At 63.0% G+C, this 41,823-nt stretch carries 38 protein-coding genes (1 of these 38 only partly in view); 21 read left to right on the forward strand and 17 right to left on the reverse strand.

All coding sequences use genetic code 11. The features are described 5' to 3' along the window. Positions 1–683 carry the 5' portion of an SOS response-associated peptidase gene (locus RA20_RS15135; protein WP_039130397.1) on the reverse strand. It extends 7 nt beyond the left edge of the window, so the window shows 683 of its 690 coding nt (coding positions 1–683); the start codon lies at positions 681–683; the stop codon falls past the left edge of the window. A gap of 64 nt (positions 684–747) precedes the next feature. Between RA20_RS15135 and RA20_RS15140 the strand changes: the two genes are divergently transcribed. Further along, a complete protein-coding gene (locus RA20_RS15140; RefSeq protein WP_039130399.1) occupies positions 748–2,481 on the forward strand; it encodes a tetratricopeptide repeat-containing sulfotransferase family protein in 1,734 nt (577 codons plus the stop codon). Positions 2,482–2,582: 101 nt separating this feature from the next. Beyond that, entirely contained in the window at positions 2,583–4,331 is a 1,749-nt protein-coding gene (locus RA20_RS15145) for a tetratricopeptide repeat-containing sulfotransferase family protein (protein ID WP_039130401.1), read from the forward strand. A gap of 6 nt (positions 4,332–4,337) precedes the next feature. Here the strand turns inward: RA20_RS15145 and RA20_RS15150 are convergent, their stop codons facing one another. The 3 genes from RA20_RS15150 to RA20_RS15160 form a co-directional block, all read right to left on the reverse strand. After that, complete coding sequence (locus RA20_RS15150; protein ID WP_039130404.1) at positions 4,338–4,646, reverse strand: DnaJ family domain-containing protein; 309 nt, start codon at positions 4,644–4,646, stop codon at positions 4,338–4,340. A gap of 109 nt (positions 4,647–4,755) precedes the next feature. Further along, entirely contained in the window at positions 4,756–5,364 is a 609-nt protein-coding gene (locus RA20_RS15155) for a glutathione S-transferase family protein (protein ID WP_039130407.1), read from the reverse strand. A 204-nt stretch (positions 5,365–5,568) separates the two neighbouring features. Beyond that, positions 5,569–7,149, reverse strand: coding sequence for a bifunctional metallophosphatase/5'-nucleotidase (locus RA20_RS15160; RefSeq protein WP_039130410.1), 1,581 nt, complete (start codon positions 7,147–7,149; stop codon positions 5,569–5,571). 178 nt (positions 7,150–7,327) lie between these two features. On the opposite strand from RA20_RS15160, the gene RA20_RS15165 reads away from it, so the two are divergent. The 3 genes from RA20_RS15165 to arsC are packed head-to-tail and all read left to right on the forward strand — an operon-like array spanning position 7,328 to position 9,059. After that, positions 7,328–7,666, forward strand: a complete 339-nt coding sequence (locus RA20_RS15165; RefSeq protein ID WP_039130411.1) for a DUF952 domain-containing protein — start codon at positions 7,328–7,330, stop codon at positions 7,664–7,666. After that, on the forward strand, positions 7,663–8,721 hold the full coding sequence (locus tag RA20_RS15170; RefSeq protein WP_039130413.1) for a quinone-dependent dihydroorotate dehydrogenase: 1,059 nt from the start codon (positions 7,663–7,665) through the stop codon (positions 8,719–8,721). Before RA20_RS15165 ends, RA20_RS15170 begins: the two co-directional genes overlap by 4 nt. Beyond that, positions 8,718–9,059, forward strand: coding sequence for an arsenate reductase (glutaredoxin) (arsC, locus tag RA20_RS15175; RefSeq protein ID WP_039130542.1), 342 nt, complete (start codon positions 8,718–8,720; stop codon positions 9,057–9,059). The genes RA20_RS15170 and arsC overlap by 4 nt, the downstream gene beginning before the upstream one ends. A 36-nt stretch (positions 9,060–9,095) precedes the next feature. Here the strand turns inward: arsC and RA20_RS15180 are convergent, their stop codons facing one another. From RA20_RS15180 to RA20_RS15190, 3 genes are read right to left on the reverse strand one after another with little or no spacing between them, the layout of a single operon-like run. Beyond that, the gene (locus RA20_RS15180; RefSeq protein ID WP_039130416.1) at positions 9,096–10,415 is read right to left on the reverse strand and encodes an MATE family efflux transporter; all 1,320 of its coding nucleotides are present in this window, start codon (positions 10,413–10,415) and stop codon (positions 9,096–9,098) included. A 4-nt stretch (positions 10,416–10,419) separates the two neighbouring features. Then, positions 10,420–10,938, reverse strand: a complete 519-nt coding sequence (locus RA20_RS15185) for a PaaI family thioesterase (RefSeq protein ID WP_039130418.1) — start codon at positions 10,936–10,938, stop codon at positions 10,420–10,422. Beyond that, positions 10,935–11,357: a PaaI family thioesterase gene (locus RA20_RS15190; protein WP_039130421.1), complete on the reverse strand. Its 423-nt coding sequence runs from the start codon at positions 11,355–11,357 to the stop codon at positions 10,935–10,937. The genes RA20_RS15185 and RA20_RS15190 overlap by 4 nt, the downstream gene beginning before the upstream one ends. A 125-nt stretch (positions 11,358–11,482) precedes the next feature. On the opposite strand from RA20_RS15190, the gene RA20_RS15195 reads away from it, so the two are divergent. From RA20_RS15195 to RA20_RS15240, 10 genes are all read left to right on the forward strand, one after another. After that, complete coding sequence (locus RA20_RS15195; protein ID WP_039130423.1) at positions 11,483–11,851, forward strand: MerR family transcriptional regulator; 369 nt, start codon at positions 11,483–11,485, stop codon at positions 11,849–11,851. Positions 11,852–12,136: 285 nt separating this feature from the next. Continuing rightward, on the forward strand, positions 12,137–12,538 hold the full coding sequence (locus RA20_RS15200; RefSeq protein ID WP_039130426.1) for a MerR family transcriptional regulator: 402 nt from the start codon (positions 12,137–12,139) through the stop codon (positions 12,536–12,538). Between the two features lie 52 nt (positions 12,539–12,590). Next, complete coding sequence (locus RA20_RS15205) at positions 12,591–14,372, forward strand: acyl-CoA dehydrogenase C-terminal domain-containing protein (RefSeq protein WP_039130428.1); 1,782 nt, start codon at positions 12,591–12,593, stop codon at positions 14,370–14,372. 73 nt (positions 14,373–14,445) lie between these two features. Next, the gene (locus RA20_RS15210; RefSeq protein ID WP_039130431.1) at positions 14,446–14,658 is read left to right on the forward strand and encodes a hypothetical protein; all 213 of its coding nucleotides are present in this window, start codon (positions 14,446–14,448) and stop codon (positions 14,656–14,658) included. Between the two features lie 26 nt (positions 14,659–14,684). Continuing rightward, positions 14,685–15,833 carry an acyl-CoA dehydrogenase family protein gene (locus RA20_RS15215; RefSeq protein ID WP_039130434.1) on the forward strand — a complete coding sequence of 383 codons (1,149 nt, stop codon included), beginning with the start codon at positions 14,685–14,687 and terminating at the stop codon, positions 15,831–15,833. A gap of 283 nt (positions 15,834–16,116) precedes the next feature. Then, a complete protein-coding gene (locus tag RA20_RS15220; RefSeq protein ID WP_039130436.1) occupies positions 16,117–16,749 on the forward strand; it encodes a glutathione S-transferase family protein in 633 nt (210 codons plus the stop codon). An 18-nt stretch (positions 16,750–16,767) separates the two neighbouring features. Beyond that, positions 16,768–17,994 carry a hypothetical protein gene (locus RA20_RS15225; RefSeq protein ID WP_039130438.1) on the forward strand — a complete coding sequence of 409 codons (1,227 nt, stop codon included), beginning with the start codon at positions 16,768–16,770 and terminating at the stop codon, positions 17,992–17,994. Continuing rightward, positions 17,991–19,202 (forward strand): acetyl-CoA C-acetyltransferase, encoded by a 1,212-nt coding sequence (locus RA20_RS15230; protein WP_039130440.1) that lies wholly within the window; start codon positions 17,991–17,993, stop codon positions 19,200–19,202. The genes RA20_RS15225 and RA20_RS15230 overlap by 4 nt, the downstream gene beginning before the upstream one ends. Beyond that, a complete protein-coding gene (locus tag RA20_RS15235) occupies positions 19,202–19,687 on the forward strand; it encodes a cupin domain-containing protein (RefSeq protein WP_039130443.1) in 486 nt (161 codons plus the stop codon). The genes RA20_RS15230 and RA20_RS15235 overlap by 1 nt, the downstream gene beginning before the upstream one ends. After that, positions 19,684–21,885 carry a 3-hydroxyacyl-CoA dehydrogenase NAD-binding domain-containing protein gene (locus RA20_RS15240; RefSeq protein ID WP_039130445.1) on the forward strand — a complete coding sequence of 734 codons (2,202 nt, stop codon included), beginning with the start codon at positions 19,684–19,686 and terminating at the stop codon, positions 21,883–21,885. Before RA20_RS15235 ends, RA20_RS15240 begins: the two co-directional genes overlap by 4 nt. Before the next feature lie 81 nt (positions 21,886–21,966). Here RA20_RS15240 and RA20_RS15245 read toward each other — a convergent pair whose 3' ends face one another. The 3 genes from RA20_RS15245 to RA20_RS15255 all read right to left on the reverse strand — a co-directional run bounded on the left by RA20_RS15245 (position 21,967) and on the right by RA20_RS15255 (position 24,595). After that, positions 21,967–22,644 carry a Hint domain-containing protein gene (locus RA20_RS15245; protein WP_039130449.1) on the reverse strand — a complete coding sequence of 226 codons (678 nt, stop codon included), beginning with the start codon at positions 22,642–22,644 and terminating at the stop codon, positions 21,967–21,969. A 182-nt stretch (positions 22,645–22,826) separates the two neighbouring features. Then, on the reverse strand, positions 22,827–23,492 hold the full coding sequence (locus RA20_RS15250) for a sulfotransferase family 2 domain-containing protein (RefSeq protein WP_039130451.1): 666 nt from the start codon (positions 23,490–23,492) through the stop codon (positions 22,827–22,829). Positions 23,493–23,671: 179 nt separating this feature from the next. After that, positions 23,672–24,595 (reverse strand): DMT family transporter, encoded by a 924-nt coding sequence (locus RA20_RS15255; protein WP_039130453.1) that lies wholly within the window; start codon positions 24,593–24,595, stop codon positions 23,672–23,674. Positions 24,596–24,672: 77 nt separating this feature from the next. On the opposite strand from RA20_RS15255, the gene RA20_RS15260 reads away from it, so the two are divergent. Beyond that, the gene (locus RA20_RS15260) at positions 24,673–26,301 is read left to right on the forward strand and encodes an AMP-binding protein (RefSeq protein WP_039130456.1); all 1,629 of its coding nucleotides are present in this window, start codon (positions 24,673–24,675) and stop codon (positions 26,299–26,301) included. Between the two features lie 104 nt (positions 26,302–26,405). Beyond that, complete coding sequence (locus tag RA20_RS15265; RefSeq protein WP_039130459.1) at positions 26,406–27,416, forward strand: hypothetical protein; 1,011 nt, start codon at positions 26,406–26,408, stop codon at positions 27,414–27,416. Positions 27,417–27,492: 76 nt separating this feature from the next. Here the strand turns inward: RA20_RS15265 and RA20_RS15270 are convergent, their stop codons facing one another. The 6 genes from RA20_RS15270 to RA20_RS15295 all read right to left on the reverse strand — a co-directional run bounded on the left by RA20_RS15270 (position 27,493) and on the right by RA20_RS15295 (position 33,871). Next, positions 27,493–28,851: an SPOR domain-containing protein gene (locus tag RA20_RS15270; RefSeq protein ID WP_039130461.1), complete on the reverse strand. Its 1,359-nt coding sequence runs from the start codon at positions 28,849–28,851 to the stop codon at positions 27,493–27,495. Between the two features lie 172 nt (positions 28,852–29,023). Continuing rightward, a complete protein-coding gene (gene upp, locus RA20_RS15275; RefSeq protein ID WP_039130463.1) occupies positions 29,024–29,656 on the reverse strand; it encodes a uracil phosphoribosyltransferase in 633 nt (210 codons plus the stop codon). Between the two features lie 77 nt (positions 29,657–29,733). Further along, positions 29,734–30,945: a phosphopentomutase gene (locus tag RA20_RS15280; protein ID WP_039130466.1), complete on the reverse strand. Its 1,212-nt coding sequence runs from the start codon at positions 30,943–30,945 to the stop codon at positions 29,734–29,736. Next, the gene (locus tag RA20_RS15285) at positions 30,945–32,249 is read right to left on the reverse strand and encodes a thymidine phosphorylase (RefSeq protein WP_039130469.1); all 1,305 of its coding nucleotides are present in this window, start codon (positions 32,247–32,249) and stop codon (positions 30,945–30,947) included. Before RA20_RS15285 ends, RA20_RS15280 begins: the two co-directional genes overlap by 1 nt. Beyond that, entirely contained in the window at positions 32,249–32,641 is a 393-nt protein-coding gene (locus RA20_RS15290; protein ID WP_039130471.1) for a cytidine deaminase, read from the reverse strand. Before RA20_RS15290 ends, RA20_RS15285 begins: the two co-directional genes overlap by 1 nt. Before the next feature lie 144 nt (positions 32,642–32,785). After that, positions 32,786–33,871: a cupin domain-containing protein gene (locus tag RA20_RS15295; RefSeq protein ID WP_039130473.1), complete on the reverse strand. Its 1,086-nt coding sequence runs from the start codon at positions 33,869–33,871 to the stop codon at positions 32,786–32,788. 163 nt (positions 33,872–34,034) lie between these two features. On the opposite strand from RA20_RS15295, the gene RA20_RS15300 reads away from it, so the two are divergent. The 4 genes from RA20_RS15300 (at position 34,035) to RA20_RS15315 (ending at position 40,458) form a co-directional block, all read left to right on the forward strand. Then, on the forward strand, positions 34,035–36,308 hold the full coding sequence (locus RA20_RS15300; RefSeq protein WP_039130475.1) for an NADP-dependent malic enzyme: 2,274 nt from the start codon (positions 34,035–34,037) through the stop codon (positions 36,306–36,308). A 44-nt stretch (positions 36,309–36,352) separates the two neighbouring features. After that, positions 36,353–36,745, forward strand: coding sequence for a GFA family protein (locus tag RA20_RS15305; protein ID WP_039130479.1), 393 nt, complete (start codon positions 36,353–36,355; stop codon positions 36,743–36,745). Between the two features lie 264 nt (positions 36,746–37,009). Continuing rightward, complete coding sequence (gene prpE, locus RA20_RS15310) at positions 37,010–38,902, forward strand: propionate-CoA ligase PrpE (protein ID WP_039130544.1); 1,893 nt, start codon at positions 37,010–37,012, stop codon at positions 38,900–38,902. Positions 38,903–39,006: 104 nt separating this feature from the next. After that, positions 39,007–40,458 carry an amidase family protein gene (locus tag RA20_RS15315; RefSeq protein ID WP_039130481.1) on the forward strand — a complete coding sequence of 484 codons (1,452 nt, stop codon included), beginning with the start codon at positions 39,007–39,009 and terminating at the stop codon, positions 40,456–40,458. A gap of 388 nt (positions 40,459–40,846) precedes the next feature. Here the strand turns inward: RA20_RS15315 and RA20_RS15320 are convergent, their stop codons facing one another. Beyond that, positions 40,847–41,608 carry an NAD kinase gene (locus RA20_RS15320; RefSeq protein WP_039130484.1) on the reverse strand — a complete coding sequence of 254 codons (762 nt, stop codon included), beginning with the start codon at positions 41,606–41,608 and terminating at the stop codon, positions 40,847–40,849. Between the last annotated feature and the right edge of the window lie 215 nt (positions 41,609–41,823).

Below are 41,823 nucleotides of genomic sequence, written 5' to 3' on the forward strand. Positions count from 1 at the left end.
AGCTGGCCGCGCGGGATATCCCCCTCCTCAAAAGGTTCGATCAGTTCAGGCCCCTCGGCGCGGTTGGAGTTCACCGCCGGATCCACCCGGTGATAGGCCAGCACACCCTCTGCCCCCGGCTGCATCAGCGCGGCGGCGCCGTGACCTTCTTCGCCCAGCCATTTGCCCCAGTCCTGCGGCTCCAGGATCAAGGGCATCCGGTGATGGATCGAGGAAAGCCCCTCGTTGGCGGCAGTTGTGACGATGGCGCAGGTTTTGACCGGGTCCGCTGCCCCCCAGTTCTGCCAGACAGCGGCAAACGCCAGAGGGGCGCCATCGCTGCGGTGGATGTACCAGGGCAGCCGGGCGCCCTCTTCCGTCTTGGTCCACTCGTAAAAGCCGGTAGCTGGTATCAGGCAGCGGCGGTTGCGGCAGGCATCTGAAAAGGCGGGTTTTTTCGCAATCGTTTCAGCGCGTGCATTGATCAGAAGCGGCCCGGCTGTTTCGCTCGCATACCAATGCGGCAGAAACCCCCAGCGCATCTGCACAAGCTGCCGCCCGGCCTCTCCTGCCTGCACCGCATGCACCGCGCTGGTCGGGCAGACATTGTAGTCGGGCACCTGCGGCAGGTCGTTTGCAGGCTGCGCCGCAAACAGCTGCGCCATAGCATCGTTTGGCAGGGTTATTGCAAATCGTCCGCACATTCCGCACTACTGGCCCGCAAATTCACATGGACGCCCCGCGGGCGCCCGCAAAAGGCTATACCGGATGCAGAAAAGCGAACAGGACCTTCTGGCAAAAATCTCTGCTCAGCTGAACGCGGGCCAGTTCGCCTCTGCGGCCAAGACAGCGCGCAGCGGAACCCAGAAATTCCCCCGCAATCCGGCTTTTGCCAATTTTGCCGGCCTCGCCCAGGCCCAGGCGGGCAAGCACCGTGACGCTGCGGTGTTTTTTGCCAAGGCCATGAAGCTGGCGCCGCGCCATGAGGAAATTGAGACCAACCTGATCCAGGCTCTGGTTTTTTCGGACCAGCAAGACAAGGCGCAAGAGCTGATCGCCCGCTGCCCCCCGCGCCCCCGCAACCCCGCCGGTCTGCACTATCTGAACGCCCAGTCCCTGAGCCGCGCCGGAGACCAAGAGGCTGCACTGGCAGCCGCAAGCGCGGCCAAGGAGGCCGGACCGGACAATCCGCGAGCCTATTACCTGCGCGCCTCGATCCTCACCGCCCTGGGCCGGCCGGGTGATGCGCTGGTAGAGTATCGGGCCCTTGCGATGCTCACTCCCCAGGACCCGCAGCCGCTTTTGGAAAGTGCCAATGCGCTGATCCGGCTGTCCCGGCTGGAAGAGGCGCGCGAGGTCTTGACCGCCGCCTTGAAGCTGGCTCCGGATGCAGTCCAGGCCCATGCGCAGCTTGGAATGCTGTCCGCCATGCTTGGAGAAAATGAAGCTGCGTCAGGTCATTACAGGGATGTTCTGAAGCGTGCCCCGGCCCATGGCAGCGCCTATTTGCAACTGGCCAAACTGCAGGAGCCAGAGGCCAATCAGGCAATGTTGCCTCAGCTTGAGGCCGCCAAGGCGCAAGCAGGCAGCAAGAGCCACGACTACGCGCTGATGTGCTTTGCCCAGGCAGCGATCTGCAAACAGGCAGGCAAAGCGGAGGACGAGGCAAGCCTGCTGAAAGCCGCGAACAGGATCGAAGCGGAGCGCCGCCCCTATGATGCGGCAGCCGCCACCCGGCAATTCCAGACGCTGACCGGCGCCATCGCGCCGGCCGCCGCAGAAGCCGAGGCCCCAGAACCCATCTTTATCCTGGGCCTGCCGCGCTCGGGCACCTCGCTGCTGGAGCATGTACTGTCGGCCTCGGGCGCGGTCTTCGGCTGCGGGGAACTGCCCGGCGGCGATGCCATCGCGGCGGCAGCCGCCGCAGATGGCGATGCAGCAGACACGGCCAAACTGGCCCGCGGCTACCGCGCCGCCCTGCCTGAGTTCCCTTCGGGCACCAGCCATTTCATCGACAAGCTGCCCGCGAATTACAAGATCATCGGCCCGCTGAAGGCTGTCTTCCCGAACGCCCGCTTCCTGCACCTGCAACGCGACCCGCGCGACGTGGCACTGTCCATGTGGCGCGCCTATTTTGCCCAGGGCGGGTTGAATTTCACCTTTGATCAGAAGGCGATGGCGCATGAGGTTAACCTGTACCGCCAGTACATGGACCACTGGCGCGGGGCCTATGCCGAAAGCATTCTGGATGTGCCCTACACCGCTCTGACCAGCGATCTTGAAACGACTGGCAAACAGGTGGCAGAATTCTGCGGCCTTTCCTGGCAGCCCGCCATGGCGCACCCGGAGAAGAACGCCGCCTCGGTCCGCACAGCCAGCGCCCAGCAGGTGCGCGAAAAGGTTCACAGCCGCTCAGTCGGCGGCTGGAAACAGCAGGAGGCCGCGCTGAAGGTCTTCCTGCGCGGCCTCAAGCCCGCCCTGTGGCCGGAACTGGATCTCTAGCACTCCTGCCTGCCATTGCATCCCCATGGCGGGATATGGCACATCCCTTACATATGCCGGACAGCTCCGCGCCGGTGCGGGTTTGCAGACAGATAGGTCTCATGACACTGAACAACGATCTCCAGGCCGCTCACGGCTTTCTGAACCAAGGCAAATTCAAACTGGCGCTGAAGCAGTCCAAGGGCGGCATGAAGCGCCACAAGAGCCACCCGGATTTCCCCAATATCGCCGGCATCTGCCTGTCAGGCCTTGGCAAGCACCGCGACGCCGTCCCCTATTTCAAAAAGGCGCTGGCCCTGGCGCCGGGCTTTCACGACGCCCGCAAGAACCTGGCACAGACGCTGCTGTTCCTGCAGCAGGGCGAAAGCGCGATGAAGCTGCTGGACCGGGTGCTGGGCGATCTGCCCGGTGATCAGGCAGCGCTCTATCTGAAAGCGCAGGCGCAGCTGGTGCTGAATGACCCCGAAGCTGCCATTGAAACCGCCAGCGGCGCTTTGGCCAAGGATGCGCGCCAGCCGCGGATGCTGCGTCTGCGGGCGATGGCCTGGAAGACGCTGGGAGACGAAAAGGCAGCGCTGGAGGATTATCAGGCCACGCTGCGGCTCAACCCCAATGACGTGGACGCGTTGGTCAACATCAGCCTGCCGCTGGCCCGCATCATGCGCCAGGACGACGCCACCGCTGCCGCGCAAAAGGCCGTGGCCCTGGACCCCGGCAACCTGGAGGCCCGCCGCCGCCTGGCAAGCCAGCTGATCTCCAACGGCGAATCCGAGGCCGCGCGCGAGCAATGCCTCGCCATCATGAAACTGGATCCCAAGGACACCCAGGTGCTGGAGATGCTGGCCCGCCTCAACAGTCGCGAACAGAATGCCGAGCTGATGCCTGTTGCCCAAAAGGCGCTGAAAGCCGCCCCGGCACGCTCGCAGGACCGCGCCAATGCGGCCTTTGCCCTGGCCCGGATCACCGATCAGGCTGGCGACAAAGACGCCTTTGCCGCCCATAACGACGAGGCCAACGCCTGTATGGCCGCGCAAAGCCCCTATGATTACGAGGGCAGCGAGCGCCAGTTCAGCCGCATCATGGCCGCCTTCCCGGACGTGATTGCCCCGGCTGAGACCGCACAGGACGGCCCCCGCCCGATCTATGTTGTGGGGATGCCGCGCTCGGGCACAACGCTGACCGAAACCGTGATCGGCTCGCACCCGCAGGTGTTTCCGCTGGGGGAGCGTGGCGTGCCCAGCTTCCTGCTGCACCCGTTTGTGGACAATGAGCAGGCGTTCACGCCCGAGGCGGCCCAGACCTTTGTCTCTGAAGACATCAGCCGCCTGCCAGACATGCCCGGCGGCACCACGGCCTATGTCGACAAAATGCCGGACAACTACCGCCTGCTGGGCCATCTGCTGACCGCCTACCCGGAGGCACGCTTTGTCCATCTTTGCCGTGATCCGCGGGACGTGGCGATGTCGATCTGGCGCGGCTATTTCTCCGGCAGCTCGCTCACCTATGCCTATGACCTCAAGGCTATGGCGCACCGGTTCAACCTCTACGGCCGGCTGATGCAGCACTGGCGCCAGGTGATGCCGGGGCGGCTCTATGATCTGCGCTACGAGGATTTGGTCGGCGATATCGAAAGCGAAAGCCGCAAGCTGGCCGAATTCTGCGGGCTGGACTGGGTCGAGGATATGGCCCACCCAGAACGCCACGAGGGCCAGGTGCTGACGCTGTCAAACACCCAGCTGCGCCAGACGGTGCACACCCGTTCGGTTGGCAAGTGGGAGAAATACGCCGATGTGCTGGCCCCCTTCATCGACGGGCTGGATCCGGAAATCTGGCCGGAAATCAAGGCCTAGGCCGGGCTACTTGGAGTAAGCCTTGCGCGCCAGCTCGATGCGGGCATCCATCATCGACATTTCTTTCAGGATCTCCTGCCGGCGGCTGCGGTCGCCGGTCTCGCGCAGCTCGGCCCGCAGCCGCTGCAATTCGCGCGAAAGGTTCACGAATTCAGGCACTCCGCCGCTTTCACGCACCAGGCGGTTGACCAGTTCGTTCTCCGGGTCATCGCATTTCGGCAGCGGCTTGCCTGCGCCTTCGAGGTTGTCAAAGGCGCCGTCCTTCTCGGCGGCTTCGATACGGGCGTTGATGAGGTCGATCAGCGGATGGTCCATGGCCGGCATTTTGCCACGGCTGCGCGGCAGGTAAAACCCTCGGCTGCAACTGCTCCGCTGGCGCGCCAGCCCAGCGGGACGGAAACTGCAGGGTGGAACCTGCCCCCTCCTACTCAGCCGCCTGCGGGGCCGGGTTGGCAATCTGCCAGGCCTCCAGCGCCTCGATCTGTGCAATCCAGCGGTTGATATTGCTGTAGCCCTGAACCGGGTACTGGCAGGGCTCGCGGTAGCACAGGATTGCCCCGACCGAGACATCGGCTGTGGTCATCTGATCTCCCACCAGCCAATCGCGCCCTTGCAAATGCCCGTCCAGCACTTTGGCGTATTTATGGAAGCCTTCAGCCGCGGCTTCCATGTCAATGTCCTCGCGGCCGAAGAAATGGCGCGAGATGAACTTGCTGCAGGCCGGGGTCCAGTGGCATCCCTCCCAGAACTGCCAGCGCATGATGTCGTAGCGCGCGTTCGAACGGGGCCACAATGGCGTATCATGGTCCGTGCACAGCCGGTTGATAATCGCATTGGATTCCCACAGCGAGCTGCCGTCGTCCTCCTCCAGCACCGGCACCTTGGCATTGGGGTTGAGGGTCAGAAGCTCCTCCTTGAACTGATCCCCGGCCTGCAGGTCAACGATGGTCTGGGGCAGATCCAGCCCCAGGAGACTATTGACCACCAGCAGTTTGCGGGAATTCGGAGAGGGTGGAAAAACATGCAGTTTCATCAAAGGCCTCCCTGGCACCATTATTTAACACAATTGTTAAATAGCAAGCCGGCCGCCTCCCGTCAACCGGTTGCCCGGACGCGTTCCAGCGATGGCTCCCCACTTTAAGAAACCCACAACAAAGCTTTCTAAAATATAAACAAATTACGTCAGCCAATATGCCCCAATGTTTCGCGCGCGAAACATTGAGGCAGCAAGTGCGACCTATTCAGACCGGCTGATCCGCCCGTCGGTGTATGGCGCATAAGCCCCTTGTTCAGCGAGGTATTCGGCCAGGACATCCGCCACATCCGGCCCGAAGTCATAGGCGTTTTTGTCATCGCCTTCGAACATCGCATAGCCATCGCCGCCGTTGCGCACATAGTCGTTTGTAACCACCAGATAGGTCTTCTGCGGATCAATCGGAACAAAGCCCCCCCCGTCGGCCACCATCACCTCGCGCACCCGTCCGGCATTGGGTGCGACCGAGGCATCCCAAGTGAACTTCATCCCCGCAACCTGCGGAAAACGCCCCTTGATATCCTCCACTTGGCTGACGCCATTCTCCAGCGCTTCAACCAGCACCTCCCCGGTGATCTCAAAGGTCGAGAGCGTGTTCTGGAACGGCAGGATGGTCAGAACCTCGCCCATGGTCACCTCGCCTGCATCCAGGCTGGCGCGGATACCGCCGGAATTGGCGATGGCAATGGTCACGCCCTGATCCTTCACCCGGTCCAGCATCGCGTCCGCCACCAGGTTGCCCATCTCGCATTCCTGAACCCGGCAAACCGAACGGTCGCCTTCGATGGGAGCCGCGGTCTCGGCCACCACCTTGTTGCGGATCTGGTCCAGCGGCTGCGCCAGTTCGGCAATCCGGTCCAGGGTGCCCGCATCCTCGGAGACGGCTGCATCCATGATCAGCGGCTCGCCCGTGGCGCTGATGACGTTGCCCGCGCCATCAAACATCACGTTCAGCTCGCCCAGGAACTTGCCATAGGCATAGGCCTGCACGATCTGCACCCCGTTCACCTCGGTGGGATACGGACCTGCAGCCTTGTCCGAGACATTGGACAGATAGGTATTGGTATGGCCGCCGACGATCACATCAACCCCGGTGGTTTCCGCTGCCACCTTCTGGTCCACGCCATAGCCCGAGTGGCTGAGCACGATGATCTTGTTAACCCCATCCGCCGTCAGCCGGTCGACTTCAGCCTGCACCGCTGCCACCGGATCGGAAAAGGTGACGTGCTCGCCCGGGCTGGCAAGCTCATGCGTGTCCTCGGGTGTCAGGCCAATGAGACCGATCCGCTCGCCGCCGCGGGTGATCACCGTGGATTTCTTCAGCACACCGGCCAAAGCAGGTTCCGCTGAAACATCCGCGTTGGACATCAGCACCGGAAAGCCCACCGCATCCATGAATCCGCGCAGCACTTCGGGGCCGTCATCAAACTCGTGGTTGCCCACGGTCATCCCGTCATAGCCCAGCTTGTTCATGAACTCGGCCGCCATCCGGCCCTTGTAATAGGTGTAAAACAGCGAGCCCTGGAACTGGTCGCCGCCATCCACCAGGATCGAATTTCCGGCCCGCGCCCGCGCCTCGGCAATGGCCGTCACCAGCCGTGCAGTGCCGCCAAAGCATTTGCCTTCGGCCTGATCTTCCGCATCGCAGGCGCTGTCGTATTTGTTGATCGGCTCGAACCGGGAATGAAAGTCGTTGGTGTGCAGGATAGTGAGTTTGTACTCCGCCGCAGCCATGCCCGACGAAAGGGCCAGCACTGCAACCGATGAAAGAATCCGCGCGATCATGAGATTTGCTCCCGTTGTTTTGGCCTGATGGTGCGCGCAATGGCCCTGCCCGTCAAAGGGGAAAAGCGGGTCTGCTGCCTCTCGCTGCGTCAACGGGCCTGCCCCGGTTCGCCTGCCAGATCCCCGGCACCGGCCAATCCCCCTTGATTCATCAGCAAACGCAGGGCATCAGGCCCTCATGCTGATTTACAAGATTTTCCGGGCGGACGAATGGGCCGCTTTGCAAGCGGCGGGCGAAACCCAGGGCGCGCCGGTTGATGTCGCTGATGGCTTTGTCCATTTCTCCACTGCAACACAGGCGGCGGAAACCGCGGCCAAGCATTTTGCCGGTGCCGAGGGGCTCACCCTCCTGGCCTGCGATGCCGGGGCGATGGGGGAAGACCTGAAGTGGGAGGTCTCCCGCGGCGGTGCCGAGTTCCCGCATCTCTACCGCAACATCCGTCTGTCGGATGTGGTCTGGTCCAAACCGCTGCCGCTGGTGGGCGGCGCACACCAGTTCCCGGAGGAGATGGTATGAAACTGACCGAGAAGCTGGCGCTGGCCGCCCTGCACAAGGTGGACCCTGAGGCTGCGCACGGGCTGTCTGTCAAGGCGTTGACCATGGGGCTGACGCCAACGCCCGGCCCGGTGACCTCCGCGCGGCTGAAAACCTCGCTGGCAGGGATTGAGCTGCCGAATCCGGTGGGTTTGGCCGCAGGCTTTGACAAGAACGCCGAGGCGCTGGCGCCGCTGTCAAAATCCGGTTTCGGCTTCATCGAGGTCGGCGCTGCAACGCCCCGCGCCCAGCCCGGCAACCCCAAGCCGCGCCTGTTCCGGCTGACCGAGGACAAGGCGGCGATCAACCGCTTCGGCTTTAACAACGAGGGCATGGAAGCCATCGGCGCCCGGCTGGCACAGCGCCCGCGCGATGCGGTGATCGGCCTGAACCTTGGCGCCAACAAGGACAGCGAGGACCGCGCTGCGGATTTTGCCAAAGTGCTGGCGCACTGCGGCGCGCATCTGGATTTTGCCACTGTCAACGTGTCGTCGCCCAACACCGAAAAACTGCGCGACCTGCAGGGCAAGGCGGCGCTGTCGGCGCTGCTGGCGGGCGTCATTGAGACCCGCGGGGGCCTCAGCCGCCGGGTGCCGGTGTTCCTGAAGATCGCCCCGGATCTGGACCGCGAGGGGATTGAGGACATTGCCGCTGTCGCCGTGGAAACCGGCATCGACGCGGTGATTGCCACCAACACCACGCTTTCGCGCGACGGGTTGCGCAGCGCCCACAAGGGCGAGGCCGGCGGGCTGTCCGGCGCGCCGCTGTTTGAGAAATCCACCCGCGTTCTGGCGCAACTGTCGGAACTGCTGGACGGCAAGGTGCCGCTGGTCGGCGTCGGCGGCATCAGCACGGCGGAACAGGCCTATGCCAAGATCTGCGCCGGTGCCTCGGCCGTACAGTTCTACACTGCCATGGTCTATGGCGGGCTGTCGCTGGCCGGAGACATCGCCCGCGGACTGGATGCGTTGCTGGCAAAGGACGGGTTTGACAACGTCGCGCAAGCGGTTGGAACAAAACGGAAGGATTGGCTGTGATCACCTATTGGCACTACCCGAAATGCTCAAAATCCCGCGCGGGCCTGGCGCTGATCGAAGAACGCGGCGCAGAGGTTCAGACCCGCGCTTATCTGGAAGACGCACCCTCGGTTGAAGAGCTGAAGGCGGTGCAGGCCGCGCTTGGTGTGTCCGCGGTGGAAATGATGCGGACCGGCGAGAAGGTCTTCAAGGAGCTGGGGCTGAGCAAAGACAGCGCCGAGGAAGATCTGCTGGCGGCAATGGCCGCGCATCCGATCCTGATCGAGCGCCCGATTGCGATCAAGGACGGCAAGGCGGTGATCGGCCGCCCGACCGAAGCGATTGAATCCCTGCTGTAAGATACGGCGGCGGGCCTATTGGCCCGCCCCGACAACTCAGGCGCCGACCTGCGCCTCCAGCCGCGGGTAGCGCAGGCCCAGGGTCACACCGCGGGCCAGATTCAGCACCATCAGCGCAGCCCAGAGCCCGTGGTTGCCAAAGGCCGGGACCAGCACCAGCAGCGCAACCACATAGGCCGCCACGGACTGGATCATCGCCCACCGCATGTCGCGGGTCCAGGTGGCGCCGATGTAGATGCCGTCGAACATGTAGCTGGCCACGCTGAGCGCGGGCATCACAACCGCCCAGATCAGGAATACACGGCCCGCTTCGCGCACGTCAGGCGAAGTGGACATCAGGTCGATCAGCCAGGGGCCGCCAGCGGCAAAAGCAATCCCCAGCAGCACCGATCCGCCCACGCCCCATTGCGCGGTGATCACCGACGCCCGGCGCACTTTTTCACGGGCCTTGGCACCAACCGCGCTGCCGACCAGCGCCTCGGCTGAGAAAGCAAACCCGTCCAACGCAAAGGCGGTGATCTCGACAAACTGCAGCAGGATCTGGTTGGCGGCGAGGTTCACGTCCCCCACTCCGGAGCCGATGAAGAGGAAGGTGGTAAAGGAGCCGGTGAGCAAGACAGACCGCACCATGATGTCGCCATTCACCTGCATCATCCGCTTGAGCCGGGCGCGGTCGAACACCCGGCCCCAATCGCGCCATTGATCGCCTGCAAAGGCGTCCCTGCAAAGATACAGGCCAAAGGCCAGCCCGGTCCATTCGGCGATCAGAGTGGCAGTGGCAACACCCTCGACGCCCCAGCCGAGGCCCAGCACAAACCACAGGTCGAGGGCGATATTCAGCCCGTTCATCCAGATTTGCAGCAGAAACACACCGCGGGTGCGCTCGACCGCGATCAGCCAGCCGGTGACAGCATAAAGCCCGATGGTGGCAGGCGCCCCCCAGATGCGGATCTCCAGGTAATCGCGGGCCAGCCCTTCGACTTCGGCACTGGCGGGCGCCAGCGCAAAGGCGCCCCAGAACACGGCCCCTTGGGCGATGATGAAGACCGCTCCGGCGGCAAAGGCCAGCAGCAGGCCGCGCATCAAAAGGGCGCCGGTTTCGGCCCAATCCCCTGCCCCGCGAGCCTGGGCCGCCAATCCGGTGGTGCCCATCCGCAGGAAGCCGAAGATCCAGTAGATCGTCGCCAGGATCACCGCGCCGATGCCAACGGCGCCGATCGGGGCGGCCTCGCCCATCTGGCCGACAACCCCGGTGTCGACGGCGCCCAGAATGGGCACCGTGGCATTCGACAGCACAATCGGCAAAGCAATCTTGAGCACCCGCTTGTGGGTGATATCCGTGTTCGCGCTGGTCATGTTTTCAGCCTTCGCCGTTCTGGTCCTGCGGCATCAGGAAATGACCGGTGGCCTGGGCAAAGAGTTTGTCCTTGTGATCCTGCCAGGCCTCCACATGAACCGAGGCATAGCGCCGCCCTGAGCGGTTCACCCGCGCCCGCGCATAAGCGTCGCGCGGCAGGCCCGAGCGCAGGTAATCCACGGTGAAGTCGATGGTCTTGGGCTGGCGCGGCAGGTTGCCCTTGGCCATTTCCGCTGGATCAAGCTCGCCGGATTCGATGCGCGGCCACAGATGCGACCAGTTGAGGGTGATCATCGCGGTGATTTCCAGGAAGGCGGCAGTCACCCCGCCGTGGATTGCAGGCAGGAAAGGATTGCCGATCAGCTTGTCGTCGAAGTTCAGCTGCGCCGTCAGCTCATCGCCGCGGCGGTCGAAGGTCACATTCAGGAAGCGGATATATGGCACCGAGTCGACCAGTGCCGACAGGGCGGCATCGCGGCGCTGCTTGACCACCTGAATGGGTTCGGGACGGGGGCGGCTCAAAACTTGCTCTCCACGGTAAAGGCGCCGGCTGCTGTGGCGACGGGGCGGTCTTCGTCCTCGTCCATGGCCACGGCGCGGACAAAGGCAACGGTGCGGGTGATCTGGTGGCAGGTGGCGCGGGTGGTGATCGTCTGCCCCGGCGTTGCGGGGCGCATGTAGTCGATGCGCAGGTCGATGGTGGCAGTGCCGCCGGGCGCCGAAGGGTGCGCCATCACCGCGGCGCCGCAGCAGGTGTCCATCAGCGCCGAGACCGCGCCGCCGTGGATCACCCCGGTGGCCGGGTCGCCCACCAGCTTCTCGTCATAACCCATGCGGATCTCGGCCGTGCCGTCGCCCAGCGCGGTCAGCTTCATGCCCAATTGCTTGGCATGAGGGATGGCTTCGATGAACTGGCGCGCGAACTCTGTCTTGTCGGCCATATGGCTGTCCCTTCGGATTGTCTGCCTCATCTTTGGCCTTGGCATGGCCCAAGCGCAAGTGTGCCGCCGCGGGAGGTTGCCATGTTCGCTGCAAGTGCATAGGTTCCCGGCAAGGGAGAAGATGGATGGCCGACAACAGATTGTCATTCAAGGAAATGTGCGCCGAGTTCGAGGTCACGCCGCGGACGCTGCGCTACTATGAATACATCGAATTGCTGCAGCCGGACCGCGAAGGCCGGTCCCGGTTTTACGGCGCGCGCGAGCGTGCCCGGATGAAGCTGATCCTGCGCGGGCGCAAGTTCGGCTTTCAGCTGGAAGAGATCCGCCAGTGGCTGCTGATCTATGAGGAAGAGGGCAACGACGCCCAGAACCATGCCTTTATGGAAATGGCCGACCGGCAGCTGGTTGAGCTGGAAAAACAGCGCGAGCAGATTAACGAGGCCATCGAAGAGCTCAGCGCGCTGCGCGAAAGCACCCGGGCGCTGCTGAAGTAGCCAGGCTCCGGATTTCGGCATTTGCAGCCCTGCCCTTGTGGCGGGGTTTTTTGTTGCGGAACAGGGGTGCCGGATTCGCCGGCAGACGGGCCGGGCACCCTGCGGGAACCGCCGGAATTGCAGCCTCAGATCCCGTTACGTTGCGTCACTTTTTGTGCGTTTTGCGAACCCCTCACGGTTTTGAAAGTGACGTGACGTATGAATTACGTAAACGTAAAGTCAGTCTTGCAAGCTGAGCCCGCTGCGCACAGCTTGTCTCTGCACCAAGCCGTAAGAGTAACGACGATGACCGAAGAAACCATGACCATCCGGGAAATGTGCGAGGCCTTTGACGTGACCCCGCGCACCCTCCGGTTCTACGAAGCCAAGGAACTGCTGTTCCCGATCCGCGAAGGCCAGAAGCGGCTGTTCACCAAGCGCGACCGCGCCCGGCTGAAGCTGATCCTGCGCGGCAAGCGGTTCGGCTTCAGCCTGGAGGAGATCCGCCAGCTGCTGGACCTCTATCATGTGGACGAGCAGCGGCTGACCCAGCTGACCAAGACCTATGAGATCGCCCAGGAGCGTCTCGCCGATATGGAACGCCAGCGCGAAGAGCTGACGGAAGCCATTGAAGACCTGAAGGAGCAGCTGGCCTGGGGCGAGAAGATGATCGCCTCGATGAAGGCCGGAGAGAAAGCCGCCGAATAGGCCGCCCTGCCCCTGCAGGAGACCTGAAACAAGAAACCCGACGAGGACCGAGATGCCAGCCTACGCAGCCCCTGCCAAAGACGCCCAGTTCATCCTGCACGACGTGCTGAAGGTCTCCGAAAGCAGCACCCCCGGCTACAGCGAGCTGGAGCGGGACTTCACCGGTGCAGTGCTGGAGGAAGCCGGCAAGGTTGCCAGCGAAGTGCTGCACCCGCTGAATGTGGTGGGCGACACCGAAGGCTGCCGGCTGGAGAACGGTGTGGTCTACACGCCCGCGGGGTTCAAGGATGCCTTCGGGCAAATGAAGGAAGGCGGCTGGCCGGGTATCGACATGCCGGAGGCCTTCGGCGGCCAGAACATGCCCTATGTGGTCGGCACGGCCGTGGGGGAGTTCTTCTCTGCCGCCAACCAGGCCTTTACCATGTACCAGGGGCTGACCCATGGCGCGGCCTCGGCGATCCTGGCGCATGGCACGGAGGAGCAGAAGGCCACCTATCTGCCCAATATGGTCAGCTGCCAGTGGACCGGCACCATGAACCTGACCGAGCCGCATTGCGGCACCGACCTGGGGCTGATGCGCACCAAGGCGGAACCGCAGGCGGGCGGCAGCTACAAGGTCTCGGGCCAGAAGATCTTCATCTCCGCCGGCGAGCACGACATGGCGGAAAACATCGTGCATCTGGTCCTGGCCAAAATCCCCGGCGGACCGGAAGGCATCAAGGGTGTCTCCCTCTTCATTGTGCCGAAGTTCCTGGTGAACGCGGATGGGTCTCTGGGGGAACGCAACGGCGTTGCCGTCGGCAAGATCGAAGAAAAGATGGGCATCCACGGCAACTCGACCTGTGTGATGAACTATGACGACGCCACCGGCTATCTCCTGGGTGAAGAGCACAAGGGCATGCGTGCCATGTTCACCATGATGAACGAGGCGCGGCTGGGCGTAGGCATGCAAGGGCTGGCACAGGCCGAGGCCGCCTATCAGAACGCAGCCGAATACGCCAAGGACCGGCTGCAGGGCCGCGACGTGACCGGCGCCAAGAACCCGGACGGCCCGGCCGATCCGCTGATCGTGCATCCGGACATCCGCCGTTCGCTGATGGATCAGAAAAGCTTTACCGAAGGCGGGCGCGCGTTCCTCCTGTGGGGCGCCACCCTGATTGACCAGGCCCACCGCGCAGGCGACAAGGACGCCGACGGTCTGATCTCGCTGATGACACCGGTGATAAAGGGCTTCCTGACCGATCAGGGCTACGACATGACCGTGCAGGCACAGCAGGTCTATGGCGGCCACGGCTACATCGAGGAATGGGGCATGTCGCAATACACCCGCGACGCCCGCATCGCGATGATCTACGAGGGCGCCAACGGCGTGCAGGCGCTGGATCTGGTCGGGCGCAAGCTGGGCCAGCATGGCGGCAAATACGTGCTGGCGTTCTTTGATCAGGTCAAAACCTTCTGCCAGGAAAACAAAGACATCTCAGAGGCTTTCACCAAGGACTTCGTTGATCCCCTGAAGGCGGCCTCCAAGGACCTGCAGGCGGCGGGCATGTTCTTCATGCAGAACGGCATGAAGGATCCCAACCACGCGCTGGCGGGCTCTTACGACTTCATGCATCTGTTCGGGCAGGTCTGCCTGGGCCTGATGTGGGCAAAGATGGGCAAGGCGGCGCAGGAAGCGCTTGACGCCGGGGCCGATGACGCGGCGTTCTATGAGACGAAACTCGCAACCGGCCGGTACTATATGGCACGGCGGCTGCCCGCGACCAAACTGCATCTCGCCCGTATCGAAAGCGGCGCAGATGCGGTGATGGCGCTGGACGCAGACGCCTTCTGACGCCATCGGGCGCCCTCCCCCGGGCGCCCGGTCCCAGCCCCGGCCGGTGCCTTTGACATTTTGAGGACCAGATATGCCGAAACGTTTCCGCCTGACCCGCCGCCTGCCGATCGCCATGACCGAGGACGGCTACCGCAGGCTCAAGCGCTTTGCCCATGAGGCCGGGCTGGATGAGGGAGAGGCGCTGTCATTCCTGTTCGAGAACTTCGACAGCGTGACAGACCATGAGAATCTGGGCCACCGGCTGCGGCTGTTCAACGCCGAGCTGGAGGCCCGCAAGAGATAAGCCCCGACGGGCACCAAGGGAGAGCCATGACCAGTACACGTTCCGCATGGATGACGGATGAGCACCAGATGCTCGCCGGGATGACAGCCCAGTTCATCAGCAATGAATGGGCGCCAAGGTTCGAGGCCTGGCGCAAGCAGGGCATGATGGACCGGGAGACCTGGACCCAGGCAGGCGGACTGGGCCTGCTCTGCCCTTCGATCCCGTCTGAATACGGCGGTGCCGGCGGCGATTTCGGCCACGAAGCAGTGATCCTGATGGAAGGCAGCCGCGCCAATCTGGCCAGCTGGGGCAACGGCATCCATTCCGGCATCGTGGCGCATTACATCCTGGCCTACGGCACCGAAGAGCAGAAACAGCGCTGGCTGCCGAAGATGGTGACCGGAGAGCTGGTCGGCGCCTTGGCGATGACCGAGCCCTCCACCGGCTCGGATGTGCAGGCGATCAAAACCAAGGCGGTGCGCGACGGCAATGCCTACCGGCTGTCTGGGCAGAAGACCTTCATCACCAATGGCCAGCACGCAAACCTGATCCTGGTGGCGGCCAAGACCGACCCGGCTGCAGGCGCCAAAGGCGTGTCGCTGGTGGCGGTGGAGACTGACGGCGCCGAGGGGTTCAGCCGCGGCCGCAACCTCGACAAGATCGGCTGCCATGCGGCGGATACGTCCGAGCTGTTCTTCAGCGATGTGGAGATTGCGCCGGAGAACATCCTGGGCGGCACCGAGGGCCAGGGCTTTTACCAGATGATGCAGCAACTGCCGCAGGAGCGGCTGATCATCGCCTGCGGCGCCGTTGGCGCGATGGAAGGCGCGGTGGACCGCACCATCGCCTATTGCAAAGAGCGCGAGGCCTTTGGCGGCCCGCTGCTGCAGTTCCAGAACACCCGCTTCAAACTGGCCGAATGCCTGACCAAAACCCGCGTTGCCCGCGCCTTTCTGGACGAATGCATCAGCGAGCACCTGCAAGGCGACCTGACCGTCGAGAAAGCGGCAATGGCGAAATACTGGCTCACTGACACCCAGGGCGAAGTGCTGGACGAATGCCTGCAGCTGCATGGCGGCTACGGATACATGCAGGAATATGCCGTGGGTGAAATGTGGGCCGACGCGCGGGTGCAGCGGATCTACGGCGGCACAAATGAGATCATGAAGGAACTGATTGCGCGGTCGCTTTAGGCGCAAGGGCGCGGCGGATCCGCGGGAAGCTAATGATGGATTTTGAGTATTTGGACAAAGAAGAAGTTCAAGGTCCACCCTGCCTCCGAACCCGGCGGCGCCAGGCCGGAAGACAGGGCTTCTCCTTTGGCGGTCATCGGCTCTCCAGCCTGTACCGCAGAACAAGTGCAACGAATTATGGTTAAAGAAGAATGAACTCGCCCCTTCTTCTTTGCCGAAAATACTCCACGGGGGTGCGGGGGTGTGAAACCCCCGCTCCAGCAGCAGATACAGGGAACACCAGATGACCATTAAACTTCATTGCTTTGGCGAAAGCGGCAACTCCTACAAGGCAGCGCTAGCGCTTGAGCTCTCGGGCCTTGCGTGGGAACCGGTCTTTGTCGATTTCTTCAGCGGCGCGGCCCGCACTCCTGAGTTCCGGGAGTTTTCCGCCATGGCCGAGGCACCCGTGCTGGTGGACGGCGATCTGACTCTCAGCCAGTCCGGCGCGATCCAGCAGTATATCACCGACAAGACCGGTAAATTCGGCGGCCGCCCGGAAGACAAATACGAGGTGCTGCGCTGGGTGCTGTGGGACAATCACAAAATGTCCAGCCAGGCTGGCATGACCCGGTTCCTGATGAATTTCCTGCCCGAAAAACACCGTTCGCCTGATGTCGCGGCCTTCATGCAGGGCCGCCTGAAGGCTGCCTATGCCACGCTGGAGCACCACCTGCAGGGCCGCGAGTGGATCGTGGGCGACGGGCTGACCAACGCAGACATCAGCTGCTGCAGCTATCTGTACTACCCCGAGCCTTTCGGCTTTGACCGTGCCGAGTGGCCCAATATCGACGCCTGGCTCACCCGCATCAGCGAGATGCCCGGCTGGAAACATCCCTACGACCTGATGCCCGGCAATCCGTCTGACCGCGCTTGATAGTTACAGGGAACACTCATGCTTGATGCACATCCCCCGGAATATGATTTCCTAGAGAAATGGTTCGAAAGGGACCTGGGAAGCATTGGTGGCGAGCCTGACAGCTATATCATGCGTGCACTCCAAGGCTGCAATACGTTTTTTGAACTGCACCCGGACACAACGGTTACCGGCTGGGGCGGGCGGCTGTACCAATGCTGGCTGTTTATGCAGTATTACACCGGAGCCCAGGGCCGACACACCGCGGATGCAACTCTTTTCATCAACGGCTGGCGCGGCGTTGATCATGTGCTGACCATCGCCCGCCTGCTTCGCATGCCTGAACTGGTTCAGCATCTTGAAGCCTTGAAGGACAAGCTTGCCGCTTATCCAGAGAGCACGCTGGATCTCTATGACAGAGACAGCAGGATCGGCATCCGGAACCGCGCAGAACCTCTGGATAAGGGCATTCGGGAAGAACTGCTGAAACTGCTGAACTTCTCCAACGACGCAGCTGTTGAAAATACCAGCTGCCAAGGGGCCGAAGGCATTCCGGTTTTTACGGAGAGCCGCCACCAGATAGACGACGAGATTGCGGCGTATCTTCACGCGATGTGGCATAGGCACCCGGCGGTGGTGGCAGAGCTAGGGGATCCGGATGACGCTCCGCGTCCCGAGCATCCGATTGAGCCGCTGGACGAGCACAGCTATGCAGTTCGCGCCGGGTTTGGCTGGTTTGATCCTCAAGCGCTTGCCTTGGATATCTGTGCTGAGGCCGGATTGTGGGTGGCCCGGGATGTGGATGTCAGCATCAGCCACCTTGTTCTTTACGACAGCCGCCTCTTTGTCCGGAAGCTCCAAACCCATTGCGGCAAGGACTTGTGCGTGGTGATGTTCCGCGATGCGGTCATGGTCGTGGACTTCAAGACCTGGACAGAAATCGGCAGCACCAAAAGCTCTCATTACGAGACGCGTGGGCGCAAGACCGCCAAATACCAGGAGGTACGGAAACTGCTCAAAAAGCTGTTAACCGGGCGTTCAAAATGGCCATCTTCCTTTGGTCAGGGGATGAATGTCTACCGGCATGCGCGCAGTGATACCCTTTCTGAACTCATCGCTGTGCTGAAACGCAAAGAGCAACCGCATTTGCTGCGCTACAAACAAAAACCTCAGTTCTGGGTGCACCCGGTAACATTGGCGATAACCCATGCCCGGAAGGGGCAGCCAATTCCGGCGCAATTGACCTATAGAAAGGACTCGAAATGAACGAAGCCTATATCTACGACGCATTGCGCACACCGCGCGGCAAAGGGCGCAAAGACGGCGCCTTGCATGAGGTGACCTCGGTGCGCTTGTCGGCGCTGACGCTGAACGCCATCAAAGCGCGCAACAATCTGGACGGCCACGCCGTCGAGGACGTGATCTGGGGCAATGTTACCCAAGTGATGGAACAGGGCGGCTGCCTGGCGCGTTCGGCGGTGCTCGCCTCCGACCTGGATGAGTGTATCCCGGGCCTGGCGATCAACCGGTTCTGCGCCTCCGGCATGGAAGCGGTGAACCTGGCCGCCAACCAGGTGAAAGGCGGCGCAGGCGATGGCTATATCGCAGGCGGCGTGGAGATGATGGGCCGGGTCGCCATGGGCTCTGACGGTGCTGCGATTGCGGTAGACCCAAGCCTGGCAATGGACACATATTTTGTGCCGCAGGGGATCTCGGCGGACATTATCGCAACCGAGTACGGCTTTACCCGCGACCAGGCGGACGCACTAGCGGTGGAAAGCCAGCGCCGGGCCAAGGCGGCCTGGGACGACAATCGCTTTGCCAAATCGGTGATCACGGTAGAGGATCAGAACGGCCTGGCCATTCTGGATCATGACGAATACATGCGCCCGGGCACTGACATGCAGGCATTGGGCGCGCTCAATGCTTCGTTCCAGCAGATGGGCGAGGTGATGCCGGGCTTCGACAAGGTGGCGATGCTGAAATACCCGCATCTGGAGCGGATCAATCACATTCACCACGCTGGCAACTCTTCCGGCATCGTGGATGGCGCCGCGGCTGTGCTGATCGGCAACAAGGAATTTGGCGAGCGTTACGGGCTGAAACCGCGGGCGCGGATCAAGGCCACCGCCAAGATTGGCACTGACCCCACCATCATGCTGACCGGCCCGGTGCCGGTGACCGAGAAGATCCTGGCCGACAACGGCATGGCCATCAGCGACATCAATCTGTTTGAGGTGAACGAAGCCTTTGCAAGCGTGGTGCTGCGGTTCCAGCAGGCCTTTGACGTTGATCCGGAGCTGGTGAACGTCAACGGCGGCTCGATCGCCATGGGCCACCCGCTGGGCGCCACCGGCGCGATCATCATTGGCACTCTGCTGGATGAGCTGGAGCGGCAGGACAAGGAAGTGGGCCTCGCCACGCTTTGCATCGCCTCCGGCATGGGCGCAGCCACAGTGATTGAGAGGGTGTGATGCCAAAGCTTGATCTTTCACAGCTGCCGTGGCGGACCGGCTCGGGCTACCCTGGCAAACTGGCTGAGCCTTGCGCGGGCCGCAGCGTGCAGCCCTTGGGCGACCCTGGCGGGCTGACGCAATACGGGGTCAACATGGTGCGGCTGGAGCCCGGCGCGGCCTCTTCCCTGCGCCACTACCACATGGAGCAGGATGAGTTTGTCATGGTGACCGAAGGCATCTGCACGCTGATCGATGATCAGGGCGCGCATGAGATGATGCCGGGGGACTGCGCCGCCTTCCCGGCGGGAGAGGAGAACGGCCATCACCTGGTGAACCGCTCGGACAAGCCCGCGGCGTTTCTGGTGGTGGGCACCCGCACCCCGACCGAAACCGGATACTACAGCGATTTGGACATGATGGTGAAATTCGCAGGCGGCGATTTCACCTTCACCCGCAAAGACGGCAGCCCGCTGACGGCAGAGCAGACCGGAGAAGACACATGAGCGATTTCAAATACGACGTAGACGCCGACGGCGTCGCAATCATCACCTGGGACGCGATCGGCAAGAGCATGAACGTGCTCACCCGCGAAGCCTTTGGCCTGGTTGAGGAATATGTCGACCGGGCACTGGCAGACGAGGCCGTCAAGGGCATCGTGATCACCAGCGGCAAGAAGGACTTTGCCGGCGGCATGGACCTGAATGTGCTGGCAACCATCCGCGAGGAATCCGGCGACAACCCGGCCCAGGGCCTGTTCGATTTCACCATGGGCGGGCACCGCATCCTGCGCAAGCTGGAGCTGGCGGGGATGGACCCTAAGACCAAGAAGGGCGGCAAGCCGGTGGCCTGTGCAATCAACGGCACCTGTGCCGGCATCGGCACCGAGATTGCGCTGGCCTGCCACCACCGGGTGATGACCAGCAACCCCAAGGCCAAGATCGGCCTGCCGGAGATCATGATCGGCATCTTCCCCGGCGGCGGCGGCACCACGCGCTACTCCCGCATGGTCGGCGCGATGGCTGCGGCCCCCGTCCTGCTGGAAGGCAAGATGATGGACCCGAAGAAGGCCAAGGGCGCACAGCTGATCGACGCGGTTGAAAATGATGCGCTGGCTGCGGCCAAGGAATGGGTGCTGAACGCCAAACCCGCCGATCTGGTCAAACCCTGGGACGCCAAGGGCTACAAAATGCCGGGCGGCGCGCCCTACCATCCGGCGGGCTTCATGACCTTTGTCGGCGCCTCCGCCATGGTGAACGGCAAGACCCAAGGCGCCTTCCCGGCGGCCAAGGCGCTGCTCAGCTCGATATATGAAGGCGCGCTGGTGGATTTCGACACTGCGCTGAAGATCGAGGCACGGCATTTCACCTCGATTCTGATGAACCCGTCGTCGTCGGCGATGATCCGCAGCCTGTTCCTGAACAAACAGGCGCTTGAGAAAGGCGCGGTGCGGCCCAAGGATGTGCCGGATCAGTCGGTGAAGAAAATCGGCGTGCTGGGCGCAGGCATGATGGGGGCAGGCATCGCGCTGGTCTCGGCCCAGGCCGGCATGGAGGTGGTGCTGATCGACCGCGACCAGGACGCCGCCGACAAGGGCAAGGCCTATTCCGCCGCCTATATGGACAAAGGCATCAAGCGCGGCAAGGCAACGGCTGAGAAGAAAGAGGCGCTGCTGGCGCAGATCACCGCAACCCCGGATCTGGACGCGCTGAAAGGCTGCGACCTGATCATCGAGGCGGTGTTTGAGGACCCCGGTGTGAAGGCCGAGATGACCCAAAAGGTCGAGGCGATCATCCCGGAGGACTGCATCTTTGCCTCCAACACCTCCACCCTGCCGATTTCTGAGCTGGCCAAGGCCTCCAGCCGTCCGGAGCAGTTCATCGGCATCCACTTCTTCTCACCCGTCGAGAAGATGCTGCTGGTAGAGATCATCAAAGGCAAAGGGACCGGCGACCGGGCTGTGGCCAAGGCGCTGGATTACGTGCGCCAGATCCGCAAGACGCCGATTGTGGTGAATGACGCGCGCTTCTTCTACGCCAACCGCTGCATCATCCCCTACATCAACGAAGGCATGCGGATGATCACCGAGGGTGTCTCGCCTGTCCTGATCGACAACGCCGCACGCCAGCTGGGCTTCCCGGTGGGGCCGGTGCAGCTCACGGATGAGACCTCGATTGACCTCGGCGCCAAGATCGCCCGCGCCACCAAGGCGGCGATGGGCGACGCCTATCCGGAAAGCCCGGCGGATGATCTGATCTTCTGGATGGAGGAACAGGGCCGCCTGGGGCGCAAGGCAAATGCCGGCTTCTTCGACTATGACGACAAGGGCAAACGGGTTGAGTACTGGAAAGGTGTGCAGGAGAAATTCCCGCAGGCCGCCGAGCAACCAGACCTGATCGCGGTGCAGGAACGGCTGATGTTTGCGCAGGTGCTGGAAGCCGTCCGGGCCCTGGAGGAAGGCGTGCTGATGGATATCCGCGAGGGTGACGTGGGCGCGATCCTGGCCTGGGGTTTTGCGCCCTGGTCCGGCGGCCCCTTGAGCTGGCTCGATATCCTGGGCACGCCCTACGCGGCAGAGCGCTGCGATGCGCTGGCAGCAGAACACGGCGACCGCTTCGCCTGTCCGGCGCTGTTGCGGGAGATGGCGGAGAAAGGCCAAAGCTTCTACCGCCGCTTTTCCCCGGACCAATCAGCGGCGGCCTGATCTGCGGGAAATAGGAAAACGGCCAGCGCAATGCTGGCCGTTTTTGCTTATACTAAAACCTGTTACTGGAAGTACTTCACGTTACATCCTGGCGGCAGGACGCTCAGCGCCCATCGCGGCGCCGTCCCCGGGCCAGTATTCCTCTTCGGCCATCATCGACAGCACAAGCCCGCGTGCCTCTTCCGGCGGCAGCACCCGGTAGGGGCTTTCTTCGCTGAAAACGCGGCCGCACATCAGGTTGCGCGGCGCAGCAGAAAAGCCCAGCATGCCGGCCTCAAGATAGATCACCTGGTCCTGGGCAAAGCGCGGCGTCACCAGATCCAGCTGCGCGCCCGGATGCATCCGGCGGATGCCGCGGTAGCCTTCCAGCGCGCAGGCCGGCACCACGGCAAAGGGATCGCCCTGGGCGTCCTCCACCAGCTCGCTTTCCAGAAGCACGCCCTGATCCGGCATCAGCCACAGCGGCACCCGGTTCATCAGCGCGTCGCGCGGCACCAAGAGCGGGCAGCGGGCCGGGTCCAGTTCGCCTTCGCCCGGCAGGATCGTCTCGCGCTGCAGTTCCACAATCGGCTGCATGCCATGATCGAACGTCAGCACCTTGTCGCCAACAGCCAGGGCTTCCACTTCGCGCCAGCCCAGGTTGGAGGCAACATGGGTGCCTGCCAGGAACCCGCCCTGCCCTGCGGAAACCAGGGGGAAACCGCTGTTCATTGCGCGTCCTTGCGGCATAAGCGAGCGTTTCAGGAGCCAATCCAGCATCCGGTGTCCTTTCCTGCGGCTGAGGCGGCGAAACCTCAGGCAATTATGGTTAATGCTTCAAAACTGCGGCCGTATCGGCGCGGAATTGCGGCAAGAACCGGTCATTGTTCACGCTACAGCGCCAATCCATGCTCGGTCCGCCGGATTGCCCGGCAAGCGCACTGCAAAAGCACCGTTTCATGTCACCGGGATAGAACCGAATCGTTAAAAGAGTATTCAAATTGAGCGATATCCACGGCGCAGGCCTCAGCAATCGCTCCAGCAGCAGCATCATCATAATATGGCCGCCAGTCCCGCTTCCGCTCGGTTTCATTGACCCGCGGCAAATCCAGCCTGAAACCCAGATGCGCAAACAGAGGCTCGGCGTCCTCCTGAAAATGCTCCAGCCGGATATAGAGGCGGCATTGCTCCGTTCCGTCTGCGTGGCGCATATAGGAGGCCGCAGGACTGCCCCGGAAGGCCTCGATAATCTGCGGGTGCTGCACAAAGGTCCTGAACTCCAGGTCCTGCGCCAATCCTATGGCCGGATGGCTGAAGGTCTGCCCGCGCAGCCAGTGGTAATAGCTCACCGCACGGTCCCAGGGATTGCGCACCAGGGTAAAGGCAAACAGCCCGCGCATGGCGCCGTCCGGCACCAGCCCCTCGATATCGGCCAGCGTGGAGTGCTTCCAGAGCCGCCCGCGGGTCTGCGCGTCCCGCAAGCGGCGGCGGCGCTTCAAGGCCTTGGGGGTGTCGCCCAGCATCATGTCATCCGCCATGGCACGCGTCTCCAGCGCCAGCGCCAGCGCCGTGCCGCCGGTCTTGGGGATATGAATGAAGACGTATTTGCGGCCTAAGGACAGGATCATGCCCCGACCCTAGGCAATTGATACCGTGAAGGAAACACTTTGCAGGCGGCTGACGGCGCTGCCTCCTGCAGGGATGCCTCAGGCAAAAAGAAGACCAGCCGCTTCCCGCTTCTTTCTGGTCAAAAATACCCCGGGGTGAATTGGCCCGCCAGGGCCAAGAGGGGCGGCGCCCCTCCCCGTCACTTCGAACGCAAAGCGATCGTGGACCCCGCGGCGATAATCAGCGCAATCCCCAGCACCTGCCAAAAATCCAGCGCCTGGCCGAAAACAATCCAGGCAAATCCCGGACCGACGATCATCACCGAATATTCGAACACCGACACAAAAGACGCCTCGCCCAGCTGATAGGCCTTGGTGATCAGGAAGACGCCGGCCACCGCCGCAAAGCCTTGCAGCAGAACCAGATGCCAGATCTCCCAAAGCGGCCAAACCCAGCCGCGGGTGATAAACCCTTCTGATCCTTCCGGCACCGGCTGCGGCCAGAACTCCAGCCCGGCCAGCGCCAGACCGCCAAGGAAGGCTTGCACCAGCAGATAGACAAACAGCATCGCAACCGTGCTTTCCCCCTGGCACATGCGGCCGGTGGCGATGGACCCCAGCGCGTAAAACAGCCCGCCTGCCACCGGCAGCAGGATCAGCCAGTCGAAATCCGCAGGATCCGGCTGCAGCACCAGAAGCACACCGGCAAACCCCGCCACAACCGCTGCAATGCGGACAAAACCGATCCGCATGCGCAGAAACAGCACCGAGATCAGCACGATGATGATCGGCGAGGTGAACAGCCCGGCCAGCGCCTGGGCAATCGGCATCAAGGCGACGGCCGAGAAGTAAAACACCATGGACACCGCCAGCAGCAGCGCCCTCAGGGTGACCGGCCAGACCCGCCCTGGCGCCATGCCGCCCAGGCCTGACCGCGCCATCAGCCACAGAAGCGGCAGCGCCACCACGGTGCGCAGAATATAGAACTGGCCCAGCCCGATTTTCTCGGCCATGGCAGGCACCGCATTGTCGGTCATGCCGATGATCAGCATCGCCGCAACCATGGACTGAGCTGCGGCAGCGTTGGTGCCATTTGCGGCGGAAAGAACAGCTGTTTGTTTCATAGCCTTTCCATTGCCCGCAACTTTCCGCAATATCTGTTCTCTAAACGACACCTATAGTGATTCAGGGGAGGAAACTGATGGGGTGGATGGCGGATGAAACCGGTCTGGAGAAGACCGCCGCGAATTATGTGCCGCTGACGCCGCTCAGCCATCTCCAGCGGGCGGCGCAGGTGTTCCCGGACCACCTTGCTGTGGTTTACGGCAAGCACCGCAAGAGCTACGGCGAATACCATGCGCGCTGCACCCGGCTGGCCTCGGGGCTGGCCAAGCTGGGGGTGAAACCCGGCGACGTGGTCGCGACGCTGCTGCCCAATATTCCAGCCCAGGCCGAGGCGCATTTCGGCGTGCCTGCCTGCGGTGCGGTCCTGAACACCATCAACACCCGGCTGGACGTGGGCACAGTGGCCTACATCTTCGGCCATGGCGAGGCCAAGGCGGTGCTGGTGGACCCGCAGTTCCTTGAGCTGGCTGAGGCCGCGGTGAAGGAAATGGACGGCCCTGCTCCGATCCTGATCGAAGTGGCCGATGAGCAGGCTGGATGGCCCGCTTCGGGCAGCAACATGGACTATGAGGCGCTGCTGGCCAGCGGCGATCCGGAGTTTTCCTGGATCATGCCCGAGGATGAGTGGGAAAGCCTGGCGCTGAACTATACCTCCGGCACCACGGGGCGGCCCAAAGGCGTGGTTTACCACCACCGCGGCGCCTATCTGATGACGACCGGGACCGTGATCTCCTGGCGGATGACCCTGCACCCGGTCTATCTGACCATCGTGCCGCTGTTCCATTGCAACGGCTGGAACCACACCTGGATGATGCCGGTCATCGGCGGCACTTTGGTCTGCTGCCGCGATATTACGGCTGCACATATCTATGATGCCATCCATGATGAAGGCGTCACCCATTTCGGCGGTGCGCCGATTGTGCTGAACATGATCGTCAACGCACAGGACGAAGAGCGCAAACCGTTTGATCACACCGTCGAAGTCTTCACCGCGGGCGCTCCGCCTGCCCCGGCGACGCTGTCGAAGATCGAGGACCTGGGCTTCAATGTCACCCATGTCTACGGCCTGACGGAAACCTTCGGCCATGTCACCGAATGCTACTGGAAAGCCGGCGAATGGGACGGGCTGGACAAGGCAGGCGTTGCTGCCAGGAAATCCCGCCAGGGGGTGGCCATGCCGATGCTGGAGCCGGTTGTTGTGCGCGACAGCGACCACAACACCCTGCCGATGGACGGCGAGAGCCAGGGGGAGATCGGCCTGCGCGGCAATGTGGTGATGAAGGGCTACCTGAAGAACCCGGAGGCCACCGCCGAGGCATTCAAGGGCGGCTATTTCAACTCCGGCGACCTGGCAGTGCAGCATGCGGACGGCTACATCCAGATTGCAGACCGGGCCAAGGACATCATCATCTCCGGCGGCGAAAATATCTCTTCGGTCGAGGTCGAGGGCGTGCTGATGGCGCATCCGGATGTGCTGCTGGCTGCCGTGGCTGCCATGCCCGATGAGAAATGGGGCGAGGTTCCTTGCGCCTTTGTCGAGCTGAAGCCCGGCGCCAAGGAAGACGCTGCGGCTCTGATCGCCTTCTCCCGGGAAACGCTGGCGGGCTTCAAGGCGCCCAAGAAAGTGGTGTTCCAGGAACTGCCGAAAACCTCGACCGGCAAGATCCAGAAGTTCGAACTGAGGAAAATCGCCAAGAGTCTGTAACTTTTCGCGGCGAAACAGCATCCGGGGCGGCAAAGCAAATTGCCGCCCCTGTTTTATGTGATTATTCTGAGCCCAACGATAAGGATGGGGACCGGGCTGGCTGCATGACGGCATTGAAGGAATTCGAGCGGCTGGAGGCTGCAGGCCTGTGGCGCGCAGACGGCCAAGCACAGCGGCGGGATGTGATCATTTCGCTGGGTGATGCGACGCTGACGATTTCCAGCATGAACGACCGGCCGCTGGCGCATTGGTCGCTGGCCGCAGTTGAGCGCGCCAACCCGGGTGAATTCCCTGCCCTGTTTCATCCCGATGGCGATCCTGGCGAAACGCTTGAGATTGCACAGGATGAGACCGCCATGCTGGAAGCGATTGCCCGGGTCCAAAGGGCCATCGGGCGCTCACGGGCGCGGCCGGGGCGGCTGCGGGCCGTCAGTATCCTGGGCACTTTGGCGGTGGTTTTTGCCGTGTCGGTCTTCTGGCTGCCCGGCGCAGTGACCCGCCATGCGGTCAGCGTGGTGCCCGACATCAAGCGCAAGGCTATCGGACAGGCGCTGCTGGGTCGGATCGAGCGGGTCTCGGGCCCCGCCTGCGCCACTCCCGAAGCGGCACCGATCCTCGCCAAGCTGGCGCAGCGCACGGGTGTGCGGCAGCTGGCGGTGCTGCGCTCGGGCATCCCGGGCAGCCTGCACCTGCCCGGCGGCATCGTGCTGCTGAACCGCTCTTTTGTTGAGGATTTCGAGGATCCTGCGGTGGCGGCTGGCGCTATCCTGGCCGAACGCGCCCGCGCCGAGGCCCGCGATCCGATGGCAGAGCTGCTGGAAGCTGGCGGTTTCCTTGCCACTTTCAAGCTGCTGACCACCGGGGAGCTGAACCGCCCGGCCCTGGATGCCTATTCCGAGGCCACCCTGGCCAGCCCGCGCCCCAGTCTGCCGGATGAGGTTCTGCTGGCGGAATTTGCCCGCGCTGCCCTGCCCTCCTCCCCCTATGCCTACGCGCTGGACATCACCGGGGAAACGGTGCTGGGACTGATCGAAGCGGACCCGATGGCCGGGCGCGAGCTGGAGCCGGTTCTGAACGACCGCGATTGGGTGCAATTGCAGAATATCTGCGGCTGAGCCCGGCTTGCGGGCCGGTTTCAAATGAAAAAGGCCGGGAGCAGTCCCGGCCTTTGCTGTTTTCTGGTTTTCGGAGCTACCTGCTCAGCTTGGCACCGCTGAAGCCAGAGCTTCGGGCTTTGGCCAGCGCGGCAGCGGCCTGGTTCCGGTTCAGGAACGGACCCGCAAGAACCACCTTGTAGGGCTGCCCCTTCCGGCTGACGGTGCCCAAGCGCACCGGCAGGCCTGTGCTTGCCAGTTTGCGGGCCGCGGCCTTGGCCTGGGCCGCATCCGCAAAAGTAGCAGCGCGCACATAGCGGGCCGGTCCCGCCTGCTTAGGCGCCGGAGCATCCGGCGCCGAACGGGTGGAAAGCCGCAATGCTGCCGGGGCCTCTGCCTCGGACGGGCTGTAGCGGGCTTCGCGCGGCAGAGTCACGGTGGGCCGGTCCAGCGGCAGCTGCACCAGGCGGCGCGGCACTTCGTTGGTCCAGATCTGCGCCATCTGGGCGTCGCCCTCAGGCGTGCGCACGCCGCGCATCGGGTTCAGGCGGTCGTCTGTCCGCTCGACGGCCTGGTAGCCGGACGGCGCTTGCGCGAAGCTGGTCACCACCGCCGGGCGCGTAGTGCGCTCAGCCCGGTTCGGGTTGAGGCGGCCGTCGGTCCAGACCGGGCGGTAGCCCTCAGGCACCGTGAAACTGTTGCTGAGGCGGCGGCCCTGATAGATGTGCGTTTGCACAACACGGGTGTTCGGTGTCAGCCGCAGCGAAGACTGCGGGCCGCTGCTTTGGCCGCCGTAGGTGACCGGCGAGGAGGATTGCGGACCGCAGCGCACACCGGTTGAGTTGGTGTATTGGCGGCTGATCTCTGACAGGCCTTCGCAGCCGTTCGCAGCGGCGGCAGCGGCAGGCGCCGCCGGGGCTGGAGCCGGGGCCGGATTCGGAGCTACCCGCACGATCTTTTTGGCTGCGGGTTTGGGCGCCGGGGCGGCGGGTACAGGAGCAGGCGTTGCGCTGGTGGTTTGCCGGGTGCGGCGCGGCTTGGCCGTGGTGACCACCTTGGGAGCAGCGCCTGCAGCCGGAGCCGGTTTGGCCGGGGCCTGTGCAGCGGGCGCCGGTTTGGATGCGGCCGTCTGCGCGGGCTGCTGGCTGGGTTCCAATGTGATCAGTTCAGGCGGCGGTGCCGATTGCTGCTGCCGGGTCGTCCCCGCCAGTTTCGTCGGCTCAAAGCCGCAGACCTGCTTGCGCGAGCGGGTTACCCGCGGCACCCAGGTGACATTGCCGTCGATGCCTGCCCGGACATACACACAGCCGCGGCTGTCGACGAACTGCCGTCCCTTGAAAGAAGCCGGAGGATATTCGGCAGGAGGACTTGTCGGGCGCAGGGTTTGTGCCTGTATACCTGCTGCGCCTGTCGTCCCCGCGATGATGGCCAGTGCAATAATTCTAGTTATTTTCATTCCTGCGCCCCACGAAATATGGGGGAAGGATGCCCGAATCTTGCCTGTGAGTAAAGATTCCGCGGCAACAATAAGGCAGCAACCGGGCAATTTTTGCGCCAATTGGAATTAATTTGCACTCATACGCGGATCAAAAGCCAAGGCGTTCAAGAACGCCTTGGCCGGTCAGGGATCACTTGGTGCCGAACATCCGGTCGCCGGCATCACCGAGGCCGGGCAGGATGTACCCCTTCTCGTTCAGCTGCCGGTCCAGCGAGGCGGTCACGATCGGCACATCGGGGTGGGCTTCCTTCATCCGCTCAACGCCCTCGGGCGCGGCCAGCAGGCAGAGGAAGCGGATATCGGTGGCGCCCGCTTCTTTCAGCAGGTCGATGGCAGCGGCCGAGCTGTTGCCGGTGGCCAGCATCGGGTCAACCGCGATCACCAGCCGGTCCTTCAGCCCTTCCGGCGCCTTGAAGTAGTACTGCACCGGCTTCAGGGTTTCCTCGTCGCGGTAAAGGCCGACAAAGCCGACGCGGGCCGAGGGCACCAGTTCCAGCACCCCGTCAAGCATGCCATTGCCCGCGCGCAGGATCGACACCAGCGCCATTTTCTTGCCCGCCAGGATCGGCGCTTCCATTTCCTCCATCGGGGTGTCGATCGTGGTGGTGGTCAGCGGCATTTCGCGGGTGATTTCATAGGCCAGCAGCTGGGTGATTTCGCGCAGCAGGCGGCGGAAGCCCTGGGTGGAAGTTCCCTTGTCCCGCATCAGGGTCAGCTTGTGCTGGACAAGCGGGTGATCAACAACGGTCAGGTGGTCGGTCATGGGGGCACTCCTAAAATTTGGCTTTTCGCGCTTTTACGGGCTTGGCTGCGGCAGGCAAGCAGGTTTTGACCATGAGGTCAAAGAAAGCTTTTACCGGGACCTTGGGCCGGGACATCCAGATGGGCGGCGATGGAGGCCGCCACATCGGCGAATTTGACCTGCCCGATAATGCCGGCGTCAAGCCCTGCGATCAGAACAGGCACCTGTTCGCGGGTGTGGTCGGAGCCGGGCCAGCTGGGATCGTTGCCATGATCAGCAGTAAGCAGCAGCATATCGCCCTCGCGCAATTTAGGCAGCAGGCGGCCCAGTTCCGCGTCGAACCACTCCAGCGCCCGGGCATAGCCGGAGATGTCGCGCGGGTGGCCGTAGACACTGTCGAATTCAACAAAATTGGCGAAGGTGAGGCTGCCGTCCTCCGCCGTGTCCACCGCATCAGAAAGATGCTGCATCAGCTTGGCATCCGGGCCTTTTTTCAGCGTGTCGATACCGGACATTGTGAAGATATCACCGATCTTGCCAATGGCATGGACCGTGCGCCCTGAGTCCTGCACCCAGTTGGTCAGCACCGGCGCCGGCGGTTTGATCGCATAGTCGCGCCGGTTGGCGGTGCGGGTGAACCCCTGCTCCGGCGAGCCGGTGAAGGGGCGTGCAATGACCCGCCCCACCTTCATGGCGTGCAGCCGCGGGGCAACCGCTTCGCAAAGCGCCAGCAGCCGGTCCAGGCCGAAGCTCTCTTCATGCGCGGCGATCTGAAAGACGCTGTCGGCGGAGGTATAGCAGATCGGCTTACCTGTGCGCATGTGCTCGGCACCGAGGTCATTGATAATTGCCGTTCCCGGCGCATGGCTGTTGCCAAGAATGCCATCTGTGCCCGCCCGGGCGGCGACAAAAGCCGTCAGATCTGAGGGAAACGACGGCGCCGCGTCGGGGAAATAGTGCCAGTCCCAGGGCACGGGCAGGCCTGCCAGCTCCCAATGGCCTGACGGAGTGTCTTTGCCGGGGCTGAGTTCACGAGCGCAGCCCCAGAGCCCTTGCGGTTCGGCGTCCAGTCCTGGAAACGGCACGGCCGAGGCCAGCCGCATTGCGGCGCCCAGGCCCAGCCGCTCCAGATTGGGCAGGTTCAGCGGGCCGCTGCGGCCTTCCTCCGCCTGCCCGGCAGCGCAGGCCTGGGCGATATGGGCCAGTGTATTGGCGCCAAGGTCCGGCAGATCGCCGTTGAAGAACTTTCCGGCATCCGGGGCACCGCCGATGCCCGCGGAATCCATCACCACTAGGAAGGCACGGGCCATCAGGAGATCCTTTCGTGAACCAGCGGCGGCAGCTCTGCGGGCTTCTCCTCAATGGCAATGGCGGCAAGGACAGCGGCTTCCGCCGCCTTTGCGTCATCCTCGCTGGCGGCATGGATGCATGCGATCACATCCCCTGCCGCGACCTCTTGACCGAGGCGGGCCATGCCGGAGACACCTACGCCGGGATGGATGCGGTCGCTCTCCACCATCCGGCCCCCGCCCAGGCCGACAACTGCCAGGCCAAGCGCCTCGCCGTTCATTGCCGCAACATGTCCCGCGGCGGGGGCTTTGACGTCGTGCTGCACCTCGGCGCCCGGCAGATGGGCCTGCCAGTTCCCGGCAAAATCAGCAGGGCCGCCCATTGCCGCAATCATGCGTCCAAAGATATCAGCCGCGTGGCCATCGCCAAGGGTGGCGGCAATCCTGGCCGCGCCGTCCTGCACATCGGTGGCAAGGCCCGCGTGGACCAGCAGCTCGCCGCCCAAAGCGGCAGAAATCTCAACCAGCGGACCTGCGGCCTGCCCGGTCAGCAGCCGCATCACTTCCGCCACTTCCAGCGCATTGCCCAGCGAGGGCGCCAGCGGCTGGTTCATGTCGGTGATCAGCGCGGAGGTCCGGCAGCCCGCGGCATTGGCCACGTCGCACATGGATTGTGCCAGCGCCCGCGCCTCTTCGGCCGTTTTCATGAATGCGCCCGAGCCGATCTTCACATCCAGCACCAGCGCGTCCGGGCTGGCAGCCAGCTTCTTGGACAGGATCGAGGCAGTGATCAGCTCAATGCTTTCAACTGTCGCGGTGACATCGCGGATGGCGTAGAACCGTTTGTCCGCTGGCGCGATCTGCGCGGTTGCGCCGACAATGGCGCAGCCCACGTCCTGCATCATGCCCTTCAGGTGATCTTCGCTGACCTGGGTATTGACGCCGGGGATCGCCTCCAGCTTGTCCAGAGTGCCGCCGGTATGGCCCAGGCCGCGGCCCGAGATCATCGGCACATAGGCGCCGCAGGCGGCCAGCGCAGGTGCGAGCAGCAGCGAGACGCAGTCCCCCACACCGCCGGTGGAATGCTTGTCGAGCACCGGGCCGTCGAGGTCCCATTTCAGCACATCGCCGGTGTCGCGCATTGCCAGGGTCAGCGCCCTGCAGCCCTCAGTGCCGATGCTTTGGAAACAGGCGGCCATGGCAAAGGCCGCAGCCTGGGCGTCGGTGACATCGCCATTTGCCAAGCCATTGGCAAACCAACGCAATTCATCCTCGCTTGGCACCTCGCGGCGCCGCAGCTTGGCGTTTATGGCCCGGGCATCCATCAGCTGCGCTCCATATGGCCGGCATCAAAGGCACCGGGCAGCAGCTCGCCGATGGTGGTTTCCTGCTCGCCGCCGTCGATGGTGCCCATGGTGACCTTGACCGCGCCTGCGCCGAATTCCTTGAGCTTCTGGCGGCAGCCGCCGCAAGGCGGCACCGGCGACGGGCTGTCGGCGATCACATAGACCTCGGCCAGCTCGGCTTCCCCTGCGGCCACCATCGCGGCAATTGCGCCGGCCTCGGCACAGGTGCCTTCGGGATAGGCCACGTTTTCCACATTGCAGCCGACATAGATCTGGCCCGAGGCTGAGCGGATGGCGGCGCCAACCTTGAAATTCGAATAAGGCGCGTGGGCGTTTTCACGGACGGCGGCGGCGGCGGCTTTGAGGCTCATGGACGATTCCCCGTTTTTTTGATCATCTGGTCAAGATGCCGCAGGATAGCGGTTGCAGCAGGGAAAGGTGAAGCCCTGCCTTTCCATTTTTCGGTTAATTCACTGCCCGCCTGCCCCCGCTGCTGGGCGGGCAGTGCACATTGATCAGCCAAGCGTGGTGTTAAATACACCGGGCAGCGTCACCTCCAGCAATTCAACATCGCTTGACGGACCGCTGAGACGGGTCTTCATGCCGGGCGGGATCACAAAGGCATCCCCCTGCTCCAGACGGTACGGCTCGCGGCCTTCTCCCTCCAGCGTCACTTCGCCATTCATCACAAAGGTAAAGTGAATGTCAGTGTCATGCGCCGCCCACTGCGGATCGCCTTCCCCCCGGCGCACCACCTGCACGCCCGCCACACCCTTGGTGTTTTCGGCAATCGTGGTGTCGCGGCAGATGTAGCCCGGCAGGCGGAACGGCATCCACTCGGCGCCTTCCGCCGTGTTGTAGACGAACCGCTGGCCCTGCCATTCGCGCTCTGGCCGGTAGTGCGGTGTCGGAAGTGTCATTTCGTGATCAATTTCAGTCACATGCTCGGCCGGAACGCCGATCTCGATCACCTGCACATTGTCGCTGGCCTCCAGCACCCGGTGGCGGATTTCCGGCGGCTGGATGAAGCAGTCACCCGCGGTCAGGCGCATCTTTTCGCCCTGATCCTCGTAAACAACATCAACCCAGCCGTGGATACAGAAGATCAGCTGGAAGCCGACCCGGTGGAAATGCACCATGTCGGGCACCGGGCCGCCGTCAGGGATGCGGATGTGGCTGGCGATGATCGAGCCGCCCAGCCGGTCCGGCACCAGGTCGCGGTAATGCATGCCCGCGCGGCCAATGATCCAGGGCGCCTGATCTTTCAGGCGGCGCACCACGAAGCTGTGCACGGTCTCCGGCATCACCATCGGCGGATGCCGCTCCTCGATCTCGATCTTCGTGCCATTGGGCGCGAACAGGCGGCGCCGGCCTTCGGCAAATCCATCAGGATCTTCAGTCAGAATGCGGATTGTGCCGGGGCTTTCCTCTGCCCCTTTTTCAACCCTGAGCCGCAGCCCATGGCCGGAAAAGACGGCGATGCGCGGATCATCGGCCGGGTAAATCGAATCCATCTTCATGCCCAAGACCTTGGTAAAAAACGGAATATCGTTGCGCAGCTCATCTGTCGGCAGGCGGAATTCGGCGATTACGTCGCTCATTTTTCACTCCCAATTCATTTGGCAGGAGAGTGACGGTGCGGCAATGTGATTGCAAGAACCCGCCACCGCCCCTGCCGCCGCGTTCATTTGCGTCAGTTTGGACTAGGTTTCCGGCAGGAAAAATGGTTTAACGCTAAACAATACGATTTCCGAGGAGCGCCAGATGTCCGATTCCCAGAACCTGCGCCAAGCCGCGCTCAACTATCACGAGTTTCCGCAGCCCGGGAAACTTGAGATCCGCGCGACCAAACCGATGGCCAACGGGCGCGATCTGGCCCGCGCTTATTCGCCCGGCGTAGCCGAGGCCTGCACCGAGATCAAAGCGGATGAAGCCAATGCCGCCCGCTATACCTCGCGCGGAAATCTGGTTGCGGTTGTGTCAAACGGCTCGGCGGTTCTGGGGCTTGGCAACATCGGCGCGCTGGCGTCCAAGCCGGTGATGGAAGGCAAGGCGGTCCTCTTCAAGAACTTCGCGGGCATCGATTGTTTTGACATTGAAGTAAACGAAAGCGACCCGGAGAAACTGGCGGATATCGTCTGCTCGCTGGAGCCGACCTTTGGCGCGATCAACCTCGAAGACATCAAGGCGCCGGATTGCTTTGTGGTGGAAAAGCTGTGCCGCGAGCGGATGAACATTCCGGTGTTCCATGACGACCAGCATGGCACCGCAATTGTGGTGGGGGCCGCGGCCAAGAACGCGCTGCATGTGGCGGGCAAGAGCTTTGAGGACATCAAGATCGTCTCCACCGGCGGCGGCGCGGCAGGGATTGCCTGCCTCAACATGCTGGTGAAGCTTGGGGTGAAACGCGAGAACATCTGGCTCTGCGATATCCACGGGCTGGTTTATGAAGGCCGCGAAGAGGACATGAATCCGCAGAAAGCGGCCTTTGCCCAGGCCTCGGACAAGCGGACATTGGATGAGGTGGTGGATGGCGCCGACCTGTTCCTTGGCCTCTCCGGCCCCAATGTGCTGAAGCCCGAGATGGTGGCGAAGATGGCAGAGCGCCCGATCATCTTTGCGCTGGCCAACCCGACGCCCGAGATAATGCCCGAGGCTGCCCGCAAGGTGGCGCCGGAGGCAATCATCGCCACCGGGCGCAGCGATTTTCCCAATCAGGTCAATAATGTGCTGTGCTTCCCTTTCATTTTCCGCGGCGCGCTGGATGTGGGGGCAACCGAGATCAATGACGAGATGCAAATCGCCTGTGTCGATGGTATTGCCGAGCTGGCCCGCGCAACCACCAGCGCCGAGGCTGCGGCGGCTTATAAGGGGGAGCAGCTGAATTTCGGCGCGGATTACCTGATCCCCAAACCCTTTGACCCGCGTCTGGTGGCGGTTGTCTCTTCGGCCGTGGCAAAGGCCGCGATGGAAAGCGGCGTGGCCACCCGCCCTATCGAAAACATGGACGCCTACCGCCAGAAGCTGAACCAGACGGTGTTCAAGTCGGCGCTGCTGATGCGGCCGGTGTTCGAGGCGGCCCGCGCTGCCGCCCGCCGCATTGTCTTTGCCGAGGGCGAGGATGAGCGGGTGCTGCGCGCCGCCCAAGCGATCCTGGAAGAAACCACCGAGACGCCGATCCTGATCGGCCGCCCGGAAGTGATTGAGCGCCGCTGTGAAAAACTGGGGCTGGACGTGCGCCCCGGCCGCGACTTCCAGCTGGTGAACCCGGAACACGACCCGCGCTACTACGACTACTGGAACAGCTACCACAAGCTGATGCAGCGCAAGGGTGTGACGCCGGATCTGGCCAAAGCGATCATGCGTACCAATACCACGGCGATCGGCGCCATCATGGTGCACCGCGGCGAGGCGGACAGCATGATTTGCGGCACATTCGGCGAATACCGCTGGCATATGAACTATGTGCAGCAGGTTCTGGGCGGCAACAGCTACTCGCCGCACGGGGCGCTGTCGATGATGATCCTGGAGGACGGGCCGCTGTTCATCGCCGACACCCATGTGCGGATCGAGCCGACCCCGGAACAGATCGCCGAAACCGTGATGGGCGCTGCCCGCCATGTGCGCCGCTTTGGCATCGAGCCGAAAATCGCGCTGTGCTCGCAATCGCAGTTCGGCAATATCTCCTGCGACACCGGCTCGCGCCTGCGGGACGCGCTGGAGATCCTCGACGACAAGCGCCGGGATTTTGCCTATGAGGGCGAGATGAACATCGACACCGCGCTGGACCCTGAGCTGCGCGGGCGCATCTTCCCCAACTCGCGGCTGGAGGGTGCGGCCAATGTGCTGATCTTTGCCCATGCCGACGCGGCCTCGGGGGTGCGCAACATCCTCAAGATGCGGGCCGGCGGGCTGGAAGTGGGGCCGATTCTGATGGGCATGGGCAACCGCGCCCATATCGTCTCGCCCTCGATCACCGCCCGCGGGCTTTTGAACATGGCCGCCATTGCCGGAACCCCGGTGGCGCACTACGGTTAATCCGGCGGCCCCATTAGCCGGCCGCCCATCCAGGGAGGCCAGTTATGAGAGGGCATTGCCACTGCGGCGCAGTGCATTGGGAGAGCCAGGCCGAGGCGGCCTGGAGCTGCTATTGCCACTGCGCCGATTGCCGCCGCAATTGCGCGGCACCTGTTACCGCATTTTTCGGACTGCCGCATGAGGCAGTGGAGTGGTCCGGGACTGAGCCGGCAGTCTACCGGTCCTCAGAGGATGTCGAACGTCTGTTCTGCGGCAGCTGCGGCACCCAGATGGCCTACCGCAATGCCAAAGACACGGTGAACATCCACCTCTATACGGCAACGCTGGAGAGCCCCAGCGATATGCCGCCGCGGTTCCATGTCTTTCATTCCGAGCATGTCACCTGGCTGGACCTGAAAGACACCCTGCCCCGCTATGCCAAATCCTCGGGCGGGTGATTCCCGGATTGCCGCGGGTGTTTGCAGCAGAAGAATTTGCAGTTTTGCAAATCGCCTTGGGACCAGGGCGATTATTCTGCAGCAAAGCCCTGTTTGCAAAACAGGCAACCTGGCAGCCGCAGCTTTGCTGTAAACATTTTACAAACCCCTCGAGTTCGGGGCGTGAAGCTGTAAATTCCTTGACCAACCTTGCGTGAGAACGGCTCAAAACTTGCCCGTTTGACGCATTCTCGCCTACGCAGAGTGCAGGAGGAGATGAACACCATGGGATATCAGGATATTTACGCCGGCTGGAAACGGGATCCGGAAGGTTTCTGGATGGACGCGGCGCAGGCGATCAGCTGGGACGAAGCCCCGAAACAGGCGCTGTTTGACAAGGGCGACGGGCTTTACGAGTGGTTTGCCGATGCCAAGGTGAACACCTGCTACAACGCCGTCGACCGCCATGTCGAAGAGGGCCGCGGCGAGCAGACCGCGATCATCTATGACAGCCCGGTCACCCAGACCAAGCGTGCAATCTCCTATGCCGAGCTGCGCAACCGCGTTGCAACTCTGGCTGGCGCCCTGCGCGCCAAGGGCGTGGAAAAAGGCGACCGCGTCATCATCTACATGCCAATGATCCCCGAAGCGCTGGAGGCGATGCTGGCCTGCGCCCGTATCGGTGCGGTGCATTCGGTGGTGTTCGGCGGCTTTGCCTCCAACGAACTGGCGGTGCGGATCGACGATGCCAAGCCCAAGGCGATCATCGCCGCCTCCTGCGGGATCGAGCCGGGGCGCACCGTGCACTACAAGCCGCTGCTGGACGGCGCCATCGACCTGGCCGCACACAAGCCGGACTTCTGCGTGATCTTCCAGCGCGAGCAGGAAGTGGCAGAGCTGGTCCCGGGGCGTGACGTGAACTGGCACGGGTTCCAGTACGGCGTGGAGCCTGCCGAATGTGTGCCGGTTGAGGGCAACCACCCCTCCTATATCCTCTACACCTCCGGCACCACCGGCCAGCCCAAGGGTGTGATCCGGCATACTGCCGGCCAGCTGGTGGCGCTGAACTGGACGATGAAGAACATCTACAACGTCGATCCCGGCGATGTGTTCTGGGCCGCCTCGGATGTGGGCTGGGTCGTGGGCCACAGCTATATCTGCTATGCGCCGCTGATCCACGGCAACACCACCATCGTGTTTGAGGGCAAGCCGGTGGGCACCCCGGATGCAGGCACCTTTTGGCGGGTGATTTCCGAGCATAAGGTGAAAAGCTTCTTCACCGCACCGACTGCTTTCCGCGCGGTGAAACGCGAGGATCCCAAGGGCGAATACGTCAAGAAATACGACCTCTCCTGCCTGAACCAGGTCTATCTGGCCGGCGAGCGCGCCGATCCCGACACCATCACCTGGGCGCAGGAGCAGCTGGGGACGCCGGTGGTGGACCACTGGTGGCAGACAGAGACCGGCTGGTCGATTGCGGCGAACCCGCTAGGGATTGAGGAACTGCCAACCAAGCTGGGCTCACCGGCGGTGCCGATGCCCGGCTATGAGGTCGATATCCTCGACGAAGGCGGCAACCCGGTGGCGCCGGGCGAGCTGGGCGCCATCGCAGTGAAACTGCCGCTGCCGCCGGGCACTTTGCCGACGCTGTGGAATGCGGAAGAGCGGTTCCGGAAAAGCTATCTCACCACCTTCCCCGGCTACTATGAGACCGGCGATGCCGGCATGAAAGACGAGGACGGCTACCTTTACATCATGGCGCGCACCGATGACGTGATCAATGTGGCCGGGCATCGCCTCTCAACCGGCGGCATGGAGGAAGTGCTGGCAGGCCACCCGGATGTGGCGGAATGCGCGGTCATCGGTGTGGCAGACAGCCTCAAGGGGCAAATGCCGGTGGGTTTCCTGTGCCTGAATGCCGGAGCTGACCGCGACGACGCAGAGGTGGTGTCCGAAGTCGTCAAACTGGTGCGTGAGAAGATCGGCCCGGTGGCGGCCTTCAAGCTGGCGGTGGTGGTAGACCGTCTGCCCAAGACACGCTCCGGCAAGATCCTGCGCGGCACCATGGTGAACATCGCTGACGGCACCCCCTGGAAGATGCCTGCAACGATCGACGACCCGGCGATTCTGGACGAGATCACCGTTGCGCTGCAGACAATCGGCTACGCAAAAGCCTGACCGATTAAAGAACCTGAGAATTACCGGATCCGGGCGGCTTTGCCGCCCGGTTTTGCTTGCAACTCCGCCCCGCCCGCCTAGGCTGCGGCCAAGGAGGCATAAGCATGGAAAACACCGGCATCTGGCGCCTGAGCGCCACCGAGCTGACAAAGCTCACCCGCACCGGCGACGTCAGCGCGGAAACGGCAGTGCAGGCCTCCATCACCCGGATGAATTCGGTCAATCCGGAGCTGAACGCAGTTGTCGAGGATTTAAGCACCGAGGCGCTGGAACGCGCCCGCGGCTTGGACCAGGCGCGCGCGGCAGGCGCCGAGCCTGGACCTCTGCACGGCGTGCCGGTCACCATCAAGATCAATATCGACCAGAAAGGCCATGCAACCTCCAACGGCGTGACCGCGCTAAAAGACCTGATCGCCCCGGCGGATGCCCCGGTGGTGGAAAATCTGCAAAAGGCCGGTGCGGTGGTGATCGGGCGCACCAACACGCCCGAATTCTCCTTTCGCGCCGACACCGACAACCCGCTGCACGGGCGCACCCATAACCCCTGGGGGCGGCATATCTCGCCGGGCGGCTCCTCCGGCGGCGCCGGTTCTGCAGTGATGGCCGGGATCGGCGCCCTGGGCCATGGCAATGACATCGGCGGCTCCTTGCGCTTTCCCGCCGCCGCCAATGGCGCGGTGACGGTAAAGCCTGGCCTCGGCCGGGTCCCTGCCTGGAACCCCAGCCAAAGCGCCGAGCGGGGGCTGCTGGCGCAGCTGATGTCCGTGCAGGGGCTGATTACCCGTTCGGCCGAAGACCTGCATCTGTCAATGCCCAGTCTGGTCGCCCCGGATCCGCGCGATCCGTTCCATGTGCCGCTGCCCTGGCGCGGCGAAGATCTTGAGGGCCCCGTCAAGGTCGCCTTCACTAAAAACACCCACGGCTATGACCTGCACCCCGAGGTCGGCGCCGCGCTGGATTTTGCCCGCGACGCGCTGACCGACGCGGGCTACGCGGTTGAGGAAATAGAACCTCCCAATGTATTTGAGGCCGGGCGCACCGGGTACCGGGCGCTGATGGGGGAGATCTATGCACTGATGAAAGGCGACGTGGATGCGGCCGGATCGCAGACCGTGCGCGATATCTTTGCGGTCTATTTCCAGGAGTTCCCGCCCTTCGCCGGAGAGGAGCTTTTGCAGATGATGGCCAAGCGCACCCATTATGCGCGCCAGTGGTCACTGTTCCTGGAGGATTACCCTCTGGTGCTGTCGCCCTTCCTGCCGCAGCCTTTCTTCAAGCCGGACCGAGATACCGAAGGGGCGGAAGGGGTGCATGAGGTGCTGGGCTGCGCAGTCTATTCCTATGCGATGAACTTCCTCGGGCTGCCTGCGGCCTCGGTCCCTGCCCGGCTGGCGGCGCTGCCGGGTGGCCCCCAGCCCATCAACGTGCAGATCGCCGCCCGGCGGTGGCGCGAGGACCTGGCCGTGGATGCCTGCGCGGCAATCGAGGCAAGAGCCGGCCGCATGTGCCTGCCGCTGTGGGAAAGGATGGACGGGGCAACAGCCAGACCGGACTGACCAGGCGTTTTTGGCAATCAGGCTCATTGCAGGTGATAGAATTGCCAAAGCAGGGCTGGCCTGATCCCGGAATTTTCAGGCGGGATCAACACGTACAAGCACCTAAGGTCCCGGGGAACGGACTGAACCGGCCCCCGGGGAACTTCCAACCCAGATCACTCGCTACAATACATGCTCGACTAGCCGCATTCGTTGAACCTGGCGTTCTGTCTCAGGTTCCGCGGGCTTGACCGGCAACAAGAATTAAACTGGAACGTACAAACACGCCGGCACGGCTCTGTGGCACTTCAGCCCTTTGACAGGTGTCATCCACATCCGCCTGTGGGTAAATCATCGCACAGAATCGTTACCTGTTTCTTCACAAATCCGTGAAGCCTGCATTAAAGCATCAGGTAAACTGCTCAGAAATAAGCCTTTCCTCCAGGCCATGCCCCGGATCGAACAGTATTTTATGGCGGATTTCCGGGTCGGTCCGGATCTCGACCCAGTCTATATCCGCCACCGAAATCGAGTCCGCATCCGCCATCACCGGGCGCTTGCCGGCTTCCAGCACGTCAAACCGCACCATCGCGTTGCTGGGCAGCAAGGCCCCGCGCCAGCGCCGGGGCCGGAACGCGGCAATTGCCGTCAGAGCCAAGACATCAGCGCCAATCGGCAGAATCGGACCATGGGCGGAATAGTTGTAGGCCGTGGAACCGGCAGGCGTCGACACCAGCGCCCCGTCGCAGACCAGCTCTTCCATCCGCACGCGCCCGTCCACCGAAATCCTGAGCCGCGCCGCCTGCGGGCCTGCCCGCAGCAGCGACACCTCATTGATCGCCAGCGCCTTGTGCACATTACCGCGCCGGTCCATGGCGGTCATCGACAGCGGGTTGATGATCTCCTGCTCGGCTTCCTCAAGCCGTTCGATCAGCCCGTCCTCGCGGTATTCATTCATCAGAAAGCCGACGGTGCCGCGGTTCATGCCATAAACCGGCGCGGGGTGATTCACCATGGTATGCAGGGTGCGCAGCATGAAGCCATCGCCGCCCAAGGCCACGATAACATCAGCCTTTTCCGGCGTCTCCTGGCCGTAGCGGCGGCTCAGTGTTTCCAGCGCCTCTTGCGCCACATCCACTTCGCTGGCCAGAAATGCGATTCTCAAACTCATGAAATCTGTTTCCGGTGTTAGGCAACTGGTTCCGAAACAATCACAGCTTTCCGCCGATGACCATAGTTGCCGTTCTGTCGCAGGGATATGTCGTTTTACGGGGTTCCGGCGCAATGAAGTTTCCGATAGGAAATCGCTCAATTCTGATCCCTTCTCTAACGGAGCCACCATGACTGAAGCGACCCGTGATCCCGGCTTTTTCACCCAAGCGCTGT

The organism is Leisingera sp. ANG-Vp (genome assembly GCF_000813725.1).
Lineage (GTDB): Bacteria > Pseudomonadota > Alphaproteobacteria > Rhodobacterales > Rhodobacteraceae > Leisingera.

Coding starts and splice junctions, on each gene's coding strand:
- RA20_RS15140 (WP_039130399.1), top strand. CDS start 748: ATGCAGAAAAGCGAACAGGACCTTCTGGCAAAAATCTCTGCTCAGCTG.
- RA20_RS15145 (WP_039130401.1), top strand. CDS start 2,583: ATGACACTGAACAACGATCTCCAGGCCGCTCACGGCTTTCTGAACCAA.
- RA20_RS15150 (WP_039130404.1), bottom strand. CDS start 4,646: ATGGACCATCCGCTGATCGACCTCATCAACGCCCGTATCGAAGCCGCC.
- RA20_RS15155 (WP_039130407.1), bottom strand. CDS start 5,364: ATGAAACTGCATGTTTTTCCACCCTCTCCGAATTCCCGCAAACTGCTG.
- RA20_RS15160 (WP_039130410.1), bottom strand. CDS start 7,149: ATGATCGCGCGGATTCTTTCATCGGTTGCAGTGCTGGCCCTTTCGTCG.
- RA20_RS15165 (WP_039130411.1), top strand. CDS start 7,328: ATGCTGATTTACAAGATTTTCCGGGCGGACGAATGGGCCGCTTTGCAA.
- RA20_RS15170 (WP_039130413.1), top strand. CDS start 7,663: ATGAAACTGACCGAGAAGCTGGCGCTGGCCGCCCTGCACAAGGTGGAC.
- RA20_RS15180 (WP_039130416.1), bottom strand. CDS start 10,415: ATGACCAGCGCGAACACGGATATCACCCACAAGCGGGTGCTCAAGATT.
- RA20_RS15190 (WP_039130421.1), bottom strand. CDS start 11,357: ATGGCCGACAAGACAGAGTTCGCGCGCCAGTTCATCGAAGCCATCCCT.
- RA20_RS15195 (WP_039130423.1), top strand. CDS start 11,483: ATGGCCGACAACAGATTGTCATTCAAGGAAATGTGCGCCGAGTTCGAG.
- RA20_RS15200 (WP_039130426.1), top strand. CDS start 12,137: ATGACCGAAGAAACCATGACCATCCGGGAAATGTGCGAGGCCTTTGAC.
- RA20_RS15205 (WP_039130428.1), top strand. CDS start 12,591: ATGCCAGCCTACGCAGCCCCTGCCAAAGACGCCCAGTTCATCCTGCAC.
- RA20_RS15210 (WP_039130431.1), top strand. CDS start 14,446: ATGCCGAAACGTTTCCGCCTGACCCGCCGCCTGCCGATCGCCATGACC.
- RA20_RS15215 (WP_039130434.1), top strand. CDS start 14,685: ATGACCAGTACACGTTCCGCATGGATGACGGATGAGCACCAGATGCTC.
- RA20_RS15220 (WP_039130436.1), top strand. CDS start 16,117: ATGACCATTAAACTTCATTGCTTTGGCGAAAGCGGCAACTCCTACAAG.
- RA20_RS15225 (WP_039130438.1), top strand. CDS start 16,768: ATGCTTGATGCACATCCCCCGGAATATGATTTCCTAGAGAAATGGTTC.
- RA20_RS15230 (WP_039130440.1), top strand. CDS start 17,991: ATGAACGAAGCCTATATCTACGACGCATTGCGCACACCGCGCGGCAAA.
- RA20_RS15235 (WP_039130443.1), top strand. CDS start 19,202: ATGCCAAAGCTTGATCTTTCACAGCTGCCGTGGCGGACCGGCTCGGGC.
- RA20_RS15240 (WP_039130445.1), top strand. CDS start 19,684: ATGAGCGATTTCAAATACGACGTAGACGCCGACGGCGTCGCAATCATC.
- RA20_RS15245 (WP_039130449.1), bottom strand. CDS start 22,644: ATGCTGGATTGGCTCCTGAAACGCTCGCTTATGCCGCAAGGACGCGCA.
- RA20_RS15250 (WP_039130451.1), bottom strand. CDS start 23,492: ATGATCCTGTCCTTAGGCCGCAAATACGTCTTCATTCATATCCCCAAG.
- RA20_RS15255 (WP_039130453.1), bottom strand. CDS start 24,595: ATGAAACAAACAGCTGTTCTTTCCGCCGCAAATGGCACCAACGCTGCC.
- RA20_RS15260 (WP_039130456.1), top strand. CDS start 24,673: ATGGGGTGGATGGCGGATGAAACCGGTCTGGAGAAGACCGCCGCGAAT.
- RA20_RS15265 (WP_039130459.1), top strand. CDS start 26,406: ATGACGGCATTGAAGGAATTCGAGCGGCTGGAGGCTGCAGGCCTGTGG.
- RA20_RS15270 (WP_039130461.1), bottom strand. CDS start 28,851: ATGAAAATAACTAGAATTATTGCACTGGCCATCATCGCGGGGACGACA.
- upp (WP_039130463.1), bottom strand. CDS start 29,656: ATGACCGACCACCTGACCGTTGTTGATCACCCGCTTGTCCAGCACAAG.
- RA20_RS15280 (WP_039130466.1), bottom strand. CDS start 30,945: ATGGCCCGTGCCTTCCTAGTGGTGATGGATTCCGCGGGCATCGGCGGT.
- RA20_RS15285 (WP_039130469.1), bottom strand. CDS start 32,249: ATGGATGCCCGGGCCATAAACGCCAAGCTGCGGCGCCGCGAGGTGCCA.
- RA20_RS15290 (WP_039130471.1), bottom strand. CDS start 32,641: ATGAGCCTCAAAGCCGCCGCCGCCGCCGTCCGTGAAAACGCCCACGCG.
- RA20_RS15295 (WP_039130473.1), bottom strand. CDS start 33,871: ATGAGCGACGTAATCGCCGAATTCCGCCTGCCGACAGATGAGCTGCGC.
- RA20_RS15300 (WP_039130475.1), top strand. CDS start 34,035: ATGTCCGATTCCCAGAACCTGCGCCAAGCCGCGCTCAACTATCACGAG.
- RA20_RS15305 (WP_039130479.1), top strand. CDS start 36,353: ATGAGAGGGCATTGCCACTGCGGCGCAGTGCATTGGGAGAGCCAGGCC.
- prpE (WP_039130544.1), top strand. CDS start 37,010: ATGGGATATCAGGATATTTACGCCGGCTGGAAACGGGATCCGGAAGGT.
- RA20_RS15315 (WP_039130481.1), top strand. CDS start 39,007: ATGGAAAACACCGGCATCTGGCGCCTGAGCGCCACCGAGCTGACAAAG.
- RA20_RS15320 (WP_039130484.1), bottom strand. CDS start 41,608: ATGAGTTTGAGAATCGCATTTCTGGCCAGCGAAGTGGATGTGGCGCAA.